This is a genomic window from Nocardia sp. NPDC055321 (assembly GCF_053645575.1).
Genome location: NZ_JBSHMS010000001.1, coordinates 483,361 through 533,945, shown reverse-complemented (window position 1 = coordinate 533,945; position 50,585 = coordinate 483,361). Strand labels below are relative to the sequence as shown.

Below are 50,585 nucleotides of genomic sequence, written 5' to 3'. Positions count from 1 at the left end.
TGTGGGGCCGGGCCACCGCGGACGCCCCCGTGCCCCCACCGCGCCCCCCCCCGGCGCCCACACCGGCCCGCGCCCCCCACCCGGACACTCGTCCGGTTGGGGGCGCGCGGGCGCGCGCTATCGGGCGAGGTCAGGACGAGCATTCACGATCGCTGGCGCCGAGCACTCACGATCGCGTGCGCGTGCTCACGACCGCCTGCGGCGGATCGCCCACCAGGTCAGGACCGCGCCGGAAGCGGCCGCGGCCGTGAGCGGTACGGGGTGGCGTTTGGCGGTGTGGACCAGTTGCAGGCCGCGGCCGACGACCCGGACGCTCGTTTCGGCCACGGCGGCGTCGGCGTCCTCGCGGAGCTGATCGACGTCCGGCAGCAGATCATCGGATTCGGGCGTGGTGGGCGGGACCGGGGTTGGGTTCATCCTCGACTTCCATTCTCGATGGGCACGGGTTCGACGAGGTGTTACCCGCCGGCGCCGCGTCGAAACGGCGGTGGCGGGCGGCGGACGGGGTTTGCGCCGCGCCTGTTTCACCGGCCCCTGCCCGGGTATGCGCTGACGGTCCAGTTCGTATGGGATCAAAGGATTTTCGATGACCGAACCGTCTACCCGGACCGGCAGTCCTGACAGCTCGTATTCGTCGTCCGCGGTCGAGCGGATGGCGCAGCACCCGTATTTCGCGCGATTCGCCCGGGCCGGATTCGTGATGAGCGGAATCGTGCACCTGTTCGTGGGGTACATCGCCATCCGCCTCGCCTTCGGCGGCGGGGGCGGCGCCGCCGACCAATCCGGGGCCATGGCCGAACTGGCCGCGAAACCCGGTGGCGGACTTGCCCTGTGGATCGGGGTGGTCGCCTTCGTCCTGATGGCGTTGTGGCGCTTGACCGAAGCGGTGTTCGGCAAGGCGTCCGAGCCGCGCTCGGACGACGCGAAGTCCGAGGCCGTGCACCGGATCAAGGCCGCGGCCGTCGCGGTGATCTACTTCGGATTGGCGCTCACCGCATTCGGTTTCGCCCGGGGGCGCGGCAAGTCCAGCAGTGGTGAGAGCAAGAGCGTCACCGCGCGGCTGATGGAGAACACCGCGGGCACCGTCGTGCTGATCGTCGCGGGCCTGGTGATCATCGGGGTCGGCGGCTACCACGTGTACAAGGGGGCCACCAAGCGCTTCCTGAAGGACCTGAAGGGCTCGCCGAGCAAGGCGGTGGAGCGGCTCGGCATGGCCGGGTACATCGCGAAGGGACTCGCGATCGGGGCCATCGGCGCGCTGGTGATCCTGGCCGTGAGCCAGTCCGATCCGAACAAGTCGGCCGGGCTGGACGGGGCGCTCAAGACCCTCGGCGCGCAGCCCTACGGTGCGGCGCTGCTGGTGGCGGCGGGGCTGGGGATCATCACCTACGGTCTCTACAACTTCGTCATGGCGCGGCTGGCGAAGATGTAGGTGATAAGAGACTCCGACTCTATCCATCTCACAACCGTCGTGCTAGACATACGACAAACGGCGAGGAGGCGGCGATGGCGAAGATCGTGGTGTTCGGGGCGACGGGCTACACGGGACGACTGACGGTCGAAGCCCTTGTCGCGCGCGGAGTTTCACCGGTGCTGGCCGGGCGGAACGCGAACGCCCTGGAGAAGCTCGCGGCCGATCTCGGCGGCGCGCGCACCGCCGTCGCCGATGTCGCCGACCCCGCGTCGGTACGCGCCCTGCTCGAACCGGGCGATGTCCTGGTCAGCACGGTCGGCCCGTTCCTGCGCTACGGCGGGCCCGCGCTGGCCGCGGCCATCGACGCCGGGGCGCACTACCTCGATTCCACCGGCGAGGGGCCCTTCATCCGCACCGTGTTCGGCCACGACGAGCGGGCCCGGGCCGCCGGCTCGGCCCTGCTCACCGCGTTCGGATTCGATTACGTCCCGGGCAATCTCGCCGCCGGGCTGGCCCTGGCGTCGTCGCCCGGCGCGGTGCGCGTCGACATCGGCTACTTCGCCGACAACCCGCGCACCAGCGGGGGCACCCGCGCCTCCATCGCCGGGATGCTGTTCGAACCCGGCTTCGCGCTGCGCGACGGGCGGATCGTCACCGAACGCTCGGGCGCGCGGCTGCACACGTTCGACGTCGCCGGGACCGCCCGGACGGGAGTGTCGATTCCCGGTTCGGAGCATCTCGCGCTCACCCGTTCGTATCCGGGCCTGCGCGAGGCCGGGGTGTACCTGGGCCTGCCGACCCTCGCGGCACAGGGACTCCGCGCCGGCTCCGGGCTGATCGCGGCCGCGGGCAAGGTGCCCGCGCTCACGCGGGGCCTCAACGGCGTCCTGGCGCGCGCGGTGCAGGGATCGACCGGCGGGCCCGGGGCCGAATCCCGCGGGCGCACCCGGACCTGGGCGGTGGCGCAGGCGCGGGACGCGAGCGGAAAGACCGCGGCCACGGTGACTCTCGCGGGCGGCGACCCCTACGACTTCACCGCGGCGATCCTCGCCTGGGGCGCGCAGACGGCGCTGGAGGGCGGATTGCGCGGCGCCGGCGCCCTGGGTCCGGTGGACGCTTTCGGCCTCGAGGCCCTGGACGCCGCGGTCACCGCGGCGGGATGGTCCCGCTACCCGGCCTGATCCGCACGCGCGATTCGAGGGCATCACGCCCGGCATCTCCGTCGGCCACGGCACGCCGCGCACATCGGTGGCCCGAAACACGGTGCGACAGAACATCTCACGCGCCCGGTGCGTGGCCGGGAAGTCACGCTTCGCGAGCGGAGCGTGTGACTCGGCCGCCACTTGTCATGAGCGGAGGGTGTGGCTCGGAAGCACCCCGAAGGCCCGTTTGTACTGGGCCGCGAAGCGCGACGGGTGCGGGAAACCCCAACGGGCCGCGATGGTTTCGACGGTCGCGCCCAGGGTGGGGTCGGCCGCCCGCAGGTCGCGGTGCGCGTGTTCCAGGCGCACGCGGCGCAGATAGCCCAGCGGGGTGGTGTCGAAGTGGCGGCGGAAACCGGCCTGCAGGGCGCGCGGGGTCACGCGGGCCTCGGCGGCGATCCGTTCGAGGGTCAGGGGTTCGGCGGCGTGATCGTCGATGAACCGGGCCGCGCGCCAGACGGTGGCCGACGGGGTCGGCCCGGGGCCCGGGGTGTAGGACGCGGTCATGGTGGTGTTGGGGAAGCTGGCGAGCAGCGCGGTGGCGGTGAGGCGTTTGAGGCCGTGCAGGACCAGGGTGTTGATCTCGTCGATGCCCGAGGACACCAGCTGCCGGTACAGGTAGGCGCAGGTGTCGGCCCAGAAGCGTTCGGTGCCCGGCACGGGTGAGAGGGAGTGGAAGCGCAGCGGCCGGTCGGCGGGCCCGCAGAGGTCGGCCGCGTGTTCGGCCACCTCGGCCGGCGGGAAGCGCACCAGCGCGTAGACCATGTCCTGCAGATCGGTCGCCCAGCCGGATTCCATGGGCGCGAGGAACATGTCGCGCGGCGCGAGGACCAGGTCGGTTCCGGCCGCGGACAGGGTGCCGCTGCCCGAGAGCAGCACCGCCGCCAGCAGCTCGGCCGAGGGCTCGCCTTCGGCGTGATAGCTGATCCCGGAGAAGCGCAATAGATCCGAGCCGAGTCCCGCGGCCGTCACCGAACTCACCGACACGTGCAGTCGTTCCGGCGCGGTGACCGCGACGCGGGCCCGGTGGTCGATCACCAGACTCTTGACGAGCGCGACCGCCGGATCGGCCTCCCGCGTGCGCATTTCGGTCCGCTCCACCGGAACCGCCCCGATCAGAACCCCTCACCCCGCATAGCCGACGATGATAGCCACCGAACGAACCCGCCAGGCGTGAAACGAATCTCGCCGTCGGCCCGCACCCGCCGCGCTCCCCCGCGCCCGATACTGAACGCACAGCTGCACATGCGGGTCACTGCGTCTCAGCACCCCCGGCAGGAGCAGTGACCAGGCCCCGCAGGTTCCCCTTCGCTCCTGCGGGGCCTCTCTGCGCGCCGCGCCCGGCCGTTCCGTGTGCCGATCCCGTTCGACAGCGTCAACGCCCCGCCCAGTCCTCGGTGTAGCGGCAGTTCCGCGCGAAATCCGCGATCACCTTCGCGCGGACCCCGTCCTCGATCATCCGGCCGACCAGCGGGACACCGGCTTCGACGAAGCCGTGCTGCCGCATGAGTGTGGTTCCCGCGTCGCCGGATTCGAGACGGAAGGTCGCCGCGAGCCGGACCGGCGCGCCCGCGACGGCGCCGTGCAGGGTCCCGATGGCGGCCCCGGCGCGCAGTGCGCGCCACGACTCCTCGAAGGTGAACCGCACACCCAGCGGCCGGGCGCGGGCGGCACGGGCGGGCAACGCGGCGGCCGCGATCGACATCGAGACCGCGACGGTCGTGATACCGGCCTCGGCGGTGAACGCGGTGACGGCGGCCCCGCCGCCCTCGAGCTCGGCGAGGCGGTCGTGCCAGTACCCGGGGTCGGTCAGGGCGGCGTGCACGGCGCCGATCGGGTGGCCGAAGGTGAACTGGTTGGCGAACTTCTCGGACATGGCGGTCTCCCCGGTGGCGTCGGATCGGCCGCGGGCGGCGGCGATCTCTCGTCCCAGGCTGACCGGCGCGCGAACCGGAACGCTTGTATGAATCCGTCGCGTTTCCGGGACCGCCGAAACACTAAGGGTAGCCTTAGTTCTCGTGAGCGACTGGCGAATCTACGGGTGGAGCCTGCGCCGGCACCGCGCGGTGCTGGCCGCCGGATTCGGGGGCAACGCCGTCCATCGGCACCCGGTCCTGCAGATCACGCTGGTCTACCGGGGCAACGCGGCGATCGGCGACGGGAGCGGGCGGTGGATCGACTGCCGTGCGGCCGTGGTGCCCAGCGGCGCACCACATGCGATGCGCGCCAACGACTCCGATACGCGGGTGCTGTCGATCCTGTTGTTTCCGGGCCACCCCCTGGCCCGGGAGATCACCGCGCGCTACCGCCTCGGCGCGGATCCGGGCGACTGGGTGGCGGCCGGGCGCCGCATCGACGCGATCACACGAAGCGCGAACTGGCATGCGCTGCAGCGACTTCCGGGGATGACCCCGGCGCGACTGCTGGACGAGCTGGCCGATGCCGCCGTCGCCGCGCTGCGCGACCCGGACGCGGCAGACCTGCCACCGCACCCGCAGCTGCACGAAGCGCTCGACCACCTGACGAGCATGCTGCCCGCCGCGGTCCGGCTCCCCGACCTGGCCGCCGCGGTCTTCCTCTCCCCCGGTCGCCTGGGCCGGTTGTTCGGCGCCCAGGCCGGTGGCACCTTCCCCGCGATCGTGCGCTGGCTCCGGCTGGTCCACTGGGGTCTGGCGGTGCGCGCGGGCAGCTCGCTGACCGACGGGGCGCACGCGGCGGGGTTCACCGATCTGCCGCACGCCAGCCGGGTCTGCCGCGAGATGACCGGGGTCGCACCGGGAGTGTTCCTCGAGGCGGCGGGCGCGTTCCGGCAGTGATTCTCACATCCCCACGGGCCATCAACTAAGGGTACCCTTAGTCGCGGCGGCCGGGACGCGACCGCCACCCGGCGCCGGGAGCGGCGCACATCCGGTATCGGAGAAGTCCCTTGGCAACTCTCGAAGACACCTTCCCCCTCTTCGGCACCCTGCGCGACGCGGTGCTGCTCTCGGCCACCGTCAGCGAATTCGAGGACCTCACACCGCGACTGCGGCGCATCCGGTTCAGCGGGCCGCGGCTGCGCGGGCTCACCTGGGCTCCGGGACAGCACATTCGGATCCAGGTCGGCGGATTCGCCGAAACCCTGCTGCGGCTGCACCCGCACGACGCGCTGCGCGCCTACTCCATCCACGACGCCGACCCGGTCGCGGGCACCCTCGACATCGTGCGCCTCGAACACGACACCGAGCCGGACACGCAGACCCCGTCCCGACGCTGGGCACGGGCCACCGCGATCGGCGACACCGTCCACTTCACCAGGCCGCAGGGCAATTTCACGCTGCGCCCCGAGGCCCTGTACCACCTGTTCGCCGGCGAGGAGACCGCGTCGGTCGCGTTCGCGGCGATGCTGCGTGCCCTGCCCGCCGGGGCCGAGGCATACGGCGTGGTCGAGGCCGCCGCCGCGGACGGGCACCTGGCGCTGCCGCGCGAGTTGACCCGGGTGGAGCGGGGATCGGCCGGAGCCGCGAACTCCGAGGTCCTGGCCGCCGGACTGCGCGCGCTCGCGCTGCCGGACCGGCCCGGGGTGGCCTATCTCGCCGGCGAGGCGCGCACCATCCAGCGGCTGCGCCGGATCCTGATCGACGAGCGCGGCTGGGATCGGCGAGCGATCCGCACGAAGCCCTTCTGGACGCCCGGTCGCACCGGAATGGAATAGCCACCACACCGAACCCGCAAAGAAAGCGACAAATTCACGAAGCCGGGCCTGCGAGATCCGTAAGGACCCGCCACCCGGCGCGGCCGCGAGGGTTGAATCGAGGGCCTGAACCGCTTGCGGGAGAACAGGAAACCACCATGAACACCATCGATCGAACCGACTGGGCGCCCGCGGTGCGGGTGAGCTGGTCGGCGGACGAGGCCGCCTACGTCGCCCGTTCGGATCGATACCCCGGCCTCGTCGCGCGGAACGAGTGGTCCGCGCTGGCCGCCCTGGACGAGTTCATCGAACTGGCCGAACACACACGGCGGCAGGGGCATTCGGGGTATCGCCCCGCCGCGTGAGACTTACGCCGCCTGCAGCGCGCGGGTGCGCAGATCCGTCAGCACGCGCGACAGAATGCGGGAGATCTGCATCTGGGACACGCCGAGTTCCCGCGCGATCTGCACCTGGGTCAGCTCCTGCCCGTAGCGCAGGATCAGGATGCGGCGCTCGCGCTCGGACAGCTCGGCCAGCAGCGGGCCGGCGGTGAGCGAATCCTCCATGAGCGCGTAGCCCGGATCGAGATCGCCGATGGTGTCCGCGGGCGAGAAGGTGGCGCCGTCCTCGGTACCGGTCACCCGGGTGTCGAGCGAGTCGGCGGTGCGGCTGTTGCGGGCGATGAGCGCCTGGGTGATCTCGTACAGGTCGGCGTCGAGGTGCTCGGCCAGCTCGCGGGCGGTGGGCTCGCGTTCGAGGCGCTGGGCCAGCTGCGGAATCGCGGTGCCGAGTTGCTGCTGCAGCTCCTTGAACCGGCGCGGCACGCGCACGGCCCAGGTGCTGTCCCGGAAGTAGCGCTTGACCTCGCCCATGACGGTCGGAATCGCGTAGCCGAGAAAGGACGACCCGTGGTCCGGGTCGAACCGGTCCACCGCGAGCACCACGCCCAGGGCGGCGATCTGCGCCAGATCCTCGTACTCCACCCCGCGGCCGGCGTAGCGGCGCGCGATGTGCTCGCCCAGCGGCATGGCCCTGGCGATGATGTCCTCGCGCAGGCGGGCCCGTTCGGGGTCCCGCGGATCCAGCGCGGCGAGCTTGCCGAGCCAGGGCTCGAGGTGGTCGTAGGAGTCGTTCGTGCTGCGGTCGTGGTGGGTGTCGGCGGGTCGTGCGGGGTATTCAGTTGACATAATCAGCCCCTCGGTGCGGTATCCCGTACAAAACGTGGGTATTTCTAATCTGTACCCCGTCCGCCCACATCGAAACAACTCGGCGCGACATGGCCCACACCGGGCGATCTGCCCGAATCACCGCGAATTAATCGACCCTGAACTGCGATTACACCGGTCCCGATCGAGGGTTTTCACCAATCACGGTTTGATAAATAATCTCGTGGGGAACGCTTAGGACATGATCATCGACTCACGTAATCACACCGGGAATACGACGAGGATCGATCGCACCAGCACCACCGTGGCGCTGGCCCTGTGCCTGTTCTTCTTCCTCGGCCTGACCCTGCTCACCGGCTCCGCTCTCACCGCCCTGACCGGCACCGCGGGCCTGCTCGGCGCACTGGTGATGACCTTCCAGATGCTGGCTCTGCCCACCGACACGCACTGACCCCGCGGCCGACCCCGTCGCGATCCGGTTCCTGGAGTACCCGCCCGGCCGCCTACATCCGCGCGAGCAGTTCGGCCTTCTTGGCCGCGAACTCCGCCTCGGTCAGCACCCCGGCGTCCCGCAGCTCCCCGAGCGCCCGCAGGTGCTCGGCGATGTCCCCCACGGGCGCGCGCCGGGCGCCGCCGCCATCGGCTTCGGCCCGCACGCGCCGGAAGGCCGCCACGAACGCCTCACCCCGCCCGTGCGCGATCTGCGCCACCGACGCCATCCAGCGCGACGTCGAAATGGTGATCGTCTCCCCGCCCGGCTGGGTCGAGAAGCCCAGCGCCACGATCGCGTCGAAGGAGAACTCCTCCACCGTGGCGCTCAGCAGCCCTTTGTCGAAGAAGAACAGCCGGCGCGTGGTCAGCACCAGCATCCCCTGGGCCTGATCGTCGAACAGACCCTGCGCGAGCTCGACCACGTACTCGTCCAGCCGGATGTACTCCGCCAGCGAACGCGCCTCGCGACGGCCGAAAAGCCAGCCCAGCGTGCCGATTCGGTCGAGGGCGGCCGCGAGACCGTGGTCGTCGACGGGCAGCCCGGCGGCCTCGGCGATCTCGTCGATGAGCTCGATGTGCTTGCTGCCCATCATGTCGACGGTCCACTCGATGATCGTCGAGGACGGACTCTCGGGCCGGAAGCCCGCCGACAGCGTTGCGGCCCAGCGGTTCTTGCGCAGCGAGCGCTTGGATTGCGCCAGCAGCGGATTCCCGCGCCGGGTGATCTCCACGCCGAGTACGTCCATACCGTGTTCGATGGCCGGATACGCCTGCTCGTACGGCGCCAGTACCCGAATCGCCACGGTGCGCACAATCCCCACGCGAGGATCGTAGCGGCCCTTCGGATCTCACGATGGTACGGGTGCTGCAGGTGGATCAGCGAAGGTCGCCGGGGTGCGGCCCGGTCGCGAAGGGGTTCGGTTCGTCGTCGGCGAGGATGCCGACGAACGGGTCGCCCTCCCCCTCGAATACGTAGGCGCCGCCCTCGATCCGGTCGATCAGGCCCTGGGTCCAGGCGGCCTCGCTGTCGGCCGAGTGCACCCACATGTTCATGATCTCGCCGATGTGGCCGAGCTGACCCGGGCCGTCCTCGGGGACGTAGTGCTCGGTGACCGAGGACCGCCAGGCTTCCAGCGCCGAAATGCGTTCGCGCAGCAGGGCCACGGCCTCCGCGCGCGGCAGATCGACCATGAATCCGATTGCGGCCGAGAGCATGTCCATCTTCTGGTCGTAAGAGGTCAGCGCTTCACGCAGCAGGGCACGGTATTCCGCGGTGCCCTGCTCGGTGAGCTCGTACTCCACCCGGGGCGGGCCGCCGGCGGTGCTGGGCGCGACCTCGTGCGCGAGCAGCAGTCCCTGCTTGGCCATCTGCTTGAGCGCGTGATAGATCGACCCCGGCTTGGCGTTGGACCATTCGTGCGCGCCCCAGAACTCGAGATCGTTGCGCACCTGGTAGCCGTGCGCGCGTCCGTGCTGGCGAACCGCGCCGAGGACCAGCAGTCGGATCGCTGACATGGGGTGTCTCCTTCGGGGCCGAGTGCGATCAGGCTAGCACTGATCAAGCTTGACTAGTCGCGGGCGACCGCGCTAGCGTGGATTGGTAATCAAGTTTGACTAATCAGGGGTCCTCCAGCGCCGGAGCACCTCCGGTCGAACGCGGCCAACCGACTCCACGGGGTGTTTCTTGTCCGATTCCCACCTGGCGATCAACGTCGAAGGCTTACGAAAGAGGTACGGCGGCAAACAGGCGCTCGACGGCCTGGACCTGCGCGTACGCGCCGGCACCGTGCAGGCGGTCCTCGGCCCGAACGGCGCGGGCAAGACCACCGCCGTCCGCATCATGACCACGCTGCTGCGGCCCGAGGAAGGCCGGGTCGAAGTCGCCGGCATCGACGTGCGCGCCCGGCCCGACGCGGCCCGCACCCGCATCGGACTGCTCGGGCAGCACGCCGCGGTCGACGAGGAACTCGGCGGCAGGCAGAACCTGGAGATGTTCGGGCGGCTCTACCACCTGGGCGCGCGGCGCGCGGGCGTGCGCGCCGACGAACTGCTGGCCCGGTTCGGACTCGCCGACACCGGCTCGAAGGCGGTGAAGCAGTACAGCGGCGGCATGCGCCGGCGCCTGGATCTGGCGGCCTCGCTCATCTCCGAACCGGAGGTGCTGTTCCTGGACGAGCCCACCACCGGACTCGATCCGCGCGGGCGCAACGAGGTGTGGAGCGCGGTGCGCTCGCTGGTGCACGGCGGCACCACCGTGCTGCTGACCACCCAGTACCTGGAGGAAGCCGATCAGCTCGCCGATCGGATCACGGTGATCGATCACGGGCGGGCCATCGCCGAGGGCACCGCCGACGAACTCAAATCCCGGACCGGCGGCGACCGCATCGACGTGGTCCTGCACGACGCCGCGCAACTGGATCGCGCGGCGATGCTGCTGCCCGGAGAGGTCGTCGTCGATCGCGATCGGCGACTGCTCAGCGCGGCGGTCACCGACCGCATGATCGCACTGACCGACACCGTTCGAGCGTTGCGGGACAACGACATCGAGGCCGAGGACATCGCGATCCGCCGGCCGACCCTCGACGAGGTCTTCCTGCATCTGACGAAGGAGAACGTAGCGTGACAACGGTTTCGGACGTGCGCGGCGAGCCCGCGCCGGGCTCGGCGCTGAGCTGGGCGATCGCCGACTGCTGGACCATGACCCGGCGCGAACTCGCGCACTGGGCGCGCCAGCCCGTGCAGGTGGTGGTCGGGCTGGTGTTCCCGGTGATGCTGCTGGTGATGTTCAGCTATCTCATCGGCGGCGGCCGCGGCATCGACGGGGACTTCACCTCGTTCCTGGTCCCCGGCATGCTCACCATGACCATGGCCTTCGGGCTCGAGGCGACCATGACCTCGGTCACCCAGGATCTGGGCAAGGGCGTCATCGACCGATTCCGTTCCATGCCCATGCATTCGGGCGCGGTGCTGGTCGGGCGCAGCGTGGCGGACATGCTCCAGTCGGCGGTGGGGCTGGCGGTCATGGTGGCGGTCGGGTACGCGATCGGCTGGCGCTGGCACGCCGGATTCGCGTCCTTCCTGGCGGCGATGGGCCTGCTGTTGCTGCTGCGCTTCGCCATGCTGTGGATCGGGATCTACCTGGCCATGGTCGCGGGCAAACCGGAGCTGGTGCAGACGGTGCAGATTCTGGTGTGGCCCATCAGTTTTCTGTCCAATGCCATCGCCTCCCCCGAGTCGATGCCGTCCTGGCTGGGCACGGCGGTGCAGTGGAATCCGATGTCGGCCACGGCCACCGCGATTCGCGGACTGTTCGGGAATCCGGTCGCGGCCGGTGATTCCTGGGCGGCCACGCACGCGGAACTGCTCGCGGTGCTGTGGCCGCTGGGGTTGATCGCGGTGTTCTTCCCGCTGGCGGTCAAGCGATTCAAGGATCTGAGCAGCTGACGGTGCGCGCGGTGCGGCCGGTTTTCGGCCGCACCGCGCCGGGAGCGGTTCGGGGCCGACGTTCGTGACGTACTACGACGACGGCCCCGAACCGATTACGGCGTCAGCGCGCGGGCGATGCTCGCTCCGTCGAAGGCGATGGTCGAGCCGTGGCCCGGAACCAGCACCTTGGCCGGCCGGCTCGCCAATCCGGCTGCCGTGCGCAGGGTTTCCGCCTCGTCGTGATTGAAGAACTCCGGCAGGATCTGCGGGCCCGTCCGCTCGACCAGCGGATGTCCGGTGACCAGCGCGTCACCGCTGAACAGCACGCCCTCGGACGGCATCAGGTACGCGGTGTGCCCGCTGGTGTGCCCGGGGGTCGGCACCGCGACGATGCCGCCGGGCAGCGCCGCCAGGGTGGCGGTGTCGCCCTCGGTCGCCTCCGGAATGCGCATGCCGATGTGGCCGCGCACGGCGACGAGGGTGTGCGCGACCCAGCCGCGGCCCCGGCCGGTGGCGAGCTGTTTGACCATGCTGAGCGGCGTGATCTGCTGCAGGTATTCGCGTTTGGCGTGCCGCACCTCCTCCGCGCCGGTGTAGACGGGCGCGCCGGTGCTGGCGACGAGCGCGGGCACGCCGCCGATGTGGTCGAGGTGCGCGTGCGTGATCAGCACGGCCGCCACATCGCTGAGCTCGTGCCCGATCTGCCGGATCGAGGACAGCACGTCGGCGCTGTCGGAGCGATAGCCGGCGTCGATGACGGTGACCCCCGAGCCGTCACTGACCAGGGCCCAGTTCACGTTCGTTCCGGCCACCACGTAGACGGAGTCGGAAACCTGATCGATTTTCACAGTGCCTCAACTATTCCTGGATCCGATGTTCGATGACCCCGATCCCCTCGAGCTCCAGGCGCAGATCGTCGCCGGGAGCAAGCCATCGGCCCAGCTCCATTCCACACCCGCCGGGCAGGGTGCCACTGGAGAATAGTTCACCCGGATAGAGTTGCTCGCCCCGCGACACGTGCGCGATGGCCTCGGGCAGCGAATAGCGCATGGTTCGGGTTCCCGTCCGCGACAACACCTTTCCGTTGACCGCGACCGAGCCGCGCAGGTCGCCGAGCCGGTCGGCGAGTCCGGGGCCGATCACCGCGGTCGCGGACATGGAGGTCACGAAGTGCTTGGCGCGCTGCGGCCCGAAACCCGATCGCATCTCGGCCAATTGCACGTCGCGGGCGGAGAAGTCGTTGATGACGACCGCGGCCGCGATCGCGGCGGCGGCCTGCTCCACGGTCGCGTCCCGCAGCGGCGCGCCCAGGATCACCCCCAGCTCGAGCTCGAAGTCCAGGGCGCGGCTGTACGGCGGGGCGGCGATCGGCACCCCGGACGGCACGATCGTCTGCGCGTTGGACATGTAGTAGATGGGCTCGCGGTACCAGAGCGCGTGCGGGCGGAACGGCGGGAAGGTCCGGCGGACCAGGGTCTCGTACACCCGCCCGAGCCGGTATCCGGCGGGGACGAAACGCGCGGCCATGCCGCGGGCCGCGTCCACGGCGTGCTGTTCGAAGAGCATGAAGTCGCGGAACGACACCGGGCACACCGGCAGCACCTCGACCCCGTCCGCGAGCCCGAGCGCGTCGTACCGCGCCATCTCGAACTCGGTGGTGAAGGCGGGTTCGGGCACGGAAAGCCCGGCCGCACGGTCGGATTCGCCGTAGGAGCGCCAGCCGGATCCGGTGTCGATCCGGGTGTCGAAGCGATGCCGGGCGTGATCGAGGACCCGCCGCACCCGGGGCAGTGCGGGCGGGGTCATCGCACGCTCCCGGCCGGGGTGCGCGCGCCCAGGTGGTCCGCCAGGAACCGCGCCGACAGCGCCGCCCAGTGCTCGGCGTGCCCCATGGCGCAGTGATCGTCGTCGGCGTAGAGCACCAGGTGCGCGTCGGGCGCCCCGGCGGCGAGATCGACCGAGTCCCGGGTATCGGCCAGGGTGTCGCGCGCGCCGTTGATCACCAGCAGCGGCACATCGATGCGGCGATAGTGCTGCGCCAGTGACAGTTTCGCCAGTCTGCGGGACAGGTCGGCGGTCCCGGTGGCGCCCAGCGTGGTGGCCAGCGCCGTCACCATGATCTCGGGCATGCCGATCGCGTTGCCCGGCCCGAAACTGCGATGGGTGAGCGGGCCGTTGGCCACCGCGACCCGCAGGCGGGGATCGATGGCCGCCGTGCGCGCCGTCCAGTAGGCCCCGAAACTGAAGCCCAGCATGCCCAGTCGGCCGGGGTCCACTCGCGGGTCGGCGGCCAGGTGGTCCAGCACGGCCGCGTACGCGCCGTCGGCCGCGTCGCTCAGCGGCGCGGTGTAGGAGTAGGTGCCGGGCATCTCCATGACGAACATGCCGAGCCCGAGTTCGCGCTGGGCCAGCAGCGGCAGCAGCACCTCGGCGATCGTGCCCTCGAGCCCGTTGCTGACCAGGACCGTGGGAACGGGCGCGGCGCCCGCGTCCGCGGGCAGGACCAGCATCCCGCGCACCCGTTCGCCGCCGCCGACCGGTATGTGCAGTGTTTCGACGCTGACTCCCATGGCCGGCGCCAGGGCGGCGACCAGCACCTCGCACAGGCGGTGCGAACGCTCGTAGGCGCGCAGGCGGGCCGGGCTCCCGCCCGGCCAGGCCGCCGCGAATTCGTAGACCAGGGCCTTGATCAGCGCGTCGAGGGCGGTCGCGGCATCGGCGTGCCCCGGGTTCTCGGCGCAGAACCGCTGTGCCGCACCGGGATCGGCAACCGGACCTCGGTCGGCCAGCAGGGTCACCGCGGGCGCGAGCAGCTCGCCGAGCGCGGTGGGCACCGCGTCGGTGAACAGCCGGGCGGCGCACGGACCGCCCAGCTGCGCGAGGGCGGCGTCGGCGCGGGTCAGCTGTTCGTCGGCGAAACCGCCCCAGTAGCCGGCCCACCGGGCGTCCTCGAAGGACCGGCAGCCGTCGAGCCTGCGCCGGAATTCCTCCACGGGAAACCCGCCCAGGTGGGTGAATCGGTCGGCGAACAACCGGGGCAGGAAGGGGGCGACGCCCCGGTGGTGGGCCGCTCGTTCGGTGGTGTGGGTCAGCGCGAGTGCGCTGACCAGCGCGCGCTGTCCGAATTCCAGCAGGGACGACATCGTCGGGCCTCTCGCTCTCGAATCGCAGAATCTTCTGCTTTAAGCGAGAGTAGAGACCGGCGAGGTGCAAAAGCAAGAGTTTCTGCTTTAAGCTCGGGGCATGACCGCCGCCGAGGACACCGGAACCCAGCGCCGGCCCGGCGGGCGGGCCGCGAAAGTCACCGAAGCCGTGCACAACGCGGTGCTGGACGCCGTCGCCGAACTCGGCGTCGACAAGGTCGGCATCCCCGACATCAGCAGGCGCGCGGGCGTGCGGGACAGCTCGATCTACCGGCGCTGGGGCACCCGCGAGAATCTCGTCCTGGACGTCATGCTCACCGCGAGCGAGCGCACGCTGCCGCTGCCGGACACCGGCAGCGTGCACGGCGACCTGACCGCGTTCGCCACCGGGCTCATCGCCTACCTCGACACGCCCCTGGGCAACGGCCTGGCCCGGGCACTGGCGTTCGTCACCGACTCCGACGAGATCGTCGCGGCGCGAAACACCTTCTGGGAGCAGCGCAACGCGCACAACGAGGTCATGATCACCCGGGCGGTGGCGCGCGGCGAACTTCCGGCGGGGACGGACGCCCGGCTGGCGCTGGAAACACTGGTCGCGCCGATTCATTTCCGGCACTTCCTCACCCGGCAGACCATGGACGAAGCCTTCGCCGCGGACCTGGCCACCCGGGTCGTGCGCGCACTGCGGGTCGGGTGATTCGGCAGCGACCGCGGCGGACTCGTGGCGAGCACGGTTCCTCGCCCACTCGCCGGGCCGGACTTCGCGCCGCTGCGGCGGCTCCGGAAGCGGTTGCCGCCCAAGGCTTGCGCGCGGCGGCGGTGGCGCACGCAAGCGGGTTTCGAACCGGTCGCCCGGGGACGAACCGGTCTATCTGACCGAAACGCTCCGGCGGACCGGCAGGCCGCGGTCCTCCAGCGCGGCCAGCATCGCCTGCCCGCGACGCGCGCCGGCGGCGGAGTCGGTGCCGGCCAGGGCGGGCACGTAGGTGGCCGCGCCGACGATGGACTCCGCGACCAGGGACCAGAAGCGGCGCACGCCGAGGCCGGCGCAGCGCACCATCGCCTCCTGCACCAGCCGCAGCGCGGGCTCGCAGCGATGAGCCAGCCAGACGTACATGGCGGCCTCGCACGGCAGGGTCACCACACCGGGCTCACCGGCCATGCCATCACCCTCGATGACGCGAATGGTGGTGTCGGCGAGACCCGCCCAATCGATGCCGCCATCATTGTCGGTATGGATCCACAAGTTCTCCAGACCCGGATCCCAGGCCCGCCCCTCGGCGATCACCATGGCCATGACGCGACCGATGACCGCGTGGATGAGCGCGGTGGCCACCACCTCGGCGGCGATCTCGGGATTGCTCATCTCGGCGGTATGACGCCGGTACATGAGTTCGATACGGCCTTCGCGAATCCCGTCCGACAAACGCCACCACCGGCGTTTTCCCTGTTCGGACATGGCGGCGACGGCATACACCCGCGGGTGTTCGGGTTGCAGGTTCCGCAGTCGGGCACAGGCTCTGCCGAAAGCGACCCTGGAGTCGCGCGGCGCGCACATGGTTACCGGTTCGAGCATCGAACCTCCTTCATCGACTGTTCCGGGGCCTCGCAAGGCAAGGGGTACAAGCGGGGGCGAAAAGATAGGTTAGGCTTACCAAGCTTAATGAGCAATCAATGGATCAGGAGTAATTCGTCACCGTGCCCGCTGTAGTCACCACCAGACGGCCACGGCTGTTCGGATTAGCTCTTCTCGTCGTGCTGCTGTTGTGCGCGCTCACGGCCTCCATCGCGCTCGGATCCCGTTCGCTCCCACTGGGAACGGTCTTCGATGCCCTCACCTGTCCGGATGGCTTTCCGCTGACCTGCCCCGCCCAGGGTTCGGCCGAGCAGATCATCCGCGAATTGCGCCTGCCCCGAACCGGACTCGCGCTCATCACCGGCCTGGCCCTGGGCATGGCGGGCGCCCTCATCCAGGGCTATACCCGAAATCCCCTGGCCGACGCGGGATTACTCGGACTCAACGCGGGCGCGGCCTTCCTCGCGGCGCTGAGCATCCACCTGTTCGCACTCACCTCGCCGAATCAGTACATCTGGTTCGCCTTCGCGGGCGCGCTCATCGCGGGCCTGGTGGTCTTCGGCGTCTCGTCCGTGGGCGGCGGCAAGGCCAGTCCCCTGAGCCTGGTGCTGGCCGGCGCGGCCATCACCGCCTTCCTGACGGCCATGACCAATGTGATCGTGCTGCTGGACGGCACGGCCCTCAATACCTATCGCTACTGGATCGCCGGTGACATCGCGGGCCACGACCTGTCGGTGTTCTGGCAGGTCCTGCCGTTCCTGTCGGCGGGCGCGGTGATCGCGCTGTTCGCCGGACCCGGCTTGAACCTGCTCGGCCTCGGCGACGACGTGGCCCGCGGGCTCGGCGTCAACCTCGCGGGCAATCGCGCGCTCGGGCTCGCCGCGGTGGTGCTGCTCTCGGGCGCGGCCACCGCCGCCGTGGGACCCATCGCCTTCCTCGGCCTGATCGTCCCGCACCTGGCGCGCGCGCTCACCGGGCCCGATTACCGCTGGCTCATTCCCTATTCGGGCCTGATCGGCGCAATCGTCCTGATCGCCGCGGACACCGTCGGGCGGCTCGTCGCCCAGCCCGGTGAACTGCAGGCCGGCGTCACGCTGGCCGCCATCGGCGCGCCGTTCTTCATCCTGCTGGTCCGCCGCCGAAAGCTGGTGAGCCTGTGAGCACCTCGACCTCCCCGGACGCGAAGGACCTGCGTCAGGTCCGCCCCGCCCTGCGCGCGGGCGCCTTCTCGACCGTGCTGCGCGTACCCGCGCTGGTGACGATCGCGATCATGGTGGCCGCACTGCTGGTGCTGTTCGCGCTCGATATCGCCATCGGCGACTTCCGGATTCCGATCGGCCGCGTCCTGGACGTCCTCGGCGGCGGCGGCACCCGCGCGCAGCGCTTCGTGATCCTCGATTCCCGCCTGCCCCGCGCGCTCACCGCCGTCGTGGTCGGCGCGGCCCTGGGCCTGGCGGGCGCGATCACCCAGTCGATCCTGCACAACCCGCTGGCCAGCCCCGACCTGCTCGGCATCACCGCCGGCGCCAGCGTCGGCGCGGTCGCGGTGATCGTCGGAGTCGGCGGCGGCGCGGCCACGGGAACCCTTGCGCTGGTGGGTGTTCCGCTCGCGGCACTCGGCGCGGGCCTGGTCACCGCACTGGGCATCTATCTGATGGCCTGGGGTAAGAACGCCGCCGGCGGCGGCAGCGGGGTCATGGCGTTCCGGCTGGTACTGGTCGGCATCGGCGTGAACGCCGCGCTCATGGCGGTGGTCAGCTGGCTCATCACCCGCGCCAGCCTGCCCGACGCGTCCATGGCCCAGCACTGGCTGACCGGATCGCTGAGCAAATCCGATTGGTCCACCCTGATTCCCGCCGCGATCGGCCTGGGCATCACGCTGCTGGTCGCGGCGGGCTCGGCGCGGACGCTGGCGGCGCTGCGCTTCGGCTCGGACACCACGCGCATGCTCGGCGTGAAAATCCAGACCCAGCAGGGCATTCTGCTCGCCACCGCCGTCATGGCGTCGGCGCTGGCCACCGCCGCGGTCGGGCCGCTGGCCTTCGTCGGCCTGGCGGCGCCGCAGATCGCGCGCCGCCTGCTGCGCACCCCCGGCGAGCCGATCATCGCCTCGGCCCTGGTGGGCGCCATCGCGGTGCTGGGCGCGGATCTCGTCTCGCGCACCGTGTTTCCCATCGATCTGCCCGTCGGCGTGGTCACCGCGGCCGTCGGCGGACCGTTCCTGATCTACTTGCTCGTGCGTACCAATCGGAAGGCGACCCTGTGACTCGCATGGCGGACAAACCGCTTTCCACCGCCGCCCACCGGTTGGCGGCGGAGAACATCACCCTCGGCTACGGCGACCGCGTCATCGTGGACGGGCTCTCGATCGACATCGAACCCGGTCTCGTCACCACCATCATCGGCCCCAACGGCTGCGGCAAGTCCACGCTGCTGCGCTCGCTCGGCCGGCTGCTGCGCCCGCAGGCCGGGCAGGTCGTGCTCGACGGCAAGGCCATCTCCGCGCTCAAGACCCGCGACATCGCGCGCATCGTCGGCATGCTCCCGCAGACCCCGGTCGCGCCCGAGGGCCTGACCGTCGCCGATCTGGTCGCGAAGGGACGCCATCCGCATCAGTCGTGGCTGCGGCAGTGGTCGGCCGAGGACGAAACCGAGGTCATGACCGCGCTGGAGCAGACCGGCGTCGCCGATCTGGCCGAGCGCACCCTGGACGAACTCTCCGGCGGGCAGCGCCAGCGCGCCTGGATCTCCATGGCGCTGGCGCAGGGCACCGACATCCTGCTGCTGGACGAGCCGACCACCTATCTCGATCTCGCGCACTCGCTCGAGGTGCTCGATCTGGTGGATCGCCTGCGCGACGAGTTCGGCCGCACGGTGGTCATGGTGCTGCACGATCTGAATCTGGCCATCCGCTACAGCGATCGGCTGGTGGTCATGCGCGACGGCCGCATCATCGCCCAGGGCGAGCCTGCCGAGGTGATCGGCGCCGAACTCCTGCTCGATGTGTTCGGTCTCCAGGCCAAGGTGCTCGACTGCCCGGTCTCGGGCCGACCCATGATCGTGCCCATCGGCGCGCGCCACGTGCGCGGAGTATGACCAATACCACACCAGCAACCGGCCGGTTACGACGACTTGTAGTACGCATTCGTGTCGTTGCCTCCGTAAACTTGTGGGATGGCAGGTCTTGGTGAACTCGAGAAAGCGGTCATGGACCAGTTGTGGTCGGCCGATGAACCCCAAACGGTGCGGCAGGTGCACGAGGCACTCGCCGAGCGCCGCGAGCTCGCCTACACCACGGTGATGACCGTTCTACAGCGGCTCGCGAAAAAGAATCTCGTCCTTCAGCAGCGGGATGACCGCGCGCATCGCTACGCTCCGGTACACACCCGGGACGAGCTCGTGGCTTCGCTGATGTTCGACGCGCTGCAGCAGGCGGACGAGGTCGGCAGTCGCCGGGCGGCGCTGGTGCACTTCGTCGAACAGGTCGGAGCTGATGAGGCTGCCGCTCTGCGCGACGCACTCGCTAAGCTCGAAGCCACCGAGGCCACGCGCAAGGAGCCGAAAGACTCTCAGTAGCGTCACCCTCGGCCCAGGCCCCCACAACGCAGTGAGCTGAGGAATGGACGTAACCGCGCCGGTTTTCGCCGGTCTCGCCTTGTTTCTGGCGGGACCGGCCCCGGCGCTGCTCAGCCGGGCCAAGTGGCCGTACCGCAATCCCCGTGCGGCGCTTGTGCTCTGGCAGGCCATCGCTCTGGCCGCCGTCCTGTCCGCGTTCGGATCCGGGCTCGCCATCGCCAGCCGACTGCTGGTGCCCGGACCCGACGGCAGGCCCACCACCACACCCAGCCGGGAGATCGACGTCCTCGGTCTGCCGCTGTGGATCATCCTGGTCACCGTCTTCGCGCTCACCCTGCTCATCGGGGCGCGGCTCATCTTCTCGGTGATCAGAGTGGGAATTCACACACGCCGCCGCCGCGCCCGGCATCGCATGCTCGTCGATCTGCTGGATCAGAGCAGCGTGGAACGCAATTCGGCCGACATCCGCGTGCTGGCCGCCACCGAGCCCATCGCCTACTGCCTGCCCGGCCTGCGCCAGCGCGTGGTGCTGAGCCAGGGCACGGTGACCAGCCTGTCGCACGAGGAGCTCACGGCCATCGTGAGTCACGAGCGCTCGCACCTGCGGGCCCGGCACGACCTGGTGCTCGAGGCGTTCACCGCCGCGCACGAGGCGTTCCCGCGGGTGGTGCGGTCCAAATCCGCGCTGGATTCGGTGAAGCTGCTCATCGAACTGCTGGCCGACGACTCCGCGGTGAAGGTGACCGGTCCCACTCCCCTGGCCCGCGCGCTGGTGGCCTGTTCGAATTCGCCTGCGCCGCAGGGTGCGATGGCGGTCGGCGGGCCCACGACGCTGATCCGCATCCAGCGGCTGGCGGGTCCGATCGGCGATCTGCGCATCGCGACGGCGGCGTATCTGGCCGCGGCGGCTATCCTCGTGATTCCAACGCTCGCGGTCGCCATCCCCTGGCTGGTCGAACTGAGCCGTCTTTTCAGCCGTGCCTGACCCGGGCGGGGCACCACAACCTCAGGAGGCTGGCCCGTTGTCGGGTAAGCAACGCTTCGCCGACCTCGGTCTGCCGCCCGTGCTCGTTCAGGCCCTGCGCCGCAACGGGATCGACGCGCCGTTCCCCATCCAGGCCGCCGTCATCCCGGACATTCTCGCCGGTCACGACGTGTTGGGGAAGGCCGCGACGGGGTCGGGCAAGACCCTGGCGTTCGGGCTGCCGATGCTGGTCCGGCTCTCCGGCGCGCCCACCGCGCCGCGCCGCCCGCGCGGGCTGATCCTGGCCCCGACCCGGGAACTGGCGCTGCAGATCGAGCGGGCGCTGGACGAGCCATCGCTGTCGGTCGGTATCCGGATCGCGAGCGCGGTCGGCGGGCTCGCCATCAAGGCGCAGGAACAGCGGCTGGGACGCGGGGTGGATCTGCTGATCGCCACACCCGGCCGGCTCACCGATCTGATCGGGCGCAAGGCCGTGGATCTGTCGGCGGTGGAGATCGTCACCGTGGACGAGGCGGACCACATGGCCGAGCTGGGGTTCCTGCCGCAGCTCACCGCGGTGCTCAACCGCATTCCGGCGGACGCGCGCAAGCTGCTGTTCTCGGCCACGCTGGACGAGGCCATCGACGCGCTGGTGCGCAAGTACCTGACCGATCCCGTCGCGCATTCGGTGACGGCCGCGCCGGATTCGGGGGCCGCGGCGGCGAATCAGGCGGTGGCGGGGGCGAATTCCCGGGCCACGGCCGCGAATCCCGCACCGGGCGCGGACGCGAACGCCGACCCCGAAACCGGTACGGACGGCACGACTTCGGTCATCGGCGCCGCCAATGCCGAAGCCGGAGCGGCGCTTCCCGATATCGAGCACTACGCCCTGCACGTGCGCCGCGCCGACAAGCGCGTGGTGGTCACCGACATCGCGGCCCGCGCGGGCCGCACGCTGCTGTTCGTGCGCACCCAGCACGGCGCGGACAAACTGGCCCGCCGCCTGCGCGAGGTCGGCGTGCGCGCGGCCGCCCTGCACGGCGGCAAGGCGCAGAACCATCGCACCCGGACCCTGGCCGCCTTCGCCGACGGCACCTGGCCGGTGCTGGTCGCCACGGACATCGCCGCGCGCGGCATCCACATCGACGACGTCTCCCTGGTCGTGCACGTGGATCCGCCCGCCGATCCCAAGGACTACCTGCACCGCACCGGCCGCACCGGCCGCGCGGGCGCGACCGGCACCGTGGTCACCGTCGTCACCCCGGACGAGAAGGACGAGGCGCTGGACCTCGCCCGCCGCGCGGGCGTCACCCTCACCGATGTGGACATCCGCCTGGGCGACCGCCGCCTCACCGAGATCACCGGCGCCCGCCGCCCGTCCGGCCGCCCCCTCGCGGCCCCGACCGGCGCACCCGCCGCGGCCCCCGAGCCGGTCAAGGAGCAGCGCCCCCGGCACCGGATCGACCCGCGCACGGGCGGCCGCGCCCACACGAAGAAGCGAAAGCCCAAGGGCAAGACCGCACGCTGAGGGCCGTCCTGTCCCGGGCCGGGGCGCGTTCGGGCCGGTCGCGCCGGCATCCGCACGAGCGCCCTTTGCCGCCGCCCGCCCGGCGGCTCCCCGGGCCAGCGGACACGCGCGATCCCGGTGAGGTTCCACACCACCGTCACCACCCGCTTCCCCAACGACGCCATCCGCCGCTTCGCCGCCCAGCCCGACAGCGCTGACTGGCTGCATCGTCTGCGGGTATTCGACGGCCCCCGCGCGAGGGCGGCGAGCCCGGCGGTGCGCCGCTCCCGGGTCAGTTCGCCAGGCGCTGGTCCGACAGGGTCACGGTCAGGGTCGTCTCCGTCGCGGCGCCGCGCACGGTGATGCGGAGGCGCCCATCGACCCCGCGCAGCACGGTGTCGGCCGGGTCGCAGTCGATGTCCGAGGTGCGGCGGACCTCCGCGCACGAGGTTCGGCTCAGGGGCAGGAACGCCCCGGCGAGGGGCGAATCCGGTTGGAACAGTTGCTCGTACACCGCGAAGCTGCCGGGGGACGCGGTGTAGCGGTAGGTGTCGTAGCAGACCGGGGCCTGAAAACCGGTGCACCAGTTGTCATGTCCGGTGAAGCGGTAGTCCGCGGGGATGCGCAGGCCGATCGCGGCCAGGCGATCGTCGCGGGGATCGCGGGCCGCGGGGCCGGACATCGTGTCGTCGACCACGCGCCAGGCGGCCGGGGTGAGCAGGGCGCCGGCGAGCAGGGCCAGGGCCGAACCGCGGACCAGCGCGCGCAGGTCGTCGCGGCCGTGCGGTCCCGCCGAGTCGGTCAGCTTGGTGAACACGACCAGGGGCAGCGCGAGCAACACCATCAGAACGACGAGCACGACGGTGACCACGAAGATCAGCACGACGCCGGTCAGGATGATGGCCTTGTCCCGCGAGGACAGCTCACTCGAGCCGGGCACGAAGGAAATCGTGGGTTCGATGATCCGCCAGGTGAACACGAACAGGAACGCCCACGCGACCGACATGCCCAGCGCGCCGACGGCCCACGGGTCCAAGGGTTCTCGTGCGGCCGCCCGGGTGTCTCCGCGCAGGCGGCGTACACCCCGGACGATGCCCAGGACCAGCAGTACGGGCCCGGTGAGCAGTCCGATCGGCACGCTCGCCCAGCCGATCGCGGCGCCCAGGCCGATGCGCCGCAGCCGGCGCACGGGCGCGAAGGCCAGCGCGAGCGGGGCGAGCGGTGCGACCCACAGCGGGGCCGGCAGCGCCAGCAGCGCGAATATCTCGATGACGGCGGCGGTGCCGAAGGCCACCGCGAATCCGGTGGGGCCGATGCCCGGCCACCAGGTGCGTACTCGTGTCCCCCGGCCGGGCAGCACCGCCACGGCCGATCCGCCCGTTTCGGGCGATTCCTCTCCCATGGCGGCAGTCTGCCCCGTTCCGCCCGGACTCTCCATCGAATACCACTGTCGCGCGCGGATTTTCACCGAACCCTCACGAAATCTCCCCCTCCGGAGTACGGCTCAGTCCGGACTGTTCGGACGACACGGACATCGGTTCGCGGGCGGCGCACCGGTAATTTCGGCCGACACGCGCGTGCCACGAGACCCGTTCCCGAGCTGAGCAAATCTTTGGCAATTGGCCGTTCAGAGCAGATCGGCGTTTCCGTCGATGAGTTTCAGGCGGTACTCGAACCGGTCGATCCGCCAGCCTCGCGCCGACCGCCGCAGCCCCAGGACGTAGCTGCCCACGAACCAGCGCGTCTTGCCCTGCGTCGCATCGTTCTTCAGGTGCACGGCGATGGCGTCCGCGTGCGCGAGCGCGGTATCGCCGGTGATCTCCACCAGGTGGTTGCCCGCCTGGTGGTGCACCGCGTCCAGTGAACCGTGGACCTCGGCCCACTCCTCGACGATCGAAGCGGCGGTGCGAGTTTCGGCCACCCCGCCGAATCCGCTGTCGAAGAACACCTCCGTGGCGAGCACCGAGTCGGCCAGATCGGACCACCGGCCCTGATCGAACCAGACGAAGAGTTTCGTGATGGTGTCGCCGACTTCGAGCCGGTCGGTCAGCGCCTGCAGATCGGTCACGATCGCGAACCTAGGGCACCCCGTATCCGGCGACAACAGGGTTTGCCGCGCGATGAGACCTGGCACACTCGCAGCAGCCCGCCCGCACCCACCGTCGCGGGCGCCGACTACACTGGCCTGCTGCATGCGTGACATCAGGTAGCGCGCGGCGGGTTCCCCACGGGTATCCGCCCCGCGTTCGTGCCCTTTACCTGCCACCGAAGCATGGAATACACGAAACCAACGTCGAACCATGAGGCGGCTACAACCGTGCAGTTCCTACCCGGGCAGAATCCGCCCTACGATCTGACCTACGACGATGTCTTCCTCGTCCCGAATCACACGGACGTCGCGTCCCGATTCGATGTCGACCTGTCCAGCAGTGACGGGACCGGCACCACCATTCCGCTCGTGGTCGCGAACATGACCGCCGTCGCCGGCCGCCGCATGGCCGAGACCGTCGCCCGCCGCGGCGGCATCGTGGTTCTGCCGCAGGATCTTCCGATCCCGGCCGCGGCCGACACCATCGCCTTCGTGAAGAGCCGTTCGCTCACCGCCGACACCCCGGTCACCCTCGATCCGGAGGGTTCGGTCTCCGACGCCCTCGCGCTGATCCACAAGCGCGCGCACGGCGCGGTGGTCATCGTCGAGAACGGCCGCCCCGTCGGCGTGGTCACCGAGCAGGCGTGCGCCGATGTGGACCGCTTCGCCCGGTTGAGCACCGTCGCGGACACCAATTTCGTGAGCGCCCCGGCCGACGCCTCCCCGCGCGACGTCTTCGGACTACTCGACGCGAGCCATTCCACCCTCGCCGTCCTGGTCAACCCGGACGGCACCCTCGCGGGCGTGATGACCCGCACCGGCACCGTGCGCGCGGGCATCTACCAGCCCGCGGTCGACGCGAGCGGCCGGCTGCGGATCGCGGCGGCGGTCGGCATCAACGGCGACGTGCCCGCCAAGGCCAAGGCCCTGGTGGACGCGGGCGCGGACGTGCTGGTCATGGACACCGCGCACGGCCATCAGCAGAAGATGCTCGAGGCCCTCGCGTCGGTGGCCGCGCTGGATCTGGGCGTGCCGCTCGTCGCGGGCAACGTCGTCTCCGCCGCGGGCACCCGCGATCTCATCGAGGCGGGCGCCGACATCATCAAGGTCGGCGTCGGCCCCGGCGCGATGTGCACCACCCGCATGATGACCGGCGTCGGCCGTCCGCAGTTCTCCGCGGTGGCCGAATGCGCGGCCGCGGCAAAGGAATTCGGCAAGCACGTCTGGGCCGACGGCGGCGTGCGGCATCCGCGCGACGTGTCGCTGGCGCTGGCGGCGGGCGCGGCCAACGTGATGATCGGCTCCTGGTTCGCGGGCACCTACGAGTCGCCCGGCGACATGCGCATCGATCGCGACGGCAATCGCTACAAGGAGAGCTTCGGCATGGCGTCCAAGCGCGCCGTCGCGGCCCGCACCGCCACCGATTCGGCCTTCGACCGGGCCCGCAAGGCGCTGTTCGAGGAGGGCATCTCGAGCTCGCGGATGCGCCTGGATCCCGAGCGCCCGGGCGTGGAGGATCTGATCGACCACATCACCTCCGGTGTGCGCAGCTCCTGCACCTACGCGGGCGCGCGCAGCATCGGCGAGTTCCACGAGCGGGCCGTGCTGGGCGTGCAGTCCGCCGCGGGCTTCGCCGAGGGCCGCCCGCTGCCGTCCGGCTGGTGATCGCGACCTAGCACCGCACTGCCGACACCCGGCGGGAAGCCTTGGCTCCCGCCGGGTGTCGGCTTTTACGAGGCACCTTCTCCGGGCGCCGGACTCAACAGCAGATCCCCCGCCCGCGCGATGACCTCGAGGCGCGTACGACCGGGGTGGTCGGCGGCGAGGAAGTGGCTGCCGATCGCGGCGCAGAAGGCCAGCAGGCTGCGCGCCTCGATCTCGGCGGGGTCCGAGCAGACGGTGCCGATGGCGTCGCGCAGCAGCTGCATGCGCTGATTGTCCACGCGCCGAAGGCGTTCGGCGACGGCCGGATCGCGCCGGGCCCAGTCCCGCACGGCGAGGTCGATCGGCAGCAGGCGGTCGCCGGAGAAGGTGAGCCGCCCGGCCAGTCGGGCCTTGTCCAGGGGGTTGTCGCACTCGCGGTCGATGCGCTCGTAGACCTCGACGGTGCTCTCCCGCTCCCAGACGTCGAGCATGGCCTCGAGCAGGGCGGCGCGATCGGCGAACCAGCGGTAGAACCCGCCCTTGGTGACGCCGAGCGTCTTGGCCAGCGCCTCGACCCGGACCGCGTCCACCCCGCGTTCGGCCAGCACCGCCAGCCCGGCCTCGACCCACGCCTCCCGGGGTGTGCGCAAGGCTCCCATCGTGTGTTCCACCTCGCTTTCAACCCTATTGTACGGATGCGTATAACCGGTCTAACCTCAAGTTATACGCAACCGTATAACCATAGAGGGGCAATGTTATGGCATTCGGATCCATCGGCGCGCTCCTGCCGACCGCCGCCCGCAGAATTCCCGACTCCGAGCACACCGCGCGCCCGTGGCGCATCCACGAGATCGCCCCCGACTTCGATCTCGAGGACGTGTGGGCCTTTCACACCCCCGGCGCGGGCCCGGACGACTTCCCGCTCATGCTCGCCGCCCTGCGCGCCACCGACGAACCCGGCGAACAGTCGCGCGCCACCCGATTCCTGTTCGCGGTGCGCTGGAAACTCGGCACGCTGCTGGGCTGGGACGACCCGGAAAAAGGCGTGGCACAGCGGGTTCCGTCGCTGCGCGACCGCCTGCCCGCCGACCTGCCCGCCCCGCCCCGCGCGACGGGCCACGACGGACTCCCCCTCGTCGACCTCTACGAACTCCCCGACGAATGTGCCATGGAGCTGGCCAACGCGACCGTGCACGCCGTCTGCCACCTGAGCTGGGTCCCGACCCCCAGCGGCGACTACGAACTACACATGGCCGCCCTGGTCAAACCCAACGGCGCCCTGGGCCGGCTGTACATGGCGGCCATCGTTCCCTTCCGCTATCTGATCGTGTACCCGGCCCTGACCCGCCAGTGGGAACGCGCCTGGCGCAACCGATTCGCCCGCACCACGCCCGGGCGCTGACCCGCGCCCCAGCCCGCCGAGTCACCACGAAGGAGTGGTTCCAATGATCAAATGGGCCAGCTATCTCATCATCTTCATCGGCGCGGGACACATGGTCAGCGCCCTCGCCCTGACCGCACCCGAGCACGCGGACGACTGGTTCAGCACCGCGATCTGGGGCGAGAGCCTCGCCGACATGAGCCCGGCGAACGGCGCGTACTGGCTCACCTTCGGCAGCTTCGGGATTCCGCAGATCCTGATCGGCCTGCTCGTGCTGTGGCTGGACCGGCGCGGGATCGTGCCGCCGACGTTCCTCGCCTGGACCATCGCCGCCAACGCCATCGTCTGCGGGGTGATCTTCGGACCCTCGCCCTGGCCGGTCGATCTGGTCTCCGCCGGGCTGTTGCTGGCCGGGGCCCGCCGCGCGCCGAGCACCGCTACCCCGCCGATCGTTTCGCGGACGTAAAGAAATTCGTGCCCCCGGCAGGCCGTGCTCACCGCCCGGAGACCTGCCGGTAGCATGGCGATGCGGGCCGTGACGACCTGTCACGGTCCACCCCATGCGAAAGGAACCAGTTGTCACCCGCGTCCGAGGGCGCCGTTCAGGAGGGCTCCTCTACCGAGCCGGGTGACAAACCCGGCGCCATCGACTCCCCAGCAATCCAGACAGCCGGGTGGTGCTGACCGTGTCGGCCCTGCTCACCGTTCTGATGTTGATCGGTTTCATCGCATTGACCGCGGGCACCGCCCTGTTCGTCGCCGCGGAATTCTCACTCACCGCCCTGGAGCGCAGCACCGTCGAGTCGCATGCCCGCGACGGCGACCGCCGCGCCCGGCAGGTACGCCAGGCGCACCGCACGCTGTCGTTCCAACTCTCCGGAGCGCAGCTGGGCATCACCATCACCACCCTCATCACCGGCTACATCGCCGAACCGGTGCTGGCTCGCATCCTCGAGCCGGTGTTCGAGGCGCTCGGGGTGGATGACGCTCCGGCACATACCATTTCGCTGGTGCTGGCGCTGGTGCTGGCCACCTCGCTGTCCATGATCTACGGCGAACTGGTGCCCAAGAACATCGCCATCGCCGCACCGCTGGCCACCGCCCGGTGGACCGCGGGCCCGATGATCTGGTTCTCCACGGTCTTCCGCTGGATGATCAATTTCCTGAACGGCGCGGCGAACTGGGCCGTGCGCCGGATGGGCATCGAACCGGCGGAGGAATTGCGTTCGGCGCGTTCACCGCAGGAACTCGGCTCGCTGGTGCGCACCTCGGCCCTGCACGGCGCGCTCGATCAGCGCACCGCGCAGGTGGTGGATCGGTCGCTGCAATTCGGCGACCGCAGCGCCGAGGAACTCATGACACCGCGCGTGAAGATCGAATCGCTGGATCTGGACGACACCGTCGCCGATCTCATCGAGATCGCCGCCGAGACCGGATACTCCCGCTTCCCGGTCATCGACGGCGACCTCGACAACACCCTCGGCGTGGTGCACGTCAAACAGGCGTTCCTGCATCCCATCGCCGCGCGGCGCACGGTCAGACTCCGTGACATCGCCCAGCCCGTGCCCATCGTGCCCGCCAGCCTGGACGGTGACGAGGTGCTCGAACGGGTGCGGCGCGACGGCATGCAGGTGGCCCTGGTGGTCGACGAGTACGGCGGCACCGCCGGCATCGTCACCATGGAGGACATCATCGAGGAGATCCTCGGCGACGTGCGCGACGAGCACGACGAGGAGGAACTCGACGTCCGGCGGACCAGCCTGGGCTGGGACTGCTCGGGACTGCTGCGCATCGACGAGGTCTCCCGCACCACCGGTTACGACGCCCCCGAAGGCGAATACGAGACCGTGGGCGGCTTGGTGCTGACCCGTCTGGGCCGCATTCCGGTCGAGGGCGACGAGGTGCTGCTGCCCGAACCCGGCAACGGCCACTACACCGACCCGCACACCCGCGGCGGCTGGCTCGCCAAGGTGGAGCGGATGGACGGGCGGCGGATAGACCGGGTGCTGCTGCGCCCGATCGACGCCGAGGCGCTGGCCGAATGGGAGCGCGACCATGGGTGATCTGACCGCCGTCTTCCTCACGTTCGCGCTGCTGCTGGGCAACGCGTTCTTCGTCGCCGCCGAGTTCGCGCTCATCTCCGCGCGCCGCGATCGCCTGGAAGCGCTTGCCGCACAGGGCAAGCGCACCGCCAACACGGTGATCGAGGCCGGACAGAACCTGTCCATCATGCTGGCGGCCGCGCAGCTGGGCATCACCATCTGCTCGATCCTGCTGGGCCGGGTGGGTGAGCCCGCGGTGGCGCATCTGCTGGAGGGCCCGTTCGGGGCGCTCGGCGTGCCGGACGGGCTGCTGCATCCGATCTCGTTCGCGGTGGCGCTGACCGTCGTGGTGATCCTGCACATCCTGCTGGGTGAGATGATCCCGAAGAACATCGCGCTCGCGGGGCCGGAACGCTCGGCGCTGCTGCTGGTTCCGATGCACCTGGTGTGGTTGCGCATCGCCCGGCCGCTCATCGCGGTCTACAACATGGCGGCGAACCTGTCGCTGCGGGCGCTGCGGATCGAGCCCAAGGACGAATTGGACGCCACCGTCTCCTCGGTCGAACTGGCGGAGATGTTCGGCGAATCCCATTCCGAGGGACTGCTGGACGAGGAGGAGCATCGCCGCCTGACCCAGGCGCTGGGCTCGAGCGACCGGATCGTCGCCGATGTCATGGTGCCGCTGGCCAAGACCCGGTCGGTACCGCTGCGCGGGGACGGCACCACGCTCGGCGACATCGAGAACGCGGTGGCCGAGACCGGGTTCTCCCGGTACCCGGTGCGCGCGGCGGACGGTTCGCTGGTGGGATACCTGCACGTCAAGGACGTGCTGGAGCTGGTCGCCGACGACAAGGCGGGACCGGCCACGCCGATCCCGCGCACCGATATCCGCCCGCTGCCCACGGTCAGCACCGGGGCCACCCTGTTCGAGGCCCTGGCGCGCCTGCGCCGCACCAATTCTCATCAGGGCCGGGTGGTCGACAGCCGCGGCAACACCGTCGGCATCGTGGCCCTCGAGGATCTGGTGGAGGAGTTCGTGGGCACCGTGCGCGACGCCACCCATCGCATAGCGGAGTAGCGGTGCCGGTCCTGCCCGATTCCCGTGTGCTCGCGCCCGCCGATTGGCGGGCGCGCGCCGCGGCGCACCGCGACCGGGTCGACGCGCTGGTCGGCCCGTACCTCGATACGCGCCGGGCCGGGGAGAAACACCCGGTGATCGATTTCCTGTTCACCTACTACGGGCACAAGCCCGCCCAGTTGAAGCGCTGGCACCCCGGCTGGGGCACGGCCCTGGCCGGGGCCGGCGACTACGCCGAATGGCGCGGGTACCACCGTGTTTCGACCGCGGACGGGGACGCGGCATGGACCGCGGATCCGGCCTTCCTCGACAAGCGGCGCGGCACCCTGGAGTTCGTGGCCGGGCTGCTGTCCGCGACGGCGACCCGCCCGGCCCAGCTGTCCTGTTTCGGCCTGCACGAGTGGGCGATGGTCTACCGCAGCGACGACATTCGCCATCAGCAGGTTCCGCTGCGGCTGGGTCGCGACGGCACCGACGCGGTGGTGGAGTCGATGCAGCTGCGCTGCACCCACTTCGACGCGTTCCGCTTCTTCACCCCGGACGCGGTGCCGCTCAACATCGAACCCCTGACCCGCGAGAGCCAGGTCGAGCGTGAGCAGCCGGGCTGCCTGCACGCGAACATGGACATCTACAAGTGGGGTTTCAAACTCGTGCCCCTGATCGCCTCGGATCTGCTGCTGGATTGTTTCGAACTCGCCTGCGCCGCACGCGAACTCGACATGAAGGCGAGCCCGTACGACCTGTCGGACTACGACTACGTCCCGGTGCGCGTCGAGACCCCGGCCGGCCGCGCCGAATACGTCCGCGCCCAGGCCGACCTGGCCGCGCGCGCCACGCCACTGCGCGAGCGGCTGCTGACCGCCTGCCGGGCGTTGCTCACCGAGCCCGCCGCCTCCTGACGGAACCCACCGAGACAGTTCACCGGAGCGGCTAACCGGAACTCTGTCCAGTTGGCCGTCCGATTGCTGATATCGCGGCCGCGCGCCGGCGCAACTTCCGATTCGGCCTGCTTCTCGGCGACATTTTCGCTGGTCTGTGCAAGTTTACTAATTCTCCCCGGCCGACGCGCCGAATACGGAAATCACGCCGGACCCGATTTCAGCTGTCTGGGAAGATTTTTCGGCTGGACCCTACCGATCAGTCAGTTTTTGGGTTACGGTCCCGGATGTAACCGTGACCACACACCGGGTTCGACTGTGGCGACGGTCATTCGGCAAAGGCAGTAGCTCTGAAGGAACGGGGGCACCGCGATGGCGCGGTTGTCGGGTATTCGGCGATCCAGGCCGGCTCTCCTGGCGGGGGTGGCACTGATGTGCGCGGCGGTCCTGCCGATGGGCGGGGCGGGTGCGAATCCGCAGGCGGATCTCACCGGCGCGGTGCAGCAGTTCTTCGATGTGGGACGGACGGCGGTATCGCGGGCGGCGTGCGGAGGGGATGCGCTGCCCGAGACCGGCATTCAGGGTGACGTCTCCGCGGCCGATCGAAACAGCGGCCGCAGCACGCAGGGCTACCGCTGCAATCTGTCGTTCGTGGGCGGCTACGTCGGCAAGGGCGCGGGCATCACCTCCGCGACCTTCGAGCACTGCTCGTACACCGGATCGCTGTTCCCGGGCAACATCCTCGGCCCCGCCCAGGGCGTCCAGGTCCTGGACGTCTCCGATCCGGCCAACCCGGTGCTGACCGCGACCCTCACCGAACCTGCCATGCTGGGCGGCACCTGGGAGTCGCTCAAGGTCAACGCCGAGCGAAAGCTGCTGGTGGGCACCGCGGTTCCGGTCGGCATCGGCGCGGGCTACCTGTCGGTCTACGACATCTCCGACTGCGCGCGACCGCGCCTGCTCAACCCGGGCCCCGGCACGAATCTGCTCATGCCGCTGCCGCTGACCACCCACGAGGGCGGGTTCTCCCCCGACGGGCGCACCTACTGGGCCTCGGGCATCGCGCCCGGCCTGGTGAGCGCGGTCGATCTCACCGATCCGAGCAACCCGCACGTCATCTGGCAGGGCCTGACCGGTATCGAGGCGCACGGTTTCGGCATCAGCCCCGACGGCAATCGCATGTACATCTCGGCCCTGGGCGGTTTCACCGTGCTGGACATCAGCGCGGTGCAGCGCCGGGATCCGAATCCGCAGGTGCCCCACCTGGGCCGGACGTTCTGGACCGACGGCTGGGCCACCCAGCACTCCATCCCGGTCACCTACGACGGCGCGCCCTACCTGTTCACCGTGGACGAGGGCGGCGCGGGCGGGGTGAAACTCGTCGACATCTCCGACGACACCGCGCCGCGCGTGGTCAACAAGATCAAGCTCGAGATCAACCTGGTCGACAACCTCGACGCCGCGCTGGCCTCGGGGATGGGCGGCTCGGTGTTCTCCTACGACGCGCACTACTGCGCCGCGGACCGGCCGGACAACCCGACGGCCCTGGCCTGCGGCTGGCAGGAATCGGGTATCCGCGTCTTCGATGTGCGAGATCCGTTCGACGTCAAGGAGATCGCGTACTTCAATCCCCCGGCCCGCACCGGACGCAATCTGGAACTGTGGAACTCCCCGCACGCGCTCGCCTCGATCATCGGCGTGCCGGCCATGCAGTTCCCGGCCGTGGCCCGCGCCATCCTCGAAGGCAAATTCGATCCGGCACAGGCGCTCTCGGCCCGCACCGGCATGATCGCCTTCGGCGATCTGTCCACCGACTGGTGCTTCGCGCCGCCGGAGTGGCACGGCTCGCAGCTGTGGACCAGTTGCAACGACAACGGATTCATGGTGCTCGAGCTCGCGCCCGAGGTGTACACCCCGCCCGCCGACCAGCGCTCCACGGTGGGATCGTGACCGCCGCGCGCGGGACCCGCGCGGTACTGCTGGGCGCGCTCGCGCTGGCGCTGATCGCCGCGGGCGTGCTGCTGCGGCCCGCGATCATCCCCGAAAATCATTCCGCCCCCGCGGTTCTCACGCCCGTGGAGATCGGCTTCATCCAGGACATGACCGCGCACCACCAGCAGGCGCTGTTCATGGTCCAGCGCTTGGACCCCGCGGCGGACGCCTCGATTCGCCAGCTGGCCCAGCAGATCGACGACACCCAGCGCACCGAGATCGGAACCATGCTCGGCTGGCTGCGCCTGGCGAACGCCTCGCCCACCAACCCGAACCCGATGTCCTGGATGCCCGCCGCCGACATGCCCGCCGGACACGATCATGCGGGTGCGAGCGCCACGGTGTCCGCCGGCGCGAGCGCGACCATGCCGGGCATGGCGACCATGGCCGAACTCGACGCCCTCTCGGCCGCTCGCGGGGCGGCCGCGGAAACCCTGTTCATCCAGCTCATGCTGCGTCATCACGCAGGCGGGGTGGCCATGGCCAAGTCGGCCGACGCGCTCGTGACGTCCGGCCCGGTGAAGGAAACCGCGCGATCGATGATCACCGGCCAGTCCCAGGAGGCGGGCATCCTGACCCTGCTGCTGGCCGAGCGCAACGCCCAGCCGCTGTCCTGATCCTCGGTGATCCGCGCCGCCCCGGGCGGGGCCGCGGTCTCGATGCCGGACCCGGCCGAAGTTGGCGGGTTCGGCCGTGACCGATCCTGGTGTGCGACGGCGAAGTGTCCGTAATGTCATCCGAATGAGTGACGCGCGGGTGGCATTGGTGACCGGTAGCGGGCGCGGGATCGGGCGCGCGATCGCGCTGGCGCTGGCGGCGGACGGCGCGGACGTGGTGGTGAACTACCGTTCCGACGCCGACGCGGCGGCCGAGACCGTGGCCGCGATCCAGGCCCTGGGACGCAGGTCGTTCGCGGTGCGGGCCAGCGTGGACTCGATCGAGGACGACGAGCGCATGGTCGATCGGATCCTCGACGAGTTCGGCGGCATCGACATTCTGGTCAACAACGCCGGGATCGCCAGCCGCGGCCGATTCGTCGCGGACACCGATCCGGCCGAGGTGCAGCGGGTGCTGTCCACCCACGCGATCGGCGCCCACCACGTCACACGACTGGTGTTGCCCGCCATGCGAACTCGCCCGCGCGGGGACATCATCATGATCTCCAGTGTCGCGACGCTCGCGCACGCCGCGGGCGGCGCGCCGTACACCATGGCCAAGGCCGCGCTCGAGGCGCTGGCCTTCACCCTGGCGAAGGAGGAACTCCGGTACGGCATCCGGGTGAACGTGGTCGCGCCCGGCCTGGTCGACACCGAGATGGGGCGGCGCCTCGTCCATGCCGTCACCGGGGGCGCCGATATTCGCGCCCTGGACGACAGCTCGCCGTTCGGCCGGGTGTGCCGGCCCGAGGACGTGGCCAATATGGTCAGGTTCCTGGTGTCCGAGAACGCCGAGTACGTCAGCGGTCAGAAGGTGAATGTTCACGGCGGCGGTTCAGCGCTCGGCTGAGTCGCCGCGCCACGCCGTGTGAGCGTGTGCAACGGGTCACTCCCACCTGGGTCTTCTCCCCGATCAGCGGGTCCGGCGCTATCGTCGAACGTGGTCACAGACTCAGGCACTGGAGGTCCCGACAGCATGACCAGTCAGCTGGACACGTTTTCCATTCCGGCTCATATCCACGGTTACCCCGATCTGGCCTTCGGCGGCTATGTGGCGGGTATTTTGGCCGGAAGGAGCGGAAACCTCACCACGCGTGTGGATTTCCGCCGGGTGGTTGCGGTCGACACCCCGCTCCGGCTGACGCTCCCCGAGAACGGGCGCACCGCGCTCACCACGATGGACGGCACCCCGCTGGTCGAGGCGACCCCCTCGATGCTCACCCGGTTCGCGCCGCCCGCCCCGACCTGGGCCGAAGCCGAGGCGGTCACCCGCTTCGCCGCCACCACCCCCAAGCGCGCGGTCACCGACTGCTACGGCTGCGGCTCGGCCTGCGAGCCCGGCCGGGGCCTGCGCCTGTTCCCGTGGGCGCTGCGCGACCGCGACATGATGGCCGCGGCCTGGGTGCCCGACGCCGGTCTGGCCGACAGCACCGGCCAGCTGCCGCCCGAGGTCGTCTGGTCCGCGCTGGACTGCCCCGGCGGCATCACCGCCTTCCATTTCATGCGCATGGGCCTGGGCGCGTTCACCGCCGCGCTCACCGCGACCCAGTTCGAGCCCATGTTCGCGGGCCGGGAGTACATCTCGCACGCCTGGCCGGTGCAGCAGGACGGCCGCAAGTACACCGTCGGCGTCGCCCTGTACACCCGCGACGGCAGCCTGTGCGCGCTGGCCGAGGCCCTATGGATCGAGCCTCGCCCCTCGCTCTGACCGGCTCCCCGGGCCGGCTCGTCAGAGTCCGCTGACGTTCAGCAGCTTCTTCGGCGTGGTGCCGTAGGGGAAGAACTGCGGCGGATCGATGATGGCCGGCGAAGCCTGTTGCAGCAGCCAGGATTTCACCGTCGCCGAGGCGGTCTGCCCGAACTTGGCCTTGTACAGCGCGGCCGCGCCCGCCACGTAGGGTGCCGCGAACGAGGTGCCCGCCTCCAGGGCGTTGCCGCCGCCCGACATGGCGGCGGCGACGTACTGCCCCGGCGCGAAGATGTCCACGCACCCGCCGTACGCGCTGCTCCACACCGCGGTGCCGCCGCCGGGCGAGTTGAAGGTCGAGTGCCGCACCACGTGGTCGGTGTCGTCGCTGGCGCCGACCACCATCGCGCCGATCGAACTCGCCGGAGTGTTGAAGCAGGCGTTCCAGTTCGACGAGGACGCGTCGTCGCCGTCGATGATGTTGCCCGCCGAAACCGCAACGAACACACCGGAATTCGCCAGCGCGTTGACCGCGTTCTTGAGCGCGGAGGTCTGGCCGTAGTCGACGTAGTTGGTCGAGATGACCGCGACCGACGGGCCCCGGGCCGGGGCGTCGTTCTTGACCCAGTTGATCGCGCTGATGAGATCGGACTGTACCGGGACGCCGTTGGCGGTGTTGTACGTCTTGACCCCGAGGATCGTGGCGTTCTTGGCGACCCCGTACATCGATCCGGCGGCGATGCTCGCCATCACCGTGGCGTGATCGTCGGTCGGGGTGCCGGACAGGCCCGTGGGATCGAACTTGTCCCACACGATGGACGCCCGCCCGCCGAAGTCCGGATGGGTGATGTCGAGCCCGCCGTCGATGACGTAGACGTTCACCCCCGTGCCGTCCGAGGTGGTGCTGAAGCTGTTGTTCAGCGGCAGTGTGGCCTGGTCGATCCGATCCAGGCCCCAGCCCGGATTCGCCTGGGTCTGCGCGGTGGCGGTACCCCCGGACGCCATGACCAGTGTGAGGGCGCAGGCGAGTGTTCCGAGGGTGAGCAGCGATCTCTTCATCGAGCGGGTGGTCCTTCGCGATCCCGCGGACGCCGCCGGACGCGCGTCCGCCCTGCGAAGAAGTGAAATGCTATTCAGTCACACTCGCAACGCGGAACGGTGTCCCAAAGTGGGACAGTTCGGTTTTCTCGGAAATCCTGACCGGGCAACACAACCCGTGCTAACCGAGCGCGCAAGCCGGGTCTTTCGGGGGCATCGCGCCGCTCCTACCCCGCGACGAGTTCCGCCGCCCCGAACGACACGTGGAAGCGCGCGCACCACACCGTGACGCTGCGCAGCACCGACAGATCGGCCTCGGCGGGAATGTCGTAGTTCTGACTTCCCCTGTTGCCCTTGAGCTCTCCCAGATCCAGGAAGGCCGCGTCGTCGAAGACGCCCCAGCCGTCCCGGCCCGGGATCACCGGCGCGGCCGCCAGCCACACGTGCAGATCCGGGCCGTCGGAGGTGTCGAGGTCCTCGATCCGGAGCACCCGGCTGCCGTCACCGAGCTGCAGCACCTCGACGGTGCCGGAGGTGTCGTGCTCGTGGGAGATGAGCGAGCCGGTGAACAGCGTGCGGGTCGGCGGGGTGCCGGGGGTCGCGGGACCGGACACCGTCGGGGCCGCCTCCTCGACCGTCGTGCTGGTGAACAGCCGCCACGGCTCGAAGAAGACCAGCCCGAACACCAGCGCGGCGGTCAGCACCGCCGTCAGCACCCAGGTGATGGGTGAACGCGCTATCTTCCGCACCGGCACCATGACGCCTCCCGACCTCGCCGCTCTCGACCTCGCAGGGTCGATTCAACTCCACCCGAACGGTTTTCACCGGACGAGCGGTGTGCACGGCGAGGCGCGGGGCGCGCCCGGGCGCGGCTACAGGTTCCCGACGGTGTGCTCGAGCCGGCGCGCCACCAGTTCGCGGGCCTGTTCGCGCAGCGCGGGGCGATAGCCGCTGGGGTACACCGGGTCACCGGGCGCGTAGGTCTTGAGGACCTCCTTCGCCAGGGTGATCTTGTGCACCTCGGTCGGCCCGTCCGCGATGGCCATGACCTGCGCGTAGTTCATCATGTCCACGAAGGGCAGATCGGTGCTCACGCCGATCGCGCCGTGCAGGTGCATGGCGCGCTGGGCGATGTCGTGCATGACCTTGGGCATGGCCACCTTGATGGCGGCGATGTCGTGCCGCACCTTGCGGTAGTCCTGTTCCTTGTCGATGCGCCACGCGGTGCGCAGCACGAGCAGGCGGAACTGCTCCATCTCGATCCAGGCCTCGGCGATCTTCTCCTGCGTCATCTGCAGACCGCCGAGCACGCCCTTGCGCATGGGCCGCGACACCGCGCGCTCGCACATCATGTCGAAGGCCTTGCGCACCATGGCGACCGTGCGCATGGCGTGGTGCACCCGGCCGCCGCCCAGGCGGGTCTGGGCCACGATGAACCCGAGCCCCTCCGCGCCCAGCAGCGCGTCGGCGGGCACGCGCACGTCGGTGAAGCGCAGGTGCCCTTCGTTTTCCGAGAATCCCGGGACGGTGAAGTTCCGGACGATCTCCAGGCCGGGGGCGTCGGCGGGCACGATGAACATCGACAGTCGCTTGTGCGGCTCGGCCTCCGGATCGGTCACCACCATCACGATGTGGAAGGAGGCGAACTCGGCGGCGGAGTTGAACCACTTCTCGCCGTTGATGACCCAGTCGTCGCCGTCGCGCACCGCCAGGGTCTTGAAGGAGGTCGGATCCGAGCCGCCGGTGGGTTCGGTCATGACGTAACAGGACCCGATCTCACCGTCGAGCAGCGGCTGCAGGTACTTCGCCTTCTGCGCCTCGGTGCCGAAGTGCGCGAGGATCTCGGCGTTGCCGGAATCGGGCGCCTGGCAGCCGAACACGAGCGGCGCCCACTTCGAGGTGCCGATGACCTCGTTCAGCAGCGCCAGCTTCACCTGACCGTAGCCGGGGCCGCCGAGTTCGGGACCCAGGTGGCACGCCCACAGCCCCTGCTCCTTCACCGTCTCCTGCAACGGCTTCATGAGCGCCCGGATCTCCGGGTTCGAACGGTCGTACGGTTCGGGGTACAGCAGATCCAGGGGCTCCACCTCGGTGCGGACGAACTCCGCGACCCAGTCCAGTTTCTTCTGGTATTCCGGGTCGGTCTCGAAATCCCAAGCCATGGTCAGCCTTTCACTTGTTTCCGGCCGGTGCCGCGACACCGTCGAGGATGGAGGTGGTGAGTATGTCGGCGATCTCGCCGGGGGTGTGCTCGCCGCCGGGGCGGTACCAGGCGCTGACCATGTTCAGCATGGCCACGACGCTGTTGGTGACGACGTGATCGTTCGAGCGCAGCGCGCCCGCGGCGTACGCCTCGTCGAACACCCGCTGCCAGCAGTTCTGGATGCCGTCGCGCAGGGTCTGCAGATCGGCCTGCCGTTCGCCGGTCAGCGCGCCCGCGTCGCGCAGCGCGATGGTGACCTCGTGCTGGTGCTCGATGATCAGCAGCACGTGCGCGCGAATCAGCCCGCGCAGCCGGTCCAGCGGTGTGCCCGCGCCGTCGGCGATGGCCAGCGCGGCGTCCAGCATGATCTGGGTGTATCCGCGCCGGATCTGGAAGAGCAGTTCCTCCTTGGACCCGATGTGGTAGTACAGCGCACCACGCTGGATGCCCGACCGGTCGCCGATCTCGGCGACGCTGGTGGCGTGAAAACCCTTCTCCGCGAACAGTTCCATGGCCGCGCGCACGATGCGCTCGCGGGTCTCCCCCGTGTTGGCCTCCGACGCGGGCGGCCGGCCGCGCCGCCGGGCGGGCACCGCGGCGGTCATCGGATGCCGCCGTCGAGCGCGAGCGTCGATCCGGTGCAGTAGGCAGAGGCGTCGGAGGCGAAGAACAGGGCCGCGCCGACGATGTCCGCGGGTGCGCCGATCCGCCCGAGCACGGTGTGCCGGGCGAGTTCGTCCTTCATCTCCGGCGGCCAGGCCTTGGCGATGTCGGTGTCGAAGGCCCCGCAGCGGATGGTGTTGACCCGCACACCCGGCCCGTAGGTCCGCGCGAGCCCGCCGCCCAGGGTCTCGAGCGCGGCCTTGGCCGCCGCGTACGGCACGGCCAGGGGTTCGGGCCGCACGGCCTCGATGGAGGAGATGTTGATGATCGATCCGCCCCCGGCGGCGGCCATCCGCGCCCCGATCAGCGCCGAGAGCCGGAACGGGCCCTTGAGATTGGTGGCGATGATCTTGTCGAACATGGCCTCGGTCACCTGATCCAGGCTCGGGTACAGCAGGGACATGCCGGCGTTGTTGACCAGCACGTCGACCCGCCCGAATTCGGCGTAGGCGGCCTCGGTCAGGGCCTCGCAGTGCCCCCACTCGCCCACGTTGCAGGCCACCGGCAGCGCCCGCCGACCGAATGTCTCGCGCACGGCGGTGGCGAGTGCGTCACACGCGTCGAACTTGCGACTGGCGATCACCACGTCGGCGCCGGCTTCGGCGAAGGCCAGCACCATCTCCCGGCCCAGCCCACGGCTGCCGCCGGTCACGACAACGACCTTGCCGGACAACGCTTTTCCCATATCTGGCACCTTCGCACGACCGAATCAGGAAATGTTCTACTCGGTACATTAAATGTACCGAGCGATACAATCAAGGGGGCTCCGCGGGAATCAAGGACGGCCGACGCGCGCTTACAACAGGTGCGCCATCACCACCGGCCATACCCGCGAGTAACATGACGGGCGTACTTTTTGCACCCTTTACACCGGCTATCTCGAAACGAGGCAGTAGATGACAGAGCGGATTCAGGTCGGCGGACTCCAGGTCGCGCGCGTTCTTCACGATTTCGTGAACAACGAGGCTCTTCCCGGCACCGGCGTAGACTCCGCCGCGTTCTGGTCGGGTGCCGAGGCCGTGATCAACGACCTCGCCCCCGTTAACCGGGCTCTGCTGGCAGAGCGCGACGACATCCAGGCCAAGATCGACGAGTGGCACCGCGCCAACCCCGGCGCCGGCTACGACAAGGCTGCCTACAAGCAGTTCCTCACCGAGATCGGCTACCTGCGTCCCGAACCGGCCGACTTCCAGATCGGCACGGTCAATGTGGACGCCGAAATCGCCACCACCGCGGGCCCGCAGCTCGTGGTCCCGGTGATGAACGCCCGCTTCGCCATCAACGCGGCGAACGCGCGGTGGGGCTCGCTGTACGACGCCCTGTACGGCACCGACGCCATCTCCGAGGAGAACGGCGCGGAGAAGGGCAAGGGCTACAACAAGGTTCGCGGCGACAAGGTCATCGAGTGGGCCCGCAACTTCCTCGACGACGCGCTGCCGCTGATCACCGGCTCCCACCTGGGCACCAGTAGGTACGCCATCGTCGACGGCGAGCTCGAGGTCACCCTCGAGGACGGCACCGACATCGGCCTGGCCTACGCGGACACCCTGGTCGGCTACCTCGGCACCCCCGAGGCCCCGACCTCGCTGCTGTTCAAGCACAACGGCCTGCACATCGAGATCCAGATCGACCCCGAGTCCCCGGTCGGCTCCACCGACGCCGCCGGCATCAAGGACGTCGTGCTGGAGTCCGCGGTCACCACGATCATGGACTTCGAGGACTCGGTCGCGGCGGTCGACGCCGAGGACAAGGTGCTCTGCTACACCAACTGGCTCGGCCTGATGAAGGGCGATCTGGCGGAGGAGGTCACCAAGGGTGACAAGACCTTCACCCGCACCATGAACCCGGATCGCGTCTACACCGCGCTCGACGGTTCGGACCTGGTCCTGCACGGCCGCTCGCTGCTGTTCGTCCGCAACGTCGGTCACCTCATGACCTCCGACGCGATCATCGACGCGGCCGGCAACGAGGTCCCCGAGGGCATCATGGACGGCCTCATCACCTCGCTGATCGCCAAGCACGCGCTGAACGGTGAAGCGCGCGTTGCCAATACGCGCACCGGCTCGGTGTACATCGTGAAGCCGAAGATGCACGGCCCGGACGAGGTGGCCTTCACCAACGAGCTGTTCACCCGCATCGAAGGCGTGCTCGGCCTCGAGCGCAACACCCTCAAGGTCGGCATCATGGACGAGGAGCGCCGCACCACGGTCAACCTCAAGGCGTCCATCCAGGCCGCGGCGGACCGCGTGGTGTTCATCAACACCGGCTTCCTGGACCGCACCGGCGACGAGATCCACACCTCCATGGAGGCCGGGCCCATGGTCCGCAAGGCCGACATGAAGGCCCAGCAGTGGATCGCCTCCTACGAGGACTGGAACGTCGACACCGGCATCGCCGCCGGCCTGCCCGGCAAGGCGCAGATCGGCAAGGGCATGTGGGCCATGCCCGACCTGATGGCCGACATGCTGGTCCAGAAGATCGGCCACCCCAAGGCCGGCGCCAACACCGCGTGGGTGCCCTCGCCCACCGCCGCCACCCTGCACGCCACCCACTACCACCTGGTGGACGTGTTCAAGCGGCAGGCCGAGATCGCCAAGGGCGGCCCCCGCGCCACCGTCGATCAGATCCTGGAAATCCCCCTCGCCCAGGACACCAACTGGTCCGCGGAGGAGAAGCAGCAGGAGCTGGACAACAACTCCCAGGGCATCCTGGGCTACGTGGTCCGCTGGATCGACCAGGGCGTCGGCTGCTCGAAGGTGCCGGACATCAAGGATGTCGGCCTGATGGAGGACCGCGCCACCCTGCGCATCTCCAGCCAGCAGGTTGCCAACTGGCTGCGTCACGGCGTGGTCACCGAGGCCGAGGTCATCGAGAGCCTGCAGCGCATGGCCCCCATCGTGGACCGCCAGAACGCCGGCGACGCGAACTACCGCCCGCTGTCCCCGGACTTCGCCGGCTCGATCGCCTTCCAGGCGGCGAAGGAGCTCGTGCTCGAGGGCACCAAGCAGCCCAACGGCTACACCGAGCCCATCCTGCACCGTCGTCGCCGCGAGGCGAAGGAGCAGGCGGCCAAGTGCAGCTGAACCTTCCGGTTCAGCGAAGCTAGCGAATAGCGGAAGCCCCGATCGACCCTGTCGATCGGGGCTTCCGTGCGTTGCGCGACTGCTATGTTCGGGTGATTCGAGAACTTACTCCTACCACTTCGACTGACCGGTTCTCGTCGCCGGGACAGGATGCGCTCTCGTGACTACATATTCGGCGGTATCGGCGCCCGGATACACCCCACCGTCGCATAGCCGGGCCTGGCGGCTGTCCATGGCCGCGATCACCGCGTTCATCGGCGCGGTCTGCCTGTGGGTGCTGTGGGAGTACGCCTCCCACGGTGACCGGCTGGTCGCGCTGCTGCTCGGCGGGTGGGTACTGGTCGTCGCCGGCGGAATCTGGTTGGTGGCAGCGGTTTCCGGCGCGGTCGCGCACCGGGCGTGGATACTCACCGCGGCCGCGCCGGTGGCGGTGACGGTGACGCTGGCGCTGCTGAGCTCCGGCGCGCCGACCCGGATCGGCTGGGAGCTGTCGCGGCCCGCGCTCGAACGCACCGCCGGGGCCTGCGCGGACACCCACGCCGAACAGCGGTTCGGGATGTACCGCGTCGACTACGTGCGGGTGATCGCGGGCGGCTGCGCCTTCAGCCTCGCCGACACCAGTCTCGGGGTCGAAGGCTTCGCCTATATCCCGCACGGCGATCCGCCCGCACCGGCCGCGCACGCCCGCGCGGGCACCAGCTACACCCGCATCGACGGCCCCTGGTACACCTACGAGAGCTGGATCTCCGCCGGGGCGTGAGGCGCTTCTCGTTTGCGCCAAGGCGTTCCATTGCCACTCGATCATCGATACGCTGCCGGGCGACAGCCATCTGCAGTGAGGAAGTTTCATGGGTTCAACGGTGCTGGACGTCTTCAATCTGATCCTCGGCCGTATCAACGGCGCGTGGGCCTGGGCGTCCACCGGTTCGCACGGTCCGGTTCCACTCTGATCCGGGCCTCCCACAGCCATCGGTGAATCCCCCGGCCGCCGCGGCCGGGGGATTCGCTGTTTCCGGGCGGATACGCACGACCGGAACAAACCCGCCCGCACGCGCGTTATCAGATGACGGTGGGGGCCACCAAAAAATGACCCGACAACGGCGTGTCCGTTGTGTCACCATATGTTTCGACGACGATCGAACCGGCCGATAGCGGCCGTGACCAGCAGGAAGGAGGAGGCGGCAGTGAATCCAGTGTTCTCGGAACGGTATCCGGCGAAGTCGGAACTACGAATCGGCGGCGTGGGCGACAGCACACGTGAGTTGCACACCGATTCGCACCGCCTCCAGGCCGCGGCGTAGTCCCGCCCACTTCTCCCTTTCTGTTCTTCCTCTTCACGAAACATGGTGACCCCCATGCTGTTCCGTCATTCCCAAGACCCGGAGATAACCGCAGACAACTGGATACACCGGGGAGTACTGCTGCTCAACGCCTCCTTCGAGGCGCTGACCGAGATCCGCGCCGAACGCGCCGTGGTGCTGCTGCTGACCGGCGCCGCCGAACCGGTCGTGGATCACGAGCCGTACTTCCCCATCCGTTCGCAGGAATTCGAGATCGCGCTGCCGGAAACCATCCGGCTCACCCGCTACATCTACCTCGAGCACCGGATCCTGGCGCCCGACGACAACAGCCGCGCCACCCTGCCCGCCATCCTGCGCCGCGACCAGTTCCGCTGCGGGTACTGCTCGGGCTGGGCGCGCACCGTGGACCACATCAAGCCCCGTTCCCACGGTGGCCCGAACACCTGGTCCAACCTGATCGCGGCCTGCGGGCCGTGCAATACGTCCAAGGCGGACCGGACTCCCGAGGAGGCCGGAATGCGACTGCTGTGGGAGCCCAAGGCCCCCAACGACATAGCCCGGCGACAGCGTCAGATCTGGAAGGACCTGGCCGCCTCGTAGGGCGCCCGAGCAAGAAGTACGAACACGGCGTGATCGGAGCGAAAGGAGCGAGATCCGATGATGACCAAAACCACCGTGGCGGAGGAGCCGACCCTGGCCGATCTGCTCCCCATCTCCGATTCGAAGAACTACTGGCAGCATGCCGCCTGCCAGGGTGATCCCAACCACGAGGCGTGGTTTCCCTTCCCGTCGCAGGACTTCGAGTACGCCCGGCAGATCTGCGATACCTGCCCGATCCGCCGCGAATGCGGGGAATTCGCCGCACGGACCGGCCAGTCCGGTGTGTGGGGCGGGCACGAGTACGACCGCGGCACCATGATCCGCGAATAAACAGCGGAACGGCGATATCGGCGGCCGCGTCCGGCACCTCGGGTGCCCGGGCGCGGCCGTCGTGCCGTCCGCCGGCCACCCGCCCGCTACCGCTGTGGCGCGGTCGGGCAATTCGGTGGCGCGGTGTTCCGCGCCACTTCGTCGCGATCGCCGCAGACCCAGGTCAGGGCCAATTTTTCGGGACCATAGACTGGCGGCCGTGGGTACTCATCGCGCCGCGGGTCGGTCACGAGGTGTCAGTAAAGGACCGATTGTCGCAGTGGTAGCGGTGATCGCCTTAGCGCTCGCCGTGGTCGGCTGGGCGTGGCTGCAGCAGCGCGCGGAGAATCGCGACAACGCCGCGGCCTCCGCGTGCGTCGAGGGCACCGCCACCCTGAACGTGACCGTCGATCCGGAGATAGCGACCCCCGTGCAGGCCGCCGCGGACCGCTTCAACGCGACCAATCCGCAGGTCCGCGACCATTGCGCGGAGGTGGTGGTGAATCCCCGGCCGACCGCGGCCGTGGTCGCCTCCTTCACCTCGGGCGCGCCCTGGAATCGCGATCTCGGCCCGCAGCCGGGTCTGTGGATACCCGATTCCGCGCGCTCGATCGAGCTCATGCGGGTGCCCGGCCTGATCGCGGGCACCCCCGCGCCCATCGCGGTGAGCCCCGTCGCGCTCGCGGTTCCGGACGAACTGCGCCGCGCGCTGGAGTCGGCCGGGGTGAACTGGGCCGACCTGCCGCGTCTGCAGCAGCCCGGCGCGCTCGCCGATCTCGGCCTCGACTCCTGGAACGCACTGCGCCTGGCGTTGCCCGCGGGGGACAGCGCGGTTGCGGTGGCGACCGCCGTCGGCTCGGGCGTCTCGGGCACCGACCCGCTGGACGAGAAGGCCGCGGCCGCCGGGCAGGTGATCTCCGCGATCTCGCTGCTCGCCGCCGATGCGCCCGCGGCCGCCGACACCGACGCCGCGCTGTCCGCGCTCGCCGCGGCCCCCGGCGCCGAGGCCGCAGTGCACGCGGTGCCCGCCACCGAGCAGCAGATTCGAACGAGAGCCCCGCTCACCGCCTTCCGGCCCGCCGGCAACGGACCGGTGCACGACTATCCGGCGGCGCAGATCAGCGGCAACTGGCTCGACCAGTCGCAGAAGCTGGCGGCGACGCTGTTCGCCGACTTCCTGCGCGCTCCCGAACAGTCGAAGCTGTTCACCGACAACGGTTTCGGGGCCGCTCCCCCGGCCACCGCGGCCGCGCCCGCCAAGGCCGCGCTGGAACAGGTGAACAAGACGCTGACCCATCCGGTGCTCGGGGTGAGCGCCACGGTGCTACTGGATATCTCGGCATCGATGTCGACCCAGGAGGGCGGGGCCACCCGCCTGGCCACCGCGATCGCCGCGCTGCAGTCCACCACCCAGGTCATGCCGCCCGAGTTCGGACTCGGCGTGTGGGAGTACGCGAAGAACGTGGACGGCGAGACCCCGTACCGTGTCGTCACCCCGGTCGGGCCGCTGACCGCCGACCAGCGCGCGGCGCTGACCCGGGGGCTGGGCGGCGTCACCGCGGGCACCTCGAAGACCGATCGCACCTACCCCACCCTGCTGGCCGCCTACCGCGCCGCCGTCGCCGATTACGCGAAGGCGCGCACCAATTCGATCCTGCTGATCACCGACGGGCCCGATGACGACTCGCCCGTCACCGGGGAGAAGCTGCTGGCCGATATCGCCGCCGCCACCGATCCCGCCACACCCGTCCGGGTGGATGTGATCGTCATCGGCGGCGCCGGAACCCAAACATTGCAAACACTCAGCGAACGAACGGGCGGCACCTACTCCAAGGTGCCGACCACCAACGATCTCGCCTTCGGAACCGCGATGTCCAAGGCGCTGACCACCCCATGATTCACAAAGAACGGGTCGCGGACAGGTTTCGGACCGATACCGCTCACGACACGATCTCCGCACTGCAACATGTGCTAGCAAACAAGTGGCATATTCGGCACATGGCACACAATGCGGAAACCGGGGTTTCGGTCAAGCAGGGCTTCGCCGCGGGCACCTCCATCGCGGCCGGCATTCTGCTCATGGTCATCGGTGTTTTGTCGATCCTGCAGGGCATCTCCGCGGTCGCGGCGGACGACCTGCTGGTCATCAACTCGGGCTACGTCTACGAATTCAACACCACCGCGTGGGGCTGGATTCACATCATCATGGGCGCCCTCGAGGTCGTCGTGGCGATCGGCCTGATCGCGGGCAGAGACTGGGCCCGCGTGATCGCCATCATCCTGGCGGCGTTCTCGATCATCGAGAACTTCCTGTCCATGCCCTACTACCCGGCGTGGTCGCTGCTGATCATCGCCCTCAATGTCGTGGTCATCTGGGCCATCGCGACCTGGAAGCCGTCCCACGCCTGACGGCTACGACCGCGGCCACGACACGAGCGCCCCACCGGTTCCGAGAACCGGTGGGGCGCCGAGTTTTCCGCGATTCACCCGGGCCGCGCGCCCGAAAGACCTACTCCGCGTACGAATCCAGCGGCGGGCAGGAGCAGACCAGGTTGCGGTCGCCGTACGCGCCGTCGATGCGCCGCACCGAGGGCCACACCTTGGCCCGCGCGCTGTGCAGCCCCCGCGGGTAGACCGCGGTCTCGCGGCTGTACGGGTGGTCCCACTCCCCGACCAGGCACTGGGCGGTGTGCGGGGCGCCGCGCAGCGGGTTGTCCTCGACCGGCCACACGCCCGCCTCGACCTGATCGATCTCACCCTTGATGGCGATCATGGCGTCGATGAACGCGTCGATCTCCTCCAGGTTCTCGCTCTCGGTCGGCTCCACCATGAGGGTGCCCGCGACCGGGAAGCTCATGGTCGGGGCGTGGAAACCGTAGTCCGCCAGGCGCTTGGCCACGTCGTCGACGGTCACGCCGGTGCGCTTGGTGATCTCGCGCAGATCCAGGATGCACTCGTGCGCGACCATGCCGTTGTCGCCGGTGAACAGCACCGGGAAGTGCGGATCCAGCCGCCGCGCAATGTAATTGGCCGAGGCGATGGCGGTCAGGGTCGCCGCGCGCAGCCCGTCCGCGCCCATCATGCGGATGTAGGACCAGGTGATCGGCAGGATCGAGGCCGAGCCGTACTCGGCCGCGGACACCGCGTGCGAACCCGTCTCCAGCGGATCGCCGGGCAGGTACTTCGCCAGGTGCTCGCGCACCGCCACCGGGCCGACGCCCGGACCGCCGCCGCCGTGCGGGATGCAGAAGGTCTTGTGCAGGTTCAGGTGGCTGACGTCGCCGCCGAACTTGCCCGGCCGGGCCAGACCGACCAGCGCGTTGAGGTTCGCGCCGTCCACGTACACTTGACCGCCGGCCTCGTGCACCATGGCGCACAGTTCGGCGACCTCGTGCTCGTACACGCCGTGCGTGGACGGGTAGGTGATCATGATGCAGGCCAGCCGCTCGGCGTGATCGGCGATCTTGGCGCGCAGATCGTCCAGGTCCACGTCACCGTTGGCCTTGGTCTTGACGACCTCCACCCGCATGCCGACCATCGCGGCCGAGGCGGCGTTGGTGCCGTGTGCGCTCGAGGGGATGAGGCAGGTGTCACGGTGGGTGTCGCCGCGATCGAGGTGGTACCGGCGAATCGCCAGCAGCCCCGCGTACTCGCCCTGGCTACCGGCGTTGGGCTGCAAGGAGACTCGGTCGTAGCCGGTGACCGCGGACAGCCAGCCCTCGAGATCCTCGACCAGGCGGATGAGGCCGGGGGCGTCCTCGACGGGCGCGTACGGGTGCACCCGGTTGAAGCCCGGCCAGGTGATCGATTCCATCTCCGCGGCGGCGTTGAGCTTCATGGTGCAGGACCCGAGCGGGATCATGCTGCGGTCCAGCGCGATGTCCTTGTCAGAGAGCCCGCGCAGGTAGCGCAGCATGGCGGTCTCGGTGCGGTAGCGGGTGAAGGCCGGGTGGGTCAGGTACTCCGAGGTGCGGTTCTCGATGTGCGGGCGCTGCTTGCCGTGCAGCAGCGCGCCTTCCGGGCCGACCGGGATCTCCGCGCCGAAGCAGTCCAGCACCGCGACCACGTGTGCGTCGGTGGTCGCCTCGTCGCAGGCGATGCCGACGTGGTCGCCGTCGACCAGGCGCAGGTTGATGCCGGCGCCCTTGGCCTTGGCGACGATGGACTCCGCGCCGCCGGGCACGCGCACCAGCACGGTGTCGAAGTAGTTCTGGTGCACGACGGCGTCACCGAGCCCGGCGGCCAGCCACTGGGCGTGCCCGTGCACGCGGCGCGCGATCGAGCGCAGTCCGTCCGCGCCGTGGTACGAGGCGTACATGGCGGCCACGATGGCCAGCAGCACCTGGGCGGTGCAGATGTTCGAGGTCGCCTTCTCGCGGCGGATGTGCTGCTCGCGGGTCTGCAGCGCGAGGCGGTAGGCGACGTTGTCGTCGGCGTCGACCGAGACGCCGACCAGGCGGCCGGGCAGCTGGCGCGCGTGCGGGGTGCGCACGGCCAGGTAGCCCGCGTGCGGCCCGCCGAAGCCGAGCGGGACGCCGAAGCGCTGGGTGGTGCCGAAGCAGCAGTCCGCGCCCTGTTCGCCCGGCGGGGTGATGAGCGTCATCGCCAGCAGGTCCGCGCCGACCGCGACCAGTGCGCCGCGCGCGTGCGCGGCCTCGATGACCGGGGTCCAGTCCACGATGCGGCCCGAGGCGCCCGGCTGCTGCAGCAGCACGCCGAAGAAGTCGCCCTCGGGCAGGTCGCCGTCGGCCAGATCGGCTTCGACGATCTCGATGCCGAGGGGCTCGGCGCGGGTGAACAGCACCGTGCGGGTCTGCGGGAACAGATCGGAGTCGATGAGCAGGCGCTGGGACTTGCTCGCGCGGTTGGCCCGCTGCAGCAGCGTCATGGCCTCGGCGGCGGCGGTGGCCTCGTCCAGCATCGACGCGTTGGCCACGTCCATGCCGGTCAGGTCCGAGACCATGGTCTGGAAGTTGAGCAGAGCCTCGAGCCTGCCCTGGCTGATCTCGGGCTGGTACGGGGTGTAGGCGGTGTACCAGGCCGGGTTCTCGATGAGGTTGCGCACCAGCACCGGTGGGGTGAGGGTGTCGTAGTAGCCGAGCCCGATCATGGTGGTGGCCACCGTGTTCGAATTCGCCAGCGCGGCCAGCTCGGCCAGGACCTCGTGCTCGTTCACCGCGGGCGGCAGCACCGCGAGCCCGTTGCCGGTCTCGGCGTCCAGGATGCTGGCGGGCACCGCGCGCGCGGCGAGTTCGTCCAGCGAGGCGACGCCGACGACGGACAGGATGCGCTCGAGTTCGCCGCTGTCGGGTCCGATATGGCGGTCGGCAAAGGATCGAGTCCAGGTCACGAGGGCTCCAAGGGTGGGCGGGGTCGGCGCCGTGCCGACGGGCTACTGCCCTCCCCCTCTGTCCTTGGCGCCTGAGAGATTCGGGTTCCGGCCTTGTGGCCGAACCCCTTTCACCATGGGCGGATGGCTCGCGGACCATCACTTTCCAGAGGCGCCGAAACTCCGCACGGTCCCTTGTGCCTGAGAGATTGACGGGGAGGTGCTGCTCCTTCGGCGCCCGAATCCGGCTGCCCCGAGGAAGGACATCCACATCCGGGGCTCTCCCGCACGGCTGCGACGCACTGCAAGTCTAAGGGTCGCCAGGTTACGAGAATGTTGCCTGGTCCAGTTTCACAGTTCCGGCGTGTTCGGCATGACCCCGGAAACGGGGGGCCCGCCCCCCAAGCCGGGGGGCGGTGGGGCGGGGGGGGGGGGGGGCCCGCGAAAACCAGTATGGGGTGAAAACCGCCCGG

50 protein-coding genes and 1 riboswitch are annotated in these 50,585 nt (G+C 69.8%); of the genes, 31 read left to right on the top strand and 19 right to left on the bottom strand.

The window, feature by feature from the left end; all coding sequences use genetic code 11:
* Positions 1 to 186: 186 nt before the first annotated feature.
* Entirely contained in the window at positions 187 to 417 is a 231-nt protein-coding gene (locus ACWIGI_RS02420; protein ID WP_454200537.1) for a hypothetical protein, read from the bottom strand.
* Positions 418 to 652: 235 nt separating this feature from the next.
* Here ACWIGI_RS02420 and ACWIGI_RS02415 point away from each other — a divergent pair, with 235 nt between their 5' ends.
* Complete coding sequence (locus ACWIGI_RS02415) at positions 653 to 1,432, top strand: DUF1206 domain-containing protein (protein WP_454200599.1); 780 nt, start codon at positions 653 to 655, stop codon at positions 1,430 to 1,432.
* A gap of 74 nt (positions 1,433 to 1,506) precedes the next feature.
* The gene (locus tag ACWIGI_RS02410) at positions 1,507 to 2,595 is read left to right on the top strand and encodes a saccharopine dehydrogenase family protein (protein ID WP_454200536.1); all 1,089 of its coding nucleotides are present in this window, start codon (positions 1,507 to 1,509) and stop codon (positions 2,593 to 2,595) included.
* 165 nt (positions 2,596 to 2,760) lie between these two features.
* Here the strand turns inward: ACWIGI_RS02410 and ACWIGI_RS02405 are convergent, their stop codons facing one another.
* On the bottom strand, positions 2,761 to 3,702 hold the full coding sequence (locus ACWIGI_RS02405; protein ID WP_454200535.1) for an AraC family transcriptional regulator: 942 nt from the start codon (positions 3,700 to 3,702) through the stop codon (positions 2,761 to 2,763).
* 289 nt (positions 3,703 to 3,991) lie between these two features.
* Positions 3,992 to 4,492, bottom strand: a complete 501-nt coding sequence (locus ACWIGI_RS02400) for a DUF2505 domain-containing protein (RefSeq protein ID WP_454200534.1) — start codon at positions 4,490 to 4,492, stop codon at positions 3,992 to 3,994.
* 142 nt (positions 4,493 to 4,634) lie between these two features.
* On the opposite strand from ACWIGI_RS02400, the gene ACWIGI_RS02395 reads away from it, so the two are divergent.
* From ACWIGI_RS02395 to ACWIGI_RS02385, 3 genes are all read left to right on the top strand, one after another.
* Positions 4,635 to 5,432 carry a helix-turn-helix domain-containing protein gene (locus ACWIGI_RS02395; RefSeq protein WP_454200533.1) on the top strand — a complete coding sequence of 266 codons (798 nt, stop codon included), beginning with the start codon at positions 4,635 to 4,637 and terminating at the stop codon, positions 5,430 to 5,432.
* A 110-nt stretch (positions 5,433 to 5,542) separates the two neighbouring features.
* Entirely contained in the window at positions 5,543 to 6,310 is a 768-nt protein-coding gene (locus ACWIGI_RS02390) for a siderophore-interacting protein (RefSeq protein WP_454200532.1), read from the top strand.
* Positions 6,311 to 6,447: 137 nt separating this feature from the next.
* Positions 6,448 to 6,654 carry a hypothetical protein gene (locus ACWIGI_RS02385; RefSeq protein ID WP_454200531.1) on the top strand — a complete coding sequence of 69 codons (207 nt, stop codon included), beginning with the start codon at positions 6,448 to 6,450 and terminating at the stop codon, positions 6,652 to 6,654.
* Between the two features lie 3 nt (positions 6,655 to 6,657).
* On the opposite strand, the gene ACWIGI_RS02380 is transcribed toward ACWIGI_RS02385, so the two are convergent.
* Positions 6,658 to 7,476 (bottom strand): SigB/SigF/SigG family RNA polymerase sigma factor, encoded by an 819-nt coding sequence (locus ACWIGI_RS02380; RefSeq protein WP_454200530.1) that lies wholly within the window; start codon positions 7,474 to 7,476, stop codon positions 6,658 to 6,660.
* A gap of 220 nt (positions 7,477 to 7,696) precedes the next feature.
* Between ACWIGI_RS02380 and ACWIGI_RS02375 the strand changes: the two genes are divergently transcribed.
* Positions 7,697 to 7,906 (top strand): hypothetical protein, encoded by a 210-nt coding sequence (locus ACWIGI_RS02375; protein ID WP_454200529.1) that lies wholly within the window; start codon positions 7,697 to 7,699, stop codon positions 7,904 to 7,906.
* Positions 7,907 to 7,958: 52 nt separating this feature from the next.
* Here ACWIGI_RS02375 and ACWIGI_RS02370 read toward each other — a convergent pair whose 3' ends face one another.
* Entirely contained in the window at positions 7,959 to 8,768 is an 810-nt protein-coding gene (locus ACWIGI_RS02370; RefSeq protein ID WP_454200528.1) for an SHOCT domain-containing protein, read from the bottom strand.
* 55 nt (positions 8,769 to 8,823) lie between these two features.
* Complete coding sequence (locus ACWIGI_RS02365; RefSeq protein ID WP_454200527.1) at positions 8,824 to 9,462, bottom strand: PadR family transcriptional regulator; 639 nt, start codon at positions 9,460 to 9,462, stop codon at positions 8,824 to 8,826.
* A gap of 169 nt (positions 9,463 to 9,631) precedes the next feature.
* Here ACWIGI_RS02365 and ACWIGI_RS02360 point away from each other — a divergent pair, with 169 nt between their 5' ends.
* Together ACWIGI_RS02360 and ACWIGI_RS02355 are read left to right on the top strand one after the other, a co-directional pair.
* Positions 9,632 to 10,570: an ATP-binding cassette domain-containing protein gene (locus ACWIGI_RS02360; protein ID WP_454200526.1), complete on the top strand. Its 939-nt coding sequence runs from the start codon at positions 9,632 to 9,634 to the stop codon at positions 10,568 to 10,570.
* Entirely contained in the window at positions 10,567 to 11,391 is an 825-nt protein-coding gene (locus ACWIGI_RS02355) for an ABC transporter permease (protein ID WP_454200525.1), read from the top strand. Before ACWIGI_RS02360 ends, ACWIGI_RS02355 begins: the two co-directional genes overlap by 4 nt.
* A 95-nt stretch (positions 11,392 to 11,486) precedes the next feature.
* On the opposite strand, the gene ACWIGI_RS02350 is transcribed toward ACWIGI_RS02355, so the two are convergent.
* The 3 genes from ACWIGI_RS02350 to ACWIGI_RS02340 are packed head-to-tail and all read right to left on the bottom strand — an operon-like array spanning position 11,487 to position 14,516.
* The gene (locus ACWIGI_RS02350) at positions 11,487 to 12,221 is read right to left on the bottom strand and encodes an MBL fold metallo-hydrolase (protein WP_454200524.1); all 735 of its coding nucleotides are present in this window, start codon (positions 12,219 to 12,221) and stop codon (positions 11,487 to 11,489) included.
* Positions 12,222 to 12,231: 10 nt separating this feature from the next.
* On the bottom strand, positions 12,232 to 13,179 hold the full coding sequence (locus ACWIGI_RS02345; protein WP_454200523.1) for a fumarylacetoacetate hydrolase family protein: 948 nt from the start codon (positions 13,177 to 13,179) through the stop codon (positions 12,232 to 12,234).
* The gene (locus ACWIGI_RS02340) at positions 13,176 to 14,516 is read right to left on the bottom strand and encodes an alpha/beta hydrolase family protein (RefSeq protein WP_454200522.1); all 1,341 of its coding nucleotides are present in this window, start codon (positions 14,514 to 14,516) and stop codon (positions 13,176 to 13,178) included. Before ACWIGI_RS02340 ends, ACWIGI_RS02345 begins: the two co-directional genes overlap by 4 nt.
* 100 nt (positions 14,517 to 14,616) lie before the next feature.
* Here ACWIGI_RS02340 and ACWIGI_RS02335 point away from each other — a divergent pair, with 100 nt between their 5' ends.
* A complete protein-coding gene (locus tag ACWIGI_RS02335; RefSeq protein WP_454200521.1) occupies positions 14,617 to 15,213 on the top strand; it encodes a TetR/AcrR family transcriptional regulator in 597 nt (198 codons plus the stop codon).
* A 171-nt stretch (positions 15,214 to 15,384) separates the two neighbouring features.
* Here the strand turns inward: ACWIGI_RS02335 and ACWIGI_RS02330 are convergent, their stop codons facing one another.
* On the bottom strand, positions 15,385 to 16,092 hold the full coding sequence (locus ACWIGI_RS02330; RefSeq protein ID WP_454200520.1) for a hypothetical protein: 708 nt from the start codon (positions 16,090 to 16,092) through the stop codon (positions 15,385 to 15,387).
* A gap of 122 nt (positions 16,093 to 16,214) precedes the next feature.
* Between ACWIGI_RS02330 and ACWIGI_RS02325 the strand changes: the two genes are divergently transcribed.
* From ACWIGI_RS02325 to ACWIGI_RS02300, 6 genes are all read left to right on the top strand, one after another.
* Positions 16,215 to 17,252, top strand: a complete 1,038-nt coding sequence (locus ACWIGI_RS02325; RefSeq protein WP_454200519.1) for a FecCD family ABC transporter permease — start codon at positions 16,215 to 16,217, stop codon at positions 17,250 to 17,252.
* A complete protein-coding gene (locus tag ACWIGI_RS02320; protein WP_454200518.1) occupies positions 17,249 to 18,358 on the top strand; it encodes a FecCD family ABC transporter permease in 1,110 nt (369 codons plus the stop codon). The genes ACWIGI_RS02325 and ACWIGI_RS02320 overlap by 4 nt, the downstream gene beginning before the upstream one ends.
* Before the next feature lie 5 nt (positions 18,359 to 18,363).
* On the top strand, positions 18,364 to 19,188 hold the full coding sequence (locus ACWIGI_RS02315) for an ABC transporter ATP-binding protein (RefSeq protein ID WP_454200598.1): 825 nt from the start codon (positions 18,364 to 18,366) through the stop codon (positions 19,186 to 19,188).
* Positions 19,189 to 19,266: 78 nt separating this feature from the next.
* A complete protein-coding gene (locus ACWIGI_RS02310; RefSeq protein ID WP_454200517.1) occupies positions 19,267 to 19,668 on the top strand; it encodes a BlaI/MecI/CopY family transcriptional regulator in 402 nt (133 codons plus the stop codon).
* Positions 19,669 to 19,711: 43 nt separating this feature from the next.
* Positions 19,712 to 20,653, top strand: a complete 942-nt coding sequence (locus ACWIGI_RS02305) for a M56 family metallopeptidase (protein ID WP_454200516.1) — start codon at positions 19,712 to 19,714, stop codon at positions 20,651 to 20,653.
* Between the two features lie 37 nt (positions 20,654 to 20,690).
* A complete protein-coding gene (locus ACWIGI_RS02300; RefSeq protein ID WP_454200515.1) occupies positions 20,691 to 22,160 on the top strand; it encodes a DEAD/DEAH box helicase in 1,470 nt (489 codons plus the stop codon).
* 271 nt (positions 22,161 to 22,431) lie between these two features.
* Here the strand turns inward: ACWIGI_RS02300 and ACWIGI_RS02295 are convergent, their stop codons facing one another.
* Positions 22,432 to 23,541: a hypothetical protein gene (locus tag ACWIGI_RS02295; RefSeq protein WP_454200514.1), complete on the bottom strand. Its 1,110-nt coding sequence runs from the start codon at positions 23,539 to 23,541 to the stop codon at positions 22,432 to 22,434.
* 225 nt (positions 23,542 to 23,766) lie between these two features.
* Positions 23,767 to 24,207 (bottom strand): nuclear transport factor 2 family protein, encoded by a 441-nt coding sequence (locus ACWIGI_RS02290; RefSeq protein WP_454200513.1) that lies wholly within the window; start codon positions 24,205 to 24,207, stop codon positions 23,767 to 23,769.
* Positions 24,208 to 24,456: 249 nt separating this feature from the next.
* Between ACWIGI_RS02290 and ACWIGI_RS02285 the strand changes: the two genes are divergently transcribed.
* Entirely contained in the window at positions 24,457 to 25,893 is a 1,437-nt protein-coding gene (locus tag ACWIGI_RS02285) for a GuaB1 family IMP dehydrogenase-related protein (protein WP_454200512.1), read from the top strand.
* Positions 25,894 to 25,958: 65 nt separating this feature from the next.
* Here the strand turns inward: ACWIGI_RS02285 and ACWIGI_RS02280 are convergent, their stop codons facing one another.
* Complete coding sequence (locus ACWIGI_RS02280; protein WP_454200511.1) at positions 25,959 to 26,531, bottom strand: TetR/AcrR family transcriptional regulator; 573 nt, start codon at positions 26,529 to 26,531, stop codon at positions 25,959 to 25,961.
* A 98-nt stretch (positions 26,532 to 26,629) separates the two neighbouring features.
* Here ACWIGI_RS02280 and ACWIGI_RS02275 point away from each other — a divergent pair, with 98 nt between their 5' ends.
* The 9 genes from ACWIGI_RS02275 (at position 26,630) to ACWIGI_RS02235 (ending at position 35,607) form a co-directional block, all read left to right on the top strand.
* The gene (locus ACWIGI_RS02275) at positions 26,630 to 27,274 is read left to right on the top strand and encodes a DUF2867 domain-containing protein (protein ID WP_454200510.1); all 645 of its coding nucleotides are present in this window, start codon (positions 26,630 to 26,632) and stop codon (positions 27,272 to 27,274) included.
* 43 nt (positions 27,275 to 27,317) lie between these two features.
* On the top strand, positions 27,318 to 27,719 hold the full coding sequence (locus ACWIGI_RS02270) for a DUF6463 family protein (RefSeq protein WP_454200509.1): 402 nt from the start codon (positions 27,318 to 27,320) through the stop codon (positions 27,717 to 27,719).
* A 220-nt stretch (positions 27,720 to 27,939) separates the two neighbouring features.
* The gene (locus ACWIGI_RS02265) at positions 27,940 to 29,316 is read left to right on the top strand and encodes a hemolysin family protein (RefSeq protein ID WP_454200597.1); all 1,377 of its coding nucleotides are present in this window, start codon (positions 27,940 to 27,942) and stop codon (positions 29,314 to 29,316) included.
* Complete coding sequence (locus ACWIGI_RS02260; protein WP_454200508.1) at positions 29,309 to 30,373, top strand: hemolysin family protein; 1,065 nt, start codon at positions 29,309 to 29,311, stop codon at positions 30,371 to 30,373. The genes ACWIGI_RS02265 and ACWIGI_RS02260 overlap by 8 nt, the downstream gene beginning before the upstream one ends.
* A gap of 2 nt (positions 30,374 to 30,375) precedes the next feature.
* The gene (locus ACWIGI_RS02255) at positions 30,376 to 31,272 is read left to right on the top strand and encodes a 3-methyladenine DNA glycosylase (RefSeq protein ID WP_454200507.1); all 897 of its coding nucleotides are present in this window, start codon (positions 30,376 to 30,378) and stop codon (positions 31,270 to 31,272) included.
* A gap of 411 nt (positions 31,273 to 31,683) precedes the next feature.
* Complete coding sequence (locus ACWIGI_RS02250; protein WP_454200596.1) at positions 31,684 to 33,201, top strand: LVIVD repeat-containing protein; 1,518 nt, start codon at positions 31,684 to 31,686, stop codon at positions 33,199 to 33,201.
* Positions 33,198 to 33,860 (top strand): DUF305 domain-containing protein, encoded by a 663-nt coding sequence (locus ACWIGI_RS02245; protein WP_454200506.1) that lies wholly within the window; start codon positions 33,198 to 33,200, stop codon positions 33,858 to 33,860. Before ACWIGI_RS02250 ends, ACWIGI_RS02245 begins: the two co-directional genes overlap by 4 nt.
* Positions 33,861 to 33,984: 124 nt before the next feature.
* The gene (locus ACWIGI_RS02240) at positions 33,985 to 34,749 is read left to right on the top strand and encodes an SDR family NAD(P)-dependent oxidoreductase (protein WP_454200505.1); all 765 of its coding nucleotides are present in this window, start codon (positions 33,985 to 33,987) and stop codon (positions 34,747 to 34,749) included.
* Positions 34,750 to 34,875: 126 nt separating this feature from the next.
* Positions 34,876 to 35,607, top strand: a complete 732-nt coding sequence (locus tag ACWIGI_RS02235) for a hypothetical protein (RefSeq protein ID WP_454200504.1) — start codon at positions 34,876 to 34,878, stop codon at positions 35,605 to 35,607.
* 21 nt (positions 35,608 to 35,628) lie between these two features.
* Here the strand turns inward: ACWIGI_RS02235 and ACWIGI_RS02230 are convergent, their stop codons facing one another.
* The 5 genes from ACWIGI_RS02230 to ACWIGI_RS02210 form a co-directional block, all read right to left on the bottom strand.
* The gene (locus tag ACWIGI_RS02230) at positions 35,629 to 36,645 is read right to left on the bottom strand and encodes a S8 family serine peptidase (protein WP_454200503.1); all 1,017 of its coding nucleotides are present in this window, start codon (positions 36,643 to 36,645) and stop codon (positions 35,629 to 35,631) included.
* 206 nt (positions 36,646 to 36,851) lie between these two features.
* Positions 36,852 to 37,382 carry a DM13 domain-containing protein gene (locus tag ACWIGI_RS02225; protein ID WP_454200502.1) on the bottom strand — a complete coding sequence of 177 codons (531 nt, stop codon included), beginning with the start codon at positions 37,380 to 37,382 and terminating at the stop codon, positions 36,852 to 36,854.
* Between the two features lie 114 nt (positions 37,383 to 37,496).
* On the bottom strand, positions 37,497 to 38,786 hold the full coding sequence (locus ACWIGI_RS02220) for an acyl-CoA dehydrogenase family protein (protein WP_454200501.1): 1,290 nt from the start codon (positions 38,784 to 38,786) through the stop codon (positions 37,497 to 37,499).
* Positions 38,787 to 38,796: 10 nt separating this feature from the next.
* Complete coding sequence (locus tag ACWIGI_RS02215; RefSeq protein ID WP_454200500.1) at positions 38,797 to 39,432, bottom strand: TetR/AcrR family transcriptional regulator; 636 nt, start codon at positions 39,430 to 39,432, stop codon at positions 38,797 to 38,799.
* Positions 39,429 to 40,175 (bottom strand): SDR family NAD(P)-dependent oxidoreductase, encoded by a 747-nt coding sequence (locus ACWIGI_RS02210; protein WP_454200499.1) that lies wholly within the window; start codon positions 40,173 to 40,175, stop codon positions 39,429 to 39,431. Before ACWIGI_RS02210 ends, ACWIGI_RS02215 begins: the two co-directional genes overlap by 4 nt.
* A 211-nt stretch (positions 40,176 to 40,386) precedes the next feature.
* On the opposite strand from ACWIGI_RS02210, the gene ACWIGI_RS02205 reads away from it, so the two are divergent.
* The 6 genes from ACWIGI_RS02205 to ACWIGI_RS02180 all read left to right on the top strand — a co-directional run bounded on the left by ACWIGI_RS02205 (position 40,387) and on the right by ACWIGI_RS02180 (position 47,192).
* Positions 40,387 to 42,573: a malate synthase G gene (locus tag ACWIGI_RS02205; RefSeq protein ID WP_454200498.1), complete on the top strand. Its 2,187-nt coding sequence runs from the start codon at positions 40,387 to 40,389 to the stop codon at positions 42,571 to 42,573.
* 160 nt (positions 42,574 to 42,733) lie between these two features.
* Positions 42,734 to 43,333 carry a hypothetical protein gene (locus ACWIGI_RS02200; protein WP_454200497.1) on the top strand — a complete coding sequence of 200 codons (600 nt, stop codon included), beginning with the start codon at positions 42,734 to 42,736 and terminating at the stop codon, positions 43,331 to 43,333.
* 595 nt (positions 43,334 to 43,928) lie between these two features.
* Positions 43,929 to 44,474: an HNH endonuclease gene (locus tag ACWIGI_RS02195; RefSeq protein WP_454200496.1), complete on the top strand. Its 546-nt coding sequence runs from the start codon at positions 43,929 to 43,931 to the stop codon at positions 44,472 to 44,474.
* Positions 44,475 to 44,534: 60 nt separating this feature from the next.
* Positions 44,535 to 44,804: a WhiB family transcriptional regulator gene (locus ACWIGI_RS02190; protein WP_454200495.1), complete on the top strand. Its 270-nt coding sequence runs from the start codon at positions 44,535 to 44,537 to the stop codon at positions 44,802 to 44,804.
* 268 nt (positions 44,805 to 45,072) lie between these two features.
* Positions 45,073 to 46,680, top strand: a complete 1,608-nt coding sequence (locus ACWIGI_RS02185; protein ID WP_454200494.1) for a VWA domain-containing protein — start codon at positions 45,073 to 45,075, stop codon at positions 46,678 to 46,680.
* Between the two features lie 101 nt (positions 46,681 to 46,781).
* Positions 46,782 to 47,192: a DUF7144 family membrane protein gene (locus tag ACWIGI_RS02180; RefSeq protein ID WP_454200493.1), complete on the top strand. Its 411-nt coding sequence runs from the start codon at positions 46,782 to 46,784 to the stop codon at positions 47,190 to 47,192.
* 100 nt (positions 47,193 to 47,292) lie between these two features.
* Here ACWIGI_RS02180 and gcvP read toward each other — a convergent pair whose 3' ends face one another.
* A complete protein-coding gene (gcvP, locus tag ACWIGI_RS02175) occupies positions 47,293 to 50,133 on the bottom strand; it encodes an aminomethyl-transferring glycine dehydrogenase (protein WP_454200492.1) in 2,841 nt (946 codons plus the stop codon).
* A 157-nt stretch (positions 50,134 to 50,290) separates the two neighbouring features.
* Positions 50,291 to 50,409, bottom strand: a riboswitch (glycine riboswitch).
* Positions 50,410 to 50,585: the final 176 nt, after the last annotated feature.

Coding starts and splice junctions, on each gene's coding strand:
- ACWIGI_RS02420 (WP_454200537.1), bottom strand. CDS start 417: ATGAACCCAACCCCGGTCCCGCCCACCACGCCCGAATCCGATGATCTG.
- ACWIGI_RS02415 (WP_454200599.1), top strand. CDS start 653: ATGGCGCAGCACCCGTATTTCGCGCGATTCGCCCGGGCCGGATTCGTG.
- ACWIGI_RS02410 (WP_454200536.1), top strand. CDS start 1,507: ATGGCGAAGATCGTGGTGTTCGGGGCGACGGGCTACACGGGACGACTG.
- ACWIGI_RS02405 (WP_454200535.1), bottom strand. CDS start 3,702: ATGCGCACGCGGGAGGCCGATCCGGCGGTCGCGCTCGTCAAGAGTCTG.
- ACWIGI_RS02400 (WP_454200534.1), bottom strand. CDS start 4,492: ATGTCCGAGAAGTTCGCCAACCAGTTCACCTTCGGCCACCCGATCGGC.
- ACWIGI_RS02385 (WP_454200531.1), top strand. CDS start 6,448: ATGAACACCATCGATCGAACCGACTGGGCGCCCGCGGTGCGGGTGAGC.
- ACWIGI_RS02380 (WP_454200530.1), bottom strand. CDS start 7,476: ATGTCAACTGAATACCCCGCACGACCCGCCGACACCCACCACGACCGC.
- ACWIGI_RS02375 (WP_454200529.1), top strand. CDS start 7,697: ATGATCATCGACTCACGTAATCACACCGGGAATACGACGAGGATCGAT.
- ACWIGI_RS02365 (WP_454200527.1), bottom strand. CDS start 9,462: ATGTCAGCGATCCGACTGCTGGTCCTCGGCGCGGTTCGCCAGCACGGA.
- ACWIGI_RS02345 (WP_454200523.1), bottom strand. CDS start 13,179: ATGACCCCGCCCGCACTGCCCCGGGTGCGGCGGGTCCTCGATCACGCC.
- ACWIGI_RS02340 (WP_454200522.1), bottom strand. CDS start 14,516: ATGTCGTCCCTGCTGGAATTCGGACAGCGCGCGCTGGTCAGCGCACTC.
- ACWIGI_RS02335 (WP_454200521.1), top strand. CDS start 14,617: ATGACCGCCGCCGAGGACACCGGAACCCAGCGCCGGCCCGGCGGGCGG.
- ACWIGI_RS02330 (WP_454200520.1), bottom strand. CDS start 16,092: ATGCTCGAACCGGTAACCATGTGCGCGCCGCGCGACTCCAGGGTCGCT.
- ACWIGI_RS02315 (WP_454200598.1), top strand. CDS start 18,364: ATGGCGGACAAACCGCTTTCCACCGCCGCCCACCGGTTGGCGGCGGAG.
- ACWIGI_RS02310 (WP_454200517.1), top strand. CDS start 19,267: ATGGCAGGTCTTGGTGAACTCGAGAAAGCGGTCATGGACCAGTTGTGG.
- ACWIGI_RS02305 (WP_454200516.1), top strand. CDS start 19,712: ATGGACGTAACCGCGCCGGTTTTCGCCGGTCTCGCCTTGTTTCTGGCG.
- ACWIGI_RS02295 (WP_454200514.1), bottom strand. CDS start 23,541: ATGGGAGAGGAATCGCCCGAAACGGGCGGATCGGCCGTGGCGGTGCTG.
- ACWIGI_RS02280 (WP_454200511.1), bottom strand. CDS start 26,531: ATGGGAGCCTTGCGCACACCCCGGGAGGCGTGGGTCGAGGCCGGGCTG.
- ACWIGI_RS02275 (WP_454200510.1), top strand. CDS start 26,630: ATGGCATTCGGATCCATCGGCGCGCTCCTGCCGACCGCCGCCCGCAGA.
- ACWIGI_RS02270 (WP_454200509.1), top strand. CDS start 27,318: ATGATCAAATGGGCCAGCTATCTCATCATCTTCATCGGCGCGGGACAC.
- ACWIGI_RS02260 (WP_454200508.1), top strand. CDS start 29,309: ATGGGTGATCTGACCGCCGTCTTCCTCACGTTCGCGCTGCTGCTGGGC.
- ACWIGI_RS02250 (WP_454200596.1), top strand. CDS start 31,684: ATGTGCGCGGCGGTCCTGCCGATGGGCGGGGCGGGTGCGAATCCGCAG.
- ACWIGI_RS02240 (WP_454200505.1), top strand. CDS start 33,985: ATGAGTGACGCGCGGGTGGCATTGGTGACCGGTAGCGGGCGCGGGATC.
- ACWIGI_RS02235 (WP_454200504.1), top strand. CDS start 34,876: ATGACCAGTCAGCTGGACACGTTTTCCATTCCGGCTCATATCCACGGT.
- ACWIGI_RS02230 (WP_454200503.1), bottom strand. CDS start 36,645: ATGAAGAGATCGCTGCTCACCCTCGGAACACTCGCCTGCGCCCTCACA.
- ACWIGI_RS02225 (WP_454200502.1), bottom strand. CDS start 37,382: ATGGTGCCGGTGCGGAAGATAGCGCGTTCACCCATCACCTGGGTGCTG.
- ACWIGI_RS02220 (WP_454200501.1), bottom strand. CDS start 38,786: ATGGCTTGGGATTTCGAGACCGACCCGGAATACCAGAAGAAACTGGAC.
- ACWIGI_RS02215 (WP_454200500.1), bottom strand. CDS start 39,432: ATGACCGCCGCGGTGCCCGCCCGGCGGCGCGGCCGGCCGCCCGCGTCG.
- ACWIGI_RS02210 (WP_454200499.1), bottom strand. CDS start 40,175: ATGGGAAAAGCGTTGTCCGGCAAGGTCGTTGTCGTGACCGGCGGCAGC.
- ACWIGI_RS02205 (WP_454200498.1), top strand. CDS start 40,387: ATGACAGAGCGGATTCAGGTCGGCGGACTCCAGGTCGCGCGCGTTCTT.
- ACWIGI_RS02195 (WP_454200496.1), top strand. CDS start 43,929: ATGCTGTTCCGTCATTCCCAAGACCCGGAGATAACCGCAGACAACTGG.
- ACWIGI_RS02190 (WP_454200495.1), top strand. CDS start 44,535: ATGACCAAAACCACCGTGGCGGAGGAGCCGACCCTGGCCGATCTGCTC.
- ACWIGI_RS02180 (WP_454200493.1), top strand. CDS start 46,782: ATGGCACACAATGCGGAAACCGGGGTTTCGGTCAAGCAGGGCTTCGCC.